Here is a 54,245-nt window from a genome sequence, read left to right on the forward strand (position 1 = left end):
CATCCGGTGTGAGGTTGCAGCGGAGGTTAACGGCGAATTCCGGCCGCGCCTAACGAGGTGGCTCCCTGCTTCGGGCCCCTGGATGGCAGTCGTTTGGCGCGGCCGGAATCCCGGTCTACTGTCTCGCCGTGCCACCGGGAAGGAGCGCTGCTCCACCCCCGTTGAGCTGTGCTTATCCGTGCTGTCTCGTCCAATCGGGCGGTGTCGGGGGCATGTTGCCCATCTGCCCTTGAACGCCGTGAGGAGGCCACTGTGCACTGCCTGAGATTACGAGCGCGGCTGGCTGCCGCGCGTGACCTGAAACCGGCGTCTCGGAGCTACCAACTCCTCTGACCTGGGCCCGCCGAGAGGCGGATGCACATCGGCGCGGTGCCGACGGCTTTGCACGAGAAGTCGGCACCGCGTCTCCTTCGATCACCGAGGAGCCGCTGCGGTGCAGCATGCCCTGACACACCCGTGCCCCGACCCACCTCCCTCGACCGGTCCGCACCGCCGCCGCGCTGAACGGGGGTGGCCGTGAAGAAGACGACGGGAGCCCTCGTCGGTCTGTGCGCCACCGGACCGCTCCTGCTGGCACTGCCGATTCTTGGCATCGGGGCCGGGACGGCCTCGGCTTCGTGCTCGACCGACGGTGCACAGGGTGTGGACGCCTCCGCCGTCGCCAAGCAGGTGAAGGCCATCCTGGACGGCGGCGACAGGGGCTCGGTCTCCGTGCCGGGTCTGGACGCGCCTGCCGACCAAGTGCCCAACGCCAAGACGATCCAGGCCACGGGCGTTGCGATGAACATCCCCGCCCGAGGGCAGGTCGTCGCCTTGGCGACCGCGCTGCAGGAGAGCGGCCTGCGGAACCTGACCTACGGCGACCGCGATTCGCTGGGTCTCTTCCAGCAGCGGCCGTCGATGGGCTGGGGTACGGCTAGCCAGATCCTTGACCCGGTGCACGCCTCGACGAAGTTCTACGAGGGGCTCAAGAAGGTCTCCGGCTGGCAGTCCCTCTCTGTCACCCAGGCCGCGCAGGCGGTACAGAAGTCGGGCTTCCCGGAGGCGTACGCCAAATGGGAGCCGCTGGCCACCGCCCTGCAGAAGGCCATCGAGCCCCTGCTGCAGAAGGCCGGCGGCGCATCGCCGAGCCCGTCGCCGTCCGGCTCTGCCGACACCGGGAGCCCCTCTCCCGATTCCGCGGGGGGTTGTTCGGCGGACGGCGACGGGACGGACTTCGGCACCATCCCGGCGGGCGCCCAGCCGGACGAGTACAAGATTCCCGCCTCCGCGCCGCCGAAGGTACAGGCGGCGATCCGGTGGGCGCTCGGCCAGCTCGGCACCCCGTATCAGTGGGGCGGCACGTGCACCGACTCCCGCGGCAAGAACCCGATGGGCCGCTGCGACTGCTCCTCCCTGATGCAGGGCGCGTACAAGGCCGCCGGGGTCACCCTGACGCGGACCACGTACACGCAGGTCAAGGGCGGCAAGGCCGTCTCGGTCGATGCCCTCAAGCCGGGCGACCTCCTCTTCACCGAGGGGACGGCCGCCGTACCGGAACACGTCGGGATGGCGATCGGGCAGGGCCTGATCGTCCACGCCCCGCACACCGGTGACGTCGTACGGATCGCCACCGTCGCGTCCTGGAAATCGCGGATTCTCGCGGCCCGCCGAGTCGTCTGACCGGCGCTCCTCCCCCTCCTCACCTCCCCTCGCACCGCTGGTTCGCCCCTCCGGGCTTTGGCGTGCGCTCATTCGAACTGGAGTTCCCGTGTATCTCGCTGAACAGGTCATACAGCTCGCCTACGACCCCGGAATCAAGCCCAACGAGGGCGGGCTTCCGGGCCTCAACGTCCTCAAGCAGGTGATGGGCTCGATCAACTTGTTCGGGCTCATCGCCGTGGTCGGAGCCCTCGCCGTCAGTGCGGGCGTGTGGGCCTGGGGTCACCACTCCGGTGGTCACCAGGCCGAGGCGAACGGGAAGAAGGGCGTGCTGGTCAGCGCGGGCGCGGCCCTTCTTCTCGGTGCGGCCAACGGTGTAGTGGCGTTCTTCTCGACGCTGGGGACGCAGGTCCACTGATGGCTCAGCACTCCGCCCACCCCGGCGGCGCATCTCGCGTGCGCCGCCGGGCGCTGCTCGGCACTGCCGTCCTGGCGGTGCTCGTCGCCCTCGCCGGCCTGGCCGCCTACCTCACCCGCGAGGGCCGAAGCCCCTCCGATACCGCTTCTCCACCGCCGAGTTCGCCCACGGCGTCCTCGTCGCCCGCGACACCGTCCGGGCCGCACACCCGGCCCCGCGCTCTGCCCGTTCCGCCGAAGACCCACGACCCGATCACGTACGGGAAGGCCGCCGCCGCAGCGCTGTGGTCGTACGACACCCGCGCGTACTCGCAGCCCGAGCTGCGCAAGGCGCTGCGCGGCTGGCTGACCACGGAGTCGAAGTACGCCGATCCGGCCTCCGTCGATCAGGAGGTCCCCTCGGCCGTGCTGTGGAAGGAGATGGCGGCCAACAAGCAGGTCGCCACCGCCAAGATCAACGAGGGGCACTTCCCGCATGCCTTTACCCAGGCTCTCCAGGACGACCCCGGGGCGATCACGCAGGCGTACGTCTACGCCGTCACGGTCTCCGGCAAGCAGTCGATTCGCTGGAAGGGCTCGGCCGCCGGCGGTGCGGAGAGCCGGTCCACCACCCTCGCGGTCCAGTGCCGGCCCAACCACCCCTGCGCCTTGGTCGGCGTCATGCCGTCCGTCGCGCCCTGACCCTCGCCCCAGAACGGAGGTACGACCCATGGGAGTCTGCGACTTCCCGCTGATGGACAAGGTGTGCGGCGCTGTCGACTTCGCCACCAACCCCGCCGGCACCGTCACCGACGGTCTCGGCGCGTGGATCGCGAAGTCGGCGGGCGAGCTGGCGTCCAGCGCGGCCGACCTGGCCGCCAAGGCCGTCAACAAGACGACGGCCATCGACCTCAACGCCGGTTGGTTCCGCGACAACTACGAGCTGCTGCTGCCCATCGGCCTCGCCCTGACCGTCGGCATCTTCTGCATCCAGCTCATGACCGCGGCCTGGCGCCGAGACGAACGTGCCCTCGCCAAGGCGGCGTTCGGCACCATGACCGGAGTCCTGTTCAGCTTCTCCGCCATCGCCTTCACGACCGTCGCCATCACCGTGGTGGACGCGCTGTCCGACGGCCTCTTCAAAGCCGCCAACACCTCGATCGACGACGCGATCCGTCGTGTGATCAAGGTTGATCAGATGGGGGCCATGTACGGCCTCGGCTGGGGTGTGCCCGCGCTGGTGGCCTTCGGGTGCGCGATCGGTGCCTTCCTCTACTGGGGCGTGATGGTGGCCCGCAAGGTCGGCGTCCTGATCATGGTCGCGCTCGCGGTATTCGCGGGGGCCGGCGGCGGCTGGGAAGTCGCCAAACGGTGGCGGCGCGGCTGGATCGAGGCCACCGGCACCCTGATCGTCTCCAAGCTGTTGATGACCGTGGTCTTCCTGATCGGCGTCTCCGCCATGGGCAAGACCGACGCCAGCGACGGAATGGCGGCCCTGTCCGACGCGATGGCCGGCATCGTCGTGATGGTCCTGGTGTTGCTCTGCCCCTACGCGACGTACAAGTTCGTCCACTGGGCCAGCGACGGCGGCGGCCACGACGACATGCACCGCACCGGTGTCGCCGGCATGGCGGTCGCCGCAGGAGCCGCGAAGACCGCAGGCAGCCTCGCACTGCGGGCCGGTACCGGCGCCCCCGCTCCGCAGGGTCCGAACCAGGTCCCCGGCGCGGGCACCGATGGCGTCGCCTCCGGCATCAACCCCTCCGGCGGCAACCTCAGCAAGGAGGGCATCGACGCCGGGCCGCCCAAGCAGCAGACCCGCTTCCGGTACGGCGAAGACCCGAACGCGAGCGGCGACAAGGGCCGGGCTCTGATCCAGCGCCCCGGGATCCCGCCGCTGATCACACGTCCTGGCGAGGACGAACCGGAAGGTTCCGAATCGACCGCCCAAGGCGTTGCGGGCGGCTCCGGTCACCTCACAGGCGCATCGGCTCCGGGCGGCGACATGACCTCCATGCCGCCAGCCGACCCCGGGCCTTCGGCCTCGGGCTCTCCGGCGTCCGCGTCCGGACGGTCGGCCACCGGCTCCGCGACGCCGACGAACTGGGTGTATCCCACCCAGCCGCCGTCGGGTTCCTGACCCACATCCCCGGGGGCGGGCCGCACTCCACGGCCCGCCCCCGCCCCCCACCAGCAGGAAGGTTTCGCCATGACGTCCAGAAGAGCGCCGCGCGCCCCGTCCTCCGCCCGCTCCCACCGTCTGGAACCACCATGTCCGGCAAGCACCAGTCCTCCACGCCCACCGTAAAGTTCCCGCACCGCAGCAGGCGCGGCGTCCTGCTCGGCCTGTCCGTCCCGCAGTTGGCCGTCGCCGGGCTCACCGGCCTTCTCCTTCTCGCCGTGATCCTCGCCCGCGGTGTGGTCGGCGCCCTCCAGCTCATCCCGCTGTGGGCCGTGATCACCCTGCTCGTCTTCGTCCGCCACCGAGGCCGTGCTCTGGCGGACTGGGCCCCGATCGTCGTCCGGTACGCGCTGCGCCGGATGCGAGGCCAGCTCGTCTGGCTCACCCGGCCCTCCCGCCGGCCGACCCGCGAGGGACTGCTCCACCTTCCCGGCACCGCTGCCAGCCTGCGCGTGACCACCGCTCCCGACGGCAAGTACGGCGCCGTCCACAACCCGCACACCGGGACGCTGACCGCGGTGGTCAAGGTCTCCTCCCGCGCCTACGCCCTGCTCGACCCCGGCACCCAGCAGGCCAACGTCGGCGGCTGGGGACGCGCGCTGGCAGCTCTCGCCCGTACCGGGCAGATCGCCCGCATCCAGGTGATCGAGCGCACCATCCCCGACTCCGGCGACGCGCTGCGCCGCTACTGGGAAGAGCACGGCCGCCCCGACACCCCGATGGCCGGCGCGATCTATAACGAGCTGATCCAGAGCGCCGGTCCCGCAGCCGCCCCGCACGAGGCGTACGTCGCGGTGTCCCTGGACACCAAGGCGGCCCGTCGGCTGATCAACCAGGCTGGCGGCGGTCTCACCGGTGCCTTCAGCGTCCTCGCCCAGCGCACCTCCACGTTCGACCAGGCGGCGCGGACCGCCGGTCTCACCCCGACGGGCTGGCTCACCGCCCGCGAGATCGCCGCCGTGGTGCGCACTTCCTATGACCCGAAGGCGCTGGCGACACTCGACCGCTGGTCCACGGCCGGTCGCCCCGAGGCCGAGCCCGCCGCCGCCGGACCCGTCGTGGTCGTCGAGAAGGCGGATCACATCGCCACCGACTCCGCCGTGCACGCCACCTACTGGGTGGAGAACTGGCCGCGCACCGAGACCAGCGCCGGCTTCCTGCACCAGCTCCTGTTCACCGGCGGGGTGCGGCGCACGCTGTCGCTCTCCTACGAGCCGAAGAACCTCGACGCCGCCCTGCGCGACGTGCAGCGCAAGAAGTCCAGCGTGATCGCCGACGCCGCCGAACGGGCCCGGCGCGGCCAGGTCGACTCCGAGGCGGACTCGATCGAGTACCAGGACATCAAGTCCCGCGAACGCCAGCTCATCGCCGGGCACGCCGACGTCGCCCTGACCGGTCTGCTGACCGTCTCGGCCGACACCGAGGACGAGCTGCGCACCGCCTGCGCCGTCGTGGAGACCGCCGCTGTCGGCGCCCAGCTCGATCTGAGGCCGCTGACCTGGCAGCAGGCCGAGGCGTTCACCGCCGCCGCCCTGCCGCTCGCGCTCGCTGCCTGACCCTTCCCTTCGAAAGAGCACCCTCATGTACCGCACCGCCAGCCCGACCGCGCAGGACTTCGTGCCCTTCGCCACCGCCGCGCTCGACTTCCACCGGGCGCTCAACATCCCGGGCGGCCCGCTGGTCACCACCCGGGCCGAGCTGGACGCCCTGCACGCCCACCTCGTTTCGCTGTACGGGCTGCTCGACGCCCACACCGGTCGCACCGGGCAGCTCGTCGCGGTCGAGGGCGACCAGCTCCGTACCGCCCGCACCCGCATCTGGCAGGCCGCCGAGCACCTCCACGCCGCCTACCACGCGGCGCCCCGGCCGGACTCCGGCGAGATCCCCACACCAGAGGCGTGCCAGGCCGGCCTTCCGGAGGGAGCACCGGAACTGACCATCTGCCAGCGCCACCAGCGCACCGCTCATCTCGTCCGGCGGCGCACCACCCCGGCCGACCTGCACGCACCGTTCACCGGCCTCGTCCGCCGCTGACCCACCCCTCATCTGGAGAAACGCTCATGCCCCGTACCCGCGCCAGCGCCTCCCCCCTGTTCGTGCCCCGTAAGACGACACGCGCCGAACAGCGAGCCGCCCGAGCCGGTTTCACCGAAGCCCGCCGCCAGGCACGCCTCGCCGGAAACCCGCCCAAGCACCGCGCCGAGCAGACCCTCGACCCGGATCTGCGGCCCACCTACCCGCCCGCCGGTCGCCCCGGTCCGGCCTCCGCCCGCGGCGGCAAGCTCGCCCTGCCCGCCCACCGGATGACCACCGCCACAGCCAGCGGCGCGTACCCGTTCGTGGCCGAGGGTGGCCTGGGCGCCGAAGGGGTGTTCATCGGCCGCGATGTGCACGCGGAGGCGGCCTTCTGCTTCGACCCGTTCTCGCTCTACAACAGCGGCAGGGTGGAGGGCTTCACCAACCCCAACGCGGTCCTGGCCGGGATCATCGGCATGGGCAAGTCGGCGCTGGCGAAATCGATCGCCACCCGGTCGATCGCCCACGGCTACCGGATCTACATCCCCTGCGATCCCAAGGGGGAGTGGACCGGCGTCTCGCAGGCCCTCGGCGGATACAGCATCGCCCTGGGCCCGGGGCTCCCCGGCCGGTTGAACCCGCTGGACGCCCCGGCCCGCCCCGCCTCCGTGAGCGAGGAGGACTGGTTCACGGAGGTTCGCAAGCGCCGTCTGCTGCTGCTGGCCAGCCTCGCCCGCACCGTGCTGAAGCGCGACCTGCTGCCGATGGAGCACACCGCCCTCGACCTGGCCCTGGATCTGGTCGTCGCCGACGCCGCCGCCCGGGGCACGGTGCCGCTGCTCGGCGAGATCGCGCACGTACTCGGCTCCCCCGAACGCCTCGACCACGCCCTCGGCCACCAGGCGGGGCACCTAGGTTCAGCCGCCCAGGACCTCGCCCACGCCCTGCGACGGCTCGTGCACGGCGACTTGAGCGGCATGTTCGACGCACCGAGCACCGTGTCGTTCGACCCGACCACACCGATGCTGTCCATCGACCTCTCCCGTCTCGGCGGCTCCGGTGACGACACGGCACTGGTGCTCGCGATGACGTGCGCGAGCGCGTGGATGGAGTCAGCCCTCAGTGATCCCGATGGCGGTCGACGCTGGGTGATCTACGACGAGGCGTGGCGACTGATGCGGCACGTCGGGCTGCTGGAGCGGATGCAGAGCCAGTGGAAGCTCTCCCGAGGGCTGGGCATCGCGAACCTCATGGTGATCCACCGGCTCAGCGACTTGCTCTCGGCGGGCGACGCCGGTTCACGCGGCCGAGTCCTGGCCGAGGGGCTCCTCGCGGACTGCAGCACGCGCATCATGTACCGCCAGGAGCCCGACCAGCTCGCCGCCGCTGCATCTCTGCTCGGCCTGACCGGCGTCGAGACCCAGGCGGTGTCCGCCCTGACCAAGGGCCGGGGCCTGTGGAAGGTCGCCGGCCGCTCGTTCATCACCCAGCACATCCTCCACCCGGCCGAGCGGGAGCTGTTCGACACAGACGCCCGCATGGCCGCCAAGGTCCGTGAGTTCACGAATACTGACGTCATAATCCCCCTGAACCCAAGGGTGATGGGCCGATGACGCACCTTACCCAAGGGTCGGTTCGACTGGGCCAAGGCGCAATACGCGAACCGTGCTCCCCTCGGCGGAACATCTCATTCGGCCGACGCCGGCCCTTCGTCGAGAACAGCTTCATCGGCGAGCCGAATAATCCGCTCCTGTTCCGCCCTCTCGTCGGTGGCGTCATAGTGCCGCACTTGCTTCCACCAGCGGTCGTGATTGAACCCCTCGCAGTGGTTGAACGGGTGCGCGGTGCTGCGCAACCGCTGCCACTCACGCACAATCGCGGCCCGCTGCCACGAATCGGGCTGTTCCAGCCGAAGGAGAGCATGCAGGAACCCGGCCGAGTCACTGATGAGGATGAGCAAGGACTGCATCGCGAAGGAGGTCTCGCCAGTTTCACCCACCACCTCGTATACCCGCCCCAGGTGTGTGTTCAGGAACATCTCCAAGGCGGTCACGTCTTCGCGCGTGAGGTCGGCGGCGTAGGCAAGGGTGCTCTCGGATTCAGGGCTTGTCACGCGGGTGGATCCTCCTGCTGGGGTCAGGGCAACTCGGACGGTTACCGCCGACCCAAGATTTCAGGGATTCTCTTCGGGAGCCACCGGGTTGTCGTGGTGGCCGCGGACCAGGTCGGGATGCCCAAGCGTGTTGGCATAGCGGACCGCTGCGGTGATCGAGAGTCCGAACAGGTCACAGATGCGTCGAACGTCCCCGCCGGTCGCGTGGATCTCTTGAAGGATGCGGTCCTCACGCAGAGCCTGCGGTTTCAGCTGGGCCGCGATCCAGGGGAAGTTTCGGCTGACGGGCGTGATCCGTGGTGCTGTCTTCCGGTTGACGAAGAGGTGCGGGTTGACGGTCACGGGCCAAGTCGTCGAGCGGTGGTCGAGGTAGGCGGACAGGCGGGCCAGTACCGGGCCGGCCAGCGGGATTGTTCGGTTCTGCAGAGTGAGGCGTGCGTCCCGGATGTCGGTCAGCTGCATCGCTGCCAGCTGCGGGCTGGTCACCGCGTGGAAGGCAACGAGCGCGACGGCCAGGGCCACGGCAGGGTCGGGCGAGTTGAGTGCCCGGCGGATGGCATCGCTGTCCAGCGGGAGGGGGACCGTGGCGTTGACGGGCGTGATGGGGAGCCCACGCGTCGGGTCAATAAAGATCATCTTGCGGGCCTTGAGGACCTTGAACAGCGAGCGGAAGCCTTGCTCGGCGAAGTTGCGCTGCGCCCCTCTGGTCGGGAGAGCGGCGACGAAGTCCTTGCGGCTGACCTCCGCCAGGGACTGGCGCCCCGTTTCCGCCCACGTTCGCAGGATCGGGCTCATGCCGAGAATGTGCAGGTGGGCGGTCTGAGGGTGCCGGGCCCGCCTGCGCGGCGCTTGCCGACTGCCTTCGATCATGACGTCGAGCCACGTCTGGAGCTGGGTCACCATCGTCTGCGGCAGGTCGGCGGTGTGCTTGGCGAAGTAGTGCCGTACGGCCAGCGTACGGTCGTCGATGAGCAGGTCGGCCGCGGCCAGGATCTCCAGGGTCGACAGCGCAGTGCCTCCAATCCGTGGCAGTTCGAGGACGTCACTGGCGTGGATCTTCGCTCCCGGAGTGTCCTGAAGGGCGTGCAGGAGTTTCAGGGAGCGTTTGACCTCGTTGGTGAGCTTCTTGCTCCAGCCGTGTCGAGCGGCGTGTTCGCGAAGGACGGAGTCGCAGAAGGCCAGCATTTCGGTGTCGGGGACAGCAATGCGGCGCTTCAGGGCTCCCTGGTTCGGTGGCATGCGAAACAGCAGCAGCTGCCTCCACTTCACTGGAGTGAACTCAGCTACTTCGAGACGGTGTTGAGGTGGCTTGACGGCTGCCGGTTCACCAAGCGAGTGGTGTCGCTTGCCACGCGGCACGTAGGTGTGGTGCAGGTTGGCCAGGTAGAGCTGTTGGCCGTTGCGGCTTACCGCTGCGAGGTCGACCGCCCGGCCGGGTTCCTTCACGCGGCGTCCTTCCACGCTGCAAAGGCGGCACATTCCGGCGTCGCCGATCGTCGTGTGGAAGCCGCACACCATGCATTCGGCCGTCGGATAGTGGGTTGCCCACCAGCGACAGCTCCAGCAGTACCAGCTGTGGGCACGGTGGACGCCCCAGGCCAGGCAGCTGCGGCACGCCCCGGGATGCATCGGGGCGCCGGGGTGGCAGGAGTCGCACTGGCCCTGGCTGAAGTACCGGTCACGGGACCCGCAGCTTCGGCACGTAGGTGGCGCGACCGGGCCTCCGGGAAGGCACTCGTAACAGAAGTCCATCCGCGGCTTGGTCCACGCAACGCGGTGGACCTGGCAGATCGCGCACTTCGAGGGCGGCGGGGTGCTCACAGTGGCGGTTCCGATCGGGGACGTCCGAACCGTGGCGTGACCACCACGGAGGTGTCCGATGTGGCGGACGCTGCCTGCTGCTGCTCAGGACGGCGTGCAGCGACCTTGTCGGGCTCTCTGATCAGCAGAGCTGTGGGGTCGCAGTCGAGAACCGAGCAGATCACGTCCAGGTCATCGAGGCGGATCGTGGTAGGAGTGCCTGTCCACAGCGACGACATCTTCCCCGCGCTGATCTCCAGCCCAGCCGCCGCGAGTTGGCGGCGCATGTCCGTGGACTTCCAGATGCCGTGCTCGGCTGCCTTCATCCGCAGATTCCAGCGCACGAGATCACACCTCCATTCCGAAGCGAGCTTCGAGCCGCTGGTTGGCCTGGGTCCACGCCCGTTCGATGTGCTCGCTGCGCACGTGGATGTAGCGGGTCGTGGTGGACAGCCATTCGTGCCCGAGCAATTCCTGAAGCGCCTTGAGGTCCATCCCGTCGCCGTACAGAGAGGAGGCGCAGTAGTGCCGAAGAACGTGGGGAGTCAGCTGGCCGGCCCATGCAGGCAGCCACAGCTTCGTCTGGGCCTTCAGGGCCTGACGCAGGGCATCGTCGCCGACCCGTGCACACCGGTTAAGCAACTCGTCGTGGCGCTCGCTGGGCAGCATCGGCGCGTCCGCGTTCGACCAGTCAGCTCCGAACTGGTGGCGGACTTCGGCCAGCCACCAGTCGATCAGCTGGTCCGCGCCGTTGATGGCGGGAACCAGCCGGGGCTTGGGACCGCGGCCTCTGCTGCCCTTGCCGAACCGGACATGCAGCTTCCCAAATTCTCCGAGATCGGGGCGCCAGTCTCGGATGTCGAGCATGACCGTCTCGTTGATCCGCAGGCCCAGGCGTCGCCAGAGCGAGGCGGCAAAGTAGTTCCGCGCCGCAGGAAGGTACTTACGCGCCTCGGGAATGCTCGCGCGCCACTGGCGGAAGAGCACATCGACCTCGGTGTCGGACGGAGGAATGCGCAGCTCCCCCGCCGCCTGGCCCGGAGGCCGGTTGTACTCGTCGACCGGTTGCTCGACGACGTATCCCGTCAGCGCATGGATGTCGCCCTGGTAGCGGCTGATCACGAAGTCGAAGAACTGCGCCACCGTGCCGGCCTTGCCAGCACGCGTGTTGGCGGTGTTGCCCAGCCGCCGGAGTTCCGCAAGGAACCGATCCGCGTCGTCGCAGGTAGCCGTCCACAACGGGCCCGACAGGGTTCGTGCGAAGTCGATCACCACCGTCCGGCTACTCCCGATGTAGCCATCGGTCAGGCCGGCGGACGCCATCGCCAACGCGTACTGGTCGACGATCTCCTGCTCGAAGACCTCGACCTCCTCGGCCGTGCGCAGGGCTCGGGCCGAGGCCAGGTTACGGACGACAGCAAGGGTCATCGGCTGCTCGGTTCACAGAACTGGCGCATGCGTCAGAGATACAGCCGAGGCTTCAGGAATCTCGACGGAATGACGGATTCTTCATCCCGTCGAGTGAACCCCCGCCGACCTGCACCTGCAGGTCACAACAACGTGCCCGTAGAAATCGAACCCGCGGGAGTAGAGACATAGCCCAACGACCAGCACAGCAACGGGAATCGATCATGTCTTCTTCTTCCACTGCTTCCTCCGGCGACAACCAGCCGTCGCAGGCCACCGACCCTTTGGCGTGGCAACGGCACCTCCCGGCACTGGCCACGGCCGCCGCCGGGATCAACGAGGCGTGCGACGCCTGGGACGCGGTTTCGGACTCCCTCTGCGACGCGGACGGCTGGCCGCTGGACGACAAGGTCTACGGGGACGGGAAGGTCAAGCGGGACGCCGAAGCGTGGAAGCACGCCGAAGTGTTCCTCGACCACGGACCCGAGGTGCTGGCCGGGGTCCGCGCCGCCGCCGACGGCCCCGACTACGTCGAGGGGCCGATCAGTGACGACCTCCGTCGGATACGCGGGATCGACACCATCCTGTTCCGGGCAGAGGAACTGCGGCACGAATGGGACGGCGTCATGGCGCTAATGGACGGTTCGCAGCCGAGCGTGCTCCACCTCTACAAGGAGCGTGCCGAGGAGCACCGCAACACCGAAGGCTGGCACTACTCACACGAACTGGGTTCCAAGGGACCAGCGTTGGTGCGCGTCGGCGAATACCTCGCTCACCGAGCGGACACCGAACGGCCGGCGCAGACCGAGCGGGCTCGCGCCGCCCTGACCCGCTCGACGCGCAACGCCCCTGCCGTATCACCTGCTTCGCCCCAGCTCCCGCCGGCATCGCATCCGCCGGCTCCCGGTCGCTCGCGGTGATCCCTAGCACGCAGTCGCGGCAGCGCCAAACTGCCCGATCACCGGATCCTCATGGACCACCGCACTTCTTCAAGCTCCACGCCCCGTCGGCTCCCGCCGTGCGGCGGGATGTTCGCATCGGAGAACTCCATGCACCTCGAAACCTCGCCCCCGACCCCCGTGTCCGATCCGCGTCGCCTTCAGGCTGCCCTCTGTTCCGCGCTGGGGCAGCGCGGCCTGGAGGGCACCGTCGAGTACGGCCTCAGCGACTACATCGTCCACGCCGAGCATCCCGACGGCAGTTCGCTGATCATCTCGCCGCCGCAGGAGCCACCCTCCGAGCATCCCGAGTCCCCGGAAAGCTGGATGGTCACCCGCCACCGGTCCGCCGAGCCCGCCGTCTACGAGGTGATCTACGACTCCGAGCCGGACGGTCCGCATGCGCGCCACGGCGGCAGCGTGCCGGACCTCCTCTCCGCTGTCGACGCCCGCCTGGACCACCTTGGCGTGCCAACACGCCAGGAGCAGGAACGTTCCGGCAAGGCGCGCGCCGCCACCGTGCTCCCGCCCGGCTCCGCTCCATCCCGGGCGAGTGTCGCTCTCGCCTCCTCGCCGTCGGTCGGCCAGCGCGTGCTCCCGACCGGTCCGCCGCCGGAGTCCTCCACGCGGACCGCGCCGCCGTCGGCCAGTTCCTCATCTGCTCCCCGGCTCTGACCGACCGCGTTCCAGGAGTCCTCCGTGCACCGCACCCTCAGAACTGATCCGCCCGTCGCCCGCACCTGCAACCGCACCCGCCTCGGATGGATCTGCCATGCCCAGCCACTACGACGTGCTGCCCGACCTGGCCTTCGGCCACCACCCCGTCCACGGCATCGTCGCCGCGAACCCGAAGAACCTCGCGGCCAGCACCTGGATGCTCAAGGGATTCGACTTCCATCCCGTCCCCGACCAGCCGACGTTGTACGCGCTAGCCGACCAAAACCGTGACGGACACGGCCGTACAAGCCAGGCCATCGAGCTGCTGCGCAAGGCCGGCTACCAGGTCGATGTGGACGTCGCACTTGACCCTGCACCGGCGCCCGACACGGCACGGGTACGCGACCGCGGTCCGCTCGGTGAACCAGACGTCGCCTTCGCCGATCACCCACAGCTCGGCATCGTCGCAGCCCTCGACGGCCGTGTCTCCGGCCTCAGCGGGCTGGCGCTGGTGGACGACGGCTGGCGGCACAACTCGAGCCTGGACATCTACACGCTCCCCGCGACCACCGATCGCGTCGAGGCGCTGGGGAAAGTCGCCGACGCCACGGTGGCCCTGCACCGTTCAGGGCTCCAGGTCGCAGTGCAGCCCCGCCTCGCTCAAGAGGTGACGGCTCGGCCCCGCCCTGCTGCCACGCCGACCGCCGGCCGCGAGCGCGGCCGTGGTCCCGCCCGCGCGTCTCCATTGAGCGCCGCCGCGCCCGCCGCCAGCCCGGCCCGTGCCGGTATCCCGGGCAGGGCGCCGGTCCCCGCCGCCGCCGTCACCACACCGGCGGTCCGGCCGGTTGACCCCCGCGTCGCGTACTCCCGCGACCGCTGATCCAACTCCTCAAGGAGGCCCTTCCATGGCCGTTGTTGGTAACCCTGGCTATCAGAAGTCGTGGAATGGCTGGGGTGGTGGCCCGTCGTTCCTGGGCCACCACCGGTGGGAGCGGTCAGCGGCAGCTGCACCCCGTGGCGCAGCCGCATGCGTCGCCAGCGGACGCGGCGGGTTCGTGGCCGGTGTTGGGAGCGCAGCAGCCCTTGCCTTGCCAGGCATCGCGGCCTTCCTTGACGGCGAGGGCGGCGATGACGAGGGCGGCGATCGGGTCGGCCCAGGACCAGCCGAGCAGCAGGTTGGCCAGGAGGCCGACGAGGAGTACGGCCGAGAGGTAGGTGCAGAGCAGGGTCTGCTTGGAGTCGGCGACCGCCGAGGCGGAGCCGAGTTCCCGGCCGGTCCTGCGCTGGGCGGCCGACAGGAACGGCATGATCGCCAGCGAGATGGCGGCGAGCACGATGCCGGGGAGCGAGTGGTCGGCTTCGCCGGTGCCGGTCAACGCGCGTACGGAGCCGAGGGAGACGTAGAGCGCCAGGGCGAAGAAGGAGACGGCGATGATCCGCAGGGTGCGCTTCTCGCGGGCTTCGCGAGTGGTGTGGTCACGTGCGGAGAACTGCCAGGCGACCGCCGCGGCGGACGAAACCTCGATGACGGAGTCGAGGCCGAAGCCGATCAGCGCGGTGGAGGAAGCGATGGTCCCCGCGGTGATGGCAACGATCGCCTCGATGACGTTGTAGGCGATCGTCGCGGTGACCAGCAGGCGTATCCGGCGGGTGAGCAGGTCGCGGCGGGCGGGGCTGGGGCCGAGGGATATCACGGTCATTCAGCAGCAGCCCTTCTCGTCGGCATCGGCGCAGGTGCGGTCGGCTTCGACCGCAACCACGGCGGCACGGAGGTCGTCGAGTGCGTGGCCGAGACGTTCATCGGCGAGTTCGTAGCGAGTGCGGCGGCCATGGGGGACGGTGACGACCAGGCCGCAGTCGCGCAGGCAGGCCAGGTGGTTCGACAGCCGGGTGCGGGAGATGCCGAGGCTGTCGGCGAGGTCGGCCGGGTAGGCCGGGGCCTGGCGCAGGGCGAGCAAGATGCGGCAGCGGATGGGGTCGGCGAGGGCGCGACCGAACCGCGCCAGCACGTCGATGTCAGCGGCGAGTGTCAGCACCCTCCGACAATACAGAAATTCCTGAATTCAGGAAACCGTGGACCATTGATCGCTGCCGGAAAGCCCGGCCAGCATGAGCTGTGGCATGCCGAGTCAGCGGCGGCTGACTTCTGTGGCGTAGTCGGCGCCGAAGCCCTGGCCGTTCTACCCGCCACGTCAGACGACTGATCGCCTACACCACCACAAGGGACATGACCCCGTGCGGCCTCTACCAGCGATTCTCGGCCGCACCAAACCCAGGATTTGCTGGACGCTCTGCCCACTGGCCCACCTCCAACGGGTCCTTCGCTCCCTCTGCCCCGGAGACTTCCGTGCCTGCCTCGATCACCATCACGTCCGAGTACAGCGGCAGCGTCGTTGCCAAGGGCACTACCGATGACCTCGCCGCGCAGCTCCTCCGTCACGCCGGTTTCAAGCAGATCGACGACTGGCACGGCCGACGCCATCGCCTGCCCACCACCACTCCGCTCGCCGACCAGGTCGGCATCGCCAGCCATGCGGCCGAGATGCTTCGAGCCGCTCGCTATGACGTCACCCTTCCGTCGTCTCTCGACACGGCCCGGATAAGCCCTCCGGTGCATGCGCTGGGGCCCTACGCCGCCGGAGCCGAACTCCTCAGCATCACGGACCAGATCCGTGCGGCCGAAGACGGAGCCAGCCTTCAACGGGCAGTCGACCACCTCCTTCACCCCGAGCACGGTGCGCTGGAGCGTGTCCGGGAGGCGCTGGAAGCAGCGGGAGAACAGGTCAACGACCTGGACGACGACGCGTATGCGCTCGCCGACCGGTTCGGCTTCGCCTCGGAGTTCGTCAGCTCGGCCCAGTCCGAACTCGTCGACTTCGAGGCCGAGCTACGCCGCGTCGGCGCTGCTTCGACGAGCTACTCCCCAGCACGGACCGTCCGTGATCACCGTGGTGCCGCTCTCGCCACTTCTCCTGCGGCGAACCAGGCCAAGGTCTCCTCGGCGTCCAGTTCCCCGTCGGCGCCTCGCTCTGGTGCCGAGGCTGCTCCGGTGCCGTCCGCTGCCCAGAACGTCGATGCAGCCCGGCAGCGGGCGGCCCGCGCCTCGTCGCCGCGCGCCGGAACATCGCCGTCGACCGGCAGTCCGCCGGCCACCGCAGCACCTCCGCCCGCGCCTCGTTCTGCCGGCCGACCCCGCTGAAACGTTCCGCCTCAGACGTCCAGGAGTACCCCCATGATTTGCACGAGAGCCGAGCGCGCCCCGCCCCTGCCCGCTCGCACACCCAAGGAACCGCCGTGTCTTCCCCGCGCACCAGCGCGCCCTCGACCACCACCGGGTCGGACGCGCTCCTCTACCTCCTGTTCGGCATCCTCGGCGCCGCCATGGCCTTCGGCTCCCTGGCCTGGCTGACCGGAAATCTCACCAACACCTTGGTCGGGAGCGGGACATGGGCCCCCTTCCGCATAGCGGATGCGCTGCTGCACCCGGAGGTGCTGTGGCCGGCCCTGAGCACCAGCATGCTGATGGTCGGCGCCCGCGTCGTCCCCGCCCTGTTCACCGTTGCCCTGGTCGTCACCGCTGCCGTGCTGTGGATGCGGTGGCGTGCCGGGTCCAAGTCCGGCCTCGCCCGGAAGGCGGACCTGGCGCCGCTGCTGGACAAGGAGATCGTCGCCAAGGCGAAGAGCCTGCGCCCGAGCCTGGGCGGCCGGGAGAGTAAAAGAGGTCCTGCCCGCTGACCGCGGCATCCTGCTCGGCACCCTCGATCTCGGCCGTGCGGAGGTCCGCGCGTCCTGGGAGGACGTGATCGTCGCGATCATGGCCCCGCGTTCCGGCAAGACGTCCGGGCTGGCGATCCCTGCGATCCTCTCGGCACCGGGCCCGGTCCTGCTCACCAGTAACAAAGCCGCGAACGACGCCTTCACCACCACGGTGGACGCCCGCGCCGAGGTCGGCACGATCTGGACCCTCGATCCGCAGCAGATCGCCCACCACCCGCGCGAGATGTGGTGGGACATCCTCGCTGACGCCCGCGATCTCGCCGGGGCCAAGAGGTTGGCGGGGCACTTCGTGACCGCGAGCGTGGACGAGTCCAGCGGCTCCGACTTCTGGTCCACCGCCGCGAGCAACACCCTGGGTGCCCTCTTTCTCGCCGCCGCATCCCACCGGCGGCCGATCACCGACGTCCTGGCCTGGCTCGCGATGCCGGCCGACCGCACCCCGGTGGACCTGCTCACCGACGCCGGCCACCATGCGGTCGCCGCCCAGCTCCAGGGCACCGTCTCCGGCGCGACCGAAACACGCGACGGCATCTATGAGACCGCGAGGCAGTACGCGAGCTGCCTGCTCGACCCGGACGTCGCCGCCTGGGTCACCCCCAACGACGACCTTCCCGAGTTCCAGCCGTTCGCCTTCGCCACGTCCCGCGACACCTTGTACCTGCTGAGCAAGGACGGCGGCGGCAGCGCGTCCGCGATCATCGCGGCAGCGGCCGACGCCGTGATGCGCGCGGCCGTGATCGTCGCCGAGCGCTCCGGCGGGCGACTCGACCCGCCCGCCCTGTGCGTCCTCGACGAGGCAGCGAACGTCTGCCGCATCTCGGACCTCCCAGATCTCTACAGCCACCTGGGCAGCCGAGGCGTCATCCCGATGACGATCCTGCAGTCCTACCGTCAGGGCCAGCGGTGCTGGGGCGAGGCCGGTATGGACGCCCTGTACTCCGCCGCCACCATCAAGATCATCGGATCTGGCATCGACGACGCGGACTTCGCCGACCGGCTCAGCCGTCAGGTCGGCGACCATGACGTCCAGACCACCTCGGTGTCGACCAGCGAGGGCGGCAAGTCCACGTCGGTGAGCATGCGCACGGAACGGATCCTTCCGCCGGACGCCATCCGCGCCCTCCCCAAGGGCAAGGTTCTGCTGCTGGCCACCGGCATCCGGGTCGCCATGCTCAACCTCAAGCCCTGGTACAAGGAGCCCTCCGCCAAGGTGGTCGGCCCGGCTTCCGCTCGCGCCACGAAGGCCATCACCGAGCGTGCCCTCGCGAAGAGCATCGGCCAGGACGATCTTGGACTGTCGGCATGAGCGCGCCCACACCACAGCAGGGGCGGTTGGCCCACGCTCCGGTCGTCCTGCGCGGTGGCCGGTGGTGGCTCGACGGCGGGGCCGGCTCGGTTCCCGCCTCCGATCCCGCCTTCACCGCCGTCCTGGACGACTTCGCGCTGTCGATGGCCGCCGCCGACCAGGCAGTCGCCAACCTCCTCATCCGGCAGGACAAGGCGCCCTGCGTTGATCCCGGAGGCCGGCGGTGAACCCGCTGATGAGTGCCGAGCAGGCGGTCCTCGGTGCCGCACTCCTCGACCCCGAGCAGCTCACGCACCTGGAGTGGCTCGCTGCGGACCACTTCTATCGGCCCGTCCACCAGGCGCTGTTCGACGCCCTCCGCAAGCTGCGCAACGACGGGCATCCCGCGCTCTCGGCCGCTGGTCCGTTGCCGCTGTCGTGGGTGACCGACGCGGTCGAGGAGGCCGGACAGCACGTGCGCGGGCTGACCGCGGCGTACGCCCACACCCTGATCCAGGCATGTCCCCGAACCGAGCACGCCCCGGTGTACGGACGCATGGTGCTGGAGGGGGCGATTCACCGCACCGTCGCCCAGCACGCGATCCGTCTCCACCAGGCGGCTCGGGCCGACGCCGTCCAGGGCGAGGTCGAGGGAGCCTTGCGCACGGCGGACGTTCTGACCGGCGTACTCACCGACCTTGCACGACGCTGGGGAACCGACCCTCGACCGGTCCCACCCACCGCTGGGCCCTCTGCCGCCACAGACATCCCGCCTCCGGCGCAGAGCGGCCAGGTCGCCGAGGACGAGCGGTTCCTCCTGGCCGTCCTCGCCGAACAGCCCGGGGCCATGGGCGAGGTGGTGGCCTGGCTGCGGCCGGGAGACTTCGCCGACCCTACCCACGGGCAGCTCTACCGGTGCCTGGGCGCGCTGCACCACCGAGGCGAACCCATCGACCGGATCACCCTGCTCTGGGAGGCCCAGCGACGCGGTCTGCTGGCCGACGGCACTGTGTCGAGCGAGCAGCTGACCGCCGTCTGCGAAGGCATGGTCCCCGGCAGCGCTGACTGGTACGGACAGCGGGTGATGCGCTCCTCCGTCACCCGCACCGCCGCCGCCTCCGCGCGAGCCATCCGGACCCTGGCCCAGGACGAGGTCCTGGGGCCCGGCCGGCTGATCAACCACGCCCTGCACGAACTCGGTCCGCTCGACGAGGTACGTGCCCGCTGGGCCACCGCGAACAGCAGTCCGGCTCCGAAGACCACGGCATCCGCTCCGTCAGCGGCCGAGCCGCCGCCCGACCGAGTGAAAGCCGCCCGCGCCCGCAGCACACCCCGCCCAGGCGCGTCACCCCCAGCCCCGGCCAGCCGTCTCCCCACGCTGTCAGCAGCCCGACCACCCTCGCGCGGCCACCCTTGAGACCCCCTCCCCACCAGCCTCTTCTGCCCCTGGAACTCGCCTTGATCTACCCCATCTCCGCAGCCGCGCCGGACCTACGCATCACGGCCCCGAGCCTCGCCACCCCGTTGATCGGGTCTCTCTGCTCGGGGTACGGCGGCCTCGACCTGGGCGTGCAGTCCGCGCTCGGCGGCACGCTCGCCTGGCACGCCGAGGTAGACCCGAACGCCTCACGCATCCTGGCCCGCCACTGGCCCGGCGTCCCGAACCTGGGCGATATCACCGCCGTCGACTGGCGCACCGTCCCCCGGGTGTGCGTCCTGACGGCCGGCTTCCCCTGTCAAAGACGTCTCGGTCGCCGGCCGCCGGGCCGGACTCAACGCCCAGACCCGCTCCGGGCTCTGGCTGCACGTCGCCCGTGCGGTCGCAGCCCTCCGACCCTGCCTGGTTGTGATCGAGAATGTGCGCGGCCTCCTCACCTCCCCCGCCGGTTCCCCTGGCGACGTGGAACCCTGCCCGTGGTGTCTGGGAGACACCGCAGGTCAGCCTGCTCTGCGGGCACTCGGTGCCGTACTCGGATCCCTGGCCGACCTCGGGTACGACGCGAAGTGGCTCGTGCTTCGCGCCTCCGACGTCGGGGCCCCGCACCGCCGCGAGCGGACCTTCCTCGCCGCATGGCCCGCCGGGCACCCTGCTGAAGACGCCGACCAGCAACATCGGCAAGAACGGCGGCAGCCAGCATCCATCGAAGAGGAAGAGCGGGGGCCACGGTCCGAACCTGGCCGACGAGGTCGAGTGGCTGCTGCTGCCGACCACGAAGGCGTCGGACGGAATCAAGGGCTCACCGAACCAGCGGCACGGCAATGGCGACATGACCCTGCCCAGCGCGGCTGCGTCGTTGTTGCCGACGCCGAGGGCCAGCGACACGGGCACCCCGGGCCGCCGCCCCGGGAAGGGATGGCGGCCTCCCTTGTCGGCGGTGGTCCTGCCCCTCTGGACGCAGGAGAAGCCGGAGGCGGAGGCGCGGACCGGCGATGGGGAGCGTACGGATCCGCCATCACCCGATGGGAGAGCCTCACCCGCCCGGCCCCGGCTCCCACGGACGCGGCCGGTCGGCTCCGCGCGGACTTCGTGGAGTGGATGCAGGGCCTTGACGCCGGCTGGGTCACCGCGACTCCGGGGCTCGGCCGTCCAGCGCAACTCACCGCGCTCGGCAACGGTGTCGTCCCACAACAGGCTTCGCACGCCTTGCAGTTGCTGGCGCCACCCTTCCCCCGCTGTCCCCGCTGCGCCGACCGATAGCGCTCCACTACCGCGATTTTCCGGCCGCACCAAAACGCTGATTCTCCGGATCCTCTCGGGCATGTCGCCGTCTCACAGATGGAGCACACCCTCATGGCCGACACCAGCCCGACCTCCCCCGGCCCCGAGCCGTACCGCGTCCCCGACGCAGACCTCGACGACCTCGCCAGCACCCTCGCCAAGACCATGGCCGAGGTCAGGCAGCACGGCATCATCCTCGACCGCCTCGGCTCCGAGCCCGACCCCGGCGCCATCCAGCCGCCGGACGGCGCTCCGGAAGCCGAGGCGGCTGACGGGAAGAAGCCCGACGGCCCCGCCTCGGTGTTCATCCTCGCCCTGGGCGGCAAGGAGTATGCCGTCGAACTCGCTGCTCTCAGCGACTGGGTGAACTACCTCTTCCTGCCGGTGTACGGCCGGGAGATCAGCACGAGCCGTCCCTGGTGCGCGCACTGGCACGAACACCCCGAGGCCGTCGCCCGGCTCCACGCACTCTGGCTCGCCTGGCAGCAGTTCACCGACACGGAGGCCGGCCTGTCCGGCCCCTCGACCTGGCACCGCGACCACCTGGACCAGACCCTGGCGCACCTGCGTGCGCCCGACGGTCCGTTCGCGGCCTGCACGACCAGCGCAACTCGCCCCAATCACCGGGTGCTGGCCACCCCGGCGCCCGAGCAGGCGGGGGTGGCGGCGTGAACGACCTTCTCGACTTCGGCCTCGACGATCTCTCGCCGGTCAACGACGACTCCGAGGAAGCGATGGAGGCTCTCTGGGCTGGCGACCTGACGGTGCTGTCCCAGCACCACACCACGCCCAACGGTTCGCACAGCTTCGTCCTCGCCCACGACCGATCGGTCACCTGGGGGATACCCGGCGAGCCACAGCTCGTTGCGATCGCGGTCGCTCGGGATCTGCGGCAGTCCACGTTCACGTTCGAGACGAGTCACCACGCCACGGCGTCCTTCGCGCAGAACTGGCTGGCAGAACGTGGCTGCCCGCTCGAACGGATCGCACTGCACGGTGGCGACTACATCGAGCCCGCCGACGACCTCACCCTCCAGGTGGAACAGCAGATCCAGAAGTCGGGCAGCCGCTACGAGGTCCTCGACACCTACACCTCTGACGACAACCCCAGCGAGGCGTGGACACTCGTCAACGACTCCCAGGCCACCCAGGCACCGGTTCGCCTCTTCTACGAGGAGTGGAACCACGGTGCCGGCACGTACACGATGCGCGAAGGGGCCTTCCCCGACGTCGGCGTCGCCCAGACCTGGCTGGACGAGCGCAGTGAACCGCTGCCCGAGCCTCCGGAGTACAGCGACCACAACGGTGCTGTCGTCCGGGCTCGCATCGCTCGCATCGCCCTTTCCCGGTCCGCCGGAACCTCTCCGACGCCGCAGACCGGGCTCGACGCGCCCCGCGCGTCAGCGGCGGTACCGGTCCAGCGCGCGGTCCAGGGGAGGCCGCTGTGAGCCGCGCCCGCTTCGCCTTCGCCGCGCACCCTGACGCCATCGCCGACCTGCGGGAACTCCCCTCTGAGATGCGCGATTTGGCCTTGCTGGAGCTGCAGAACCTGGTCCACGGAAGCGACGACTGCTTGCCGTTGAAGGGCCGTCTCGCCGGCTTCCACAAGGTGTACGTCGACCCGGCGGTCTCTTACCGGCTGGTCATCCAGTTCCGCCAAGCGCCACCGACCTCGACCCACAAGCGCGAGATCTACCTCGTGGCGGCTGGCAGCCGGAAGGACTACGCGGTCTACCGCGCGGCCCACCTGCGGACCGAGCCTCAGCAAGGGCTCGGCCCGGACTCCGCCACGGAGGCCCGCGTGCAGGCCGCCCGGTCTCGCTCGACGCTCACCACCGAACGGCCGGCAACGGGCCGCGCGGCTGCCCCGTCACCAGCGCCACCCTCGGCCACTGCTTCTCGAAAGGTCGCCCAGCGATGACCAACGACCGTACTGCGCTGACCCGTTCAGAGCTGGCGGATCTCCTCACCGAGGCCGCTCAGAACGTCGGCGGCATCCCTGCCGCCGAGTACCCGACGGCCGCCGCCCGCTCCTACCTGCATCCCGTCTTGGGTCCGCTGGCCGCTGGGCCCCGCGTGATCACCGAGCTGAACGACCGGTTCGAGGGCTTCGTGGCCACCGAGCCACTCCCTGCTGGTTCGGCGGGCCTGTTCGCCCTGGCCTCCTACGCCTCCGCGCTGGGGTGGCTCACCGAGTCGTTCGCCGAGCTGACCTCCTCGGTCGACGAGATCTGCACCCGCGTGGGCATCCCCGCGGAGCCCTGCGCAACGATCGGCGCCCCGACCGGCCGAACCGATCAGGACGACGAGTTCGACTTCGCCTTCAGCGCAGTTGAGTTGGAGGCGGTTCGCAACGCAGCCGAGGCCGCCGGTCTCGCGCCGGATGACTACGTCGAGGTTCTCTCCCAGTCGCTGCTCGCCGCCGCCCGGATCACCGACGCCTGCATGGAGATCTCCAGCGGCCTGCTCGATGACGCCGATCTGCTCCGCGAAGCGAGCGACCGCCCCCGGCTCGGTGACGATCCCGGGAGCCTGCCCGCTCTGGTCCGCTCCCTGCTCGCCCGGATGGAGGCGACGGTGTGAACCCGTACGACGCAGACACACACCCTGGCCCCTATCTCGTCGTCGAAGTGCTCGGTGTCGGGGACGTCAGCGTGCCCGCCCTCGCACATGGTCCGGAGGAGCCGCTGCACCAGGCCGCTACACGCGTCATCGAAGCCGCAGCGGCGCTGGACGAGCGACACGAGAGCGTACTCAACGCGGTCCAGCGCGCTCAGCGGCTGCTCGAAGGCACTGGTCGGGGTGAAGTCGGCCGAGCCCAGGTCTCGTACGCGCTGCTGCACACAGCTCTCCCGGACCTCGGAGACGGCCTGGCCCAGCAGGACCGGGCATACAGCCAGCTCGTCGAGTCCCTGTCCGCCTACCGCCGGCTTCTTTCCTCGCCCGAGCCTGCTCAACACGCGAGCAACAAGAGCCACGGGCAGGGCCAGAAGACGAGGCCTCACCGGGACGACGACTGGGCCGTCGCCGGGGAGCGCGGGCTGGTCGCCCTCGAAGCGGTTGCGGCCGGAGGTGTTCGCTTTCGCCACAACGCGATGGGCGAGGACCCGTACATCTCGCGGGAGAAGGCCCAGTGGCAGGACCCGGCGGTCTTCCCGCAGACCGTGCAGCGGCTGGTCGCCGACGGGCTACTGCATCAGGACATCACCGAGAACGTGTACCGGCCCGGCCAGCTCCTCTCGCTCACTGCGCAGGGGGAAGCCGCCCTGCGTGATGGTCGCGCGACGACCTCCCGTGTGTCCGCCGCCCTCGGCCGCACCACCACGCGGACCACGTCAGGCGCGCTCTCCGCCCCGGCCGCCGTGCCCGTCGCAAGGACCTCCCTCGCGACCCCCCGCTCACGCTGACCTCATCCCGATAAGGACCCCACCATGGCTACCCCCGGCCTGCCTCCCACCTTCTCCATCGCTTCCATCGACGCCCAGCGCGTCGAGGAGGCTCTCGCCCGGATCGGGCCCAAATGGACCACCTGGACCGCGATGACCCTGGCCCAGGTGAAGGGCCCCGTGCGCGTTCGCGACGTTGCTGCGCAGCTCCCCTTCGTCAGTGAGCAGTTCGTCGGCAAACGGCTGGCCACGATGCACGCTGACGGACTGGTGATCCGCGATGATGACCGGCGGGGTGCGCCGTACCGGCTCAGCGCGCTCGGCACGTCTCTGGCCCCCGTCCTCCGCACGGTCTCGGACTGGTCCCGCACCCACCTGACACAAGAACCGATAGCCGAAGCCGAGCGTGTCGAAGACGCGCTGCGCCGCCTGCATCTTCGGCACTCAACTGCCGTTATTCAGGCCCTCGATTCGGCTGACGGCCAGATGCGGTTCGTCATCGGAAAGTGTTGACCTGAGCGCATCTCGAAAATTGCCAGGTCAGATACCCCTGCTTCGGTCGCTGTGCGACGTGCGGACGCCCAGAGCGTCACGGCAACCAATCCGTCCGTCCTCTTCAGGTGGAGAGCTGGCCTGCCCAGCGCGCGCGTACGAGCCCGCTCCCGCTGGGTCCGCACGCTGCGGGCCCTCATGACCCTCACCGCTTCTTCCGCCGCCTGGTTTTGTAACCGGCGCGGTGGATCTGCCGCCGCACATGGCCGAGCCCGCCGTACCGCAGGCCTGCTACTTGTCGTCGAGGTCCGCGGCGCGGCGTGCGCCTCGTCCGGCACCGGGCCGAGGAGCCGGCGGTCCCTCCACACTTGCGTCAACACAGCTCCCGGCTCCGGCACGCCATTCCTCTTCGAGGATGCTGAACACCAGGCTGTCCCGCCAGCCGTCCCGGATCCACGCCGTGTGCCGATGGTGCCCCTCGTACGTCATGCCGAGCTTCTCCAGAACGCGGGAAGATCCCCGATTGCGGGGGTCGCACGTGGCGTGGATCCGGTGGAGTCCCCACCGGTCGAAGCCCAGCGAGATCAGCGAGCGCCCGATCTCTGTGCCGATGCCCTGCCCCCACACCCTCGGATGCACGACGTAGGAGACCTCACCCTGGCGCTGCGTGTGACTGCGGACGTGCAGCACGCCCATACCGACAACGGCGTTCCCGAGGCGCGCCACGTGGGCCAGTCTCCGCAGCGGTTCGTGTGTCCAGGCTTCGGCCGCCGCCCTCACGAAATCGCGGGTCTGCTCCTCGGTGTTCGGCCCCCAGGGCTGGAACCGGCAGGCGTCGGGCCGGCCGGCCCACGAGTGGACCGCCTGCCAGTCGGTGAACACGATCCTGTGCAGAGTCACCGGTACTCGGCTCATGGGCTGATCGTCTCAGCGGGAGCCGCGCTGGTGGTCGGTTTCACGGGCATCCGCTCATCGCAGGACGTCCCCGGTGGTCAGGAAGCTCGCCAGTTCACCGCGTGTCGGGAGCAGTTCGCAGTCACCGGGGACGGACACGGCGTAGGCGCCCACGGCGCAGGCTGTCCGGAGCCGTTGGACTGGGCCGGCTCCGCTCAGGCGTTCTGCCAGGTATCCGGCGACGAAGGCGTCGCCGGCCCCGACGGTGTCGACGACGGGAACGGACAGCGCCGGTTCCTCGTGGATCGCGCCGTCGATGTGGGCCGTGCAGCCCCTGGCGCCGGTCTTCACGACCACCTCCCGCGGCCCGGACGCCGCCAGGTCCACGGCCAGACGCTCCGGAACCTCCGTCTTGGAATCGAGCACGAGTTGGGCTTCCTCGAGCCCGGCGAAGACGATGTCCGCCTGCGCGACGAGCCGTCGCAGCTCGCGTCCGGCGGTGTCCGGGTCCCAGAGCTTGCTGCGGTGGTTCACGTCGATGCTGACGAGTACGCCGTTCGCTTTCGCCACGGCGACCGCGTCCCGGGCGGCCTGGCGGGCGGAGGCGCTGAGGGCGGGGGTGATGCCGGTGAGATGCAGGATCGCGGCCCGCCGGACCGCGTCGACGGGGATGTCGCGGGAGGTGAGGCGGGAGCCGGCCGATCCGGCCCGGTGGTAGTCGACATGGACAACGGTGGCGGCACGGTGGTGGCGGACCATGAGGCCCGTGAAGGAGTCGTCCCGGAGCGCCATGGTGTGAATGCCTTCCGCCCTCAGGCGGCGTCCGACGAGATCTCCGGCCGCGTCGCGCCCCACCCGGCCGATCCAGGTGACCGGGGCCCCGAGGCGCGCGGCGCCGATGGCCACGTTGCTCTCGGCACCGCCGATACCGAAGGTGACATCGCGTGCGTATTCCAGGGTGCCGATCGTGGTCGCGGTGATCAGGCCCATCGTCTCGCCGAAGGTGAGCAGACCGCCGTCGGTTCGCGGTGCGGGCGTGGCTGGGGAGCCTGTCACCGGGCGGCCCTGCCTTCCCGGACGGCCGCGAGGGCCTGACGGCAGCGGCCAGCGAGGCGGTCGTCGACGCCCTCCGTCGCCGCCGTCCCGATCAGCGGCGTGCCCAGGCCCACGGCGGCGACCCCGGCCGCGATCCATGCCGGGATGTCGGCCAGGGAGATACCCCCGGTGGGGATGAGGGGGATGCCGGGAAGCGGGCCGAGCAGGTCCGAGACGTACCGGGGCGAGACCGCCGAGGCGGGAAAGAGTTTCACGGCGGGTGCGCCGGTACGAGCGGCGGCATGGATCTCGGTGGGGGTGAGCGCGCCGGGGTAGGCGGCCACGCCTGCGGCGCGGGCCGTTCGGACGACGTCGGGCGCCGCGACGGGCGAGACGAGGAAGCGGGCACCGGCATCGACGCAGGTCTGCGCCTGGCCGGCGGTCAGGACCGTGCCCGCTCCGATGACCGCCTCCCGGCCGTAGGCGGCCGTGAGTTGACGGATGCACCGCAGGGCTCCGTGAGTGGTGAGGGTGATCTCGATCGCGTGGACCCCTGCGTTGAACAGCGTGTCGGCGATCGCGGGGAAGTGCTCGGCGGTGGGGGCGCGCAGAATCGCGATCAGACCTCGGGAGGTGATCTCCGTGGTGATCGGGCATTCCGGCTGCGCGGGCGCCGGGGCGTCGGCACTGGTCATTCCGCTTGATGTCCTGTTCTGGGGTGGATGCCTGGTTTCCGGGACCGGCCCGTGTGCGGGCGATCGCGGGCTGTGTGCACCGGGAGAGGTGCGAATCGGCAGGGGGCCGCGCTCCGCCGGCGACGGGAGCGCGCGCCCGGAAGCACCTGCTCCTCGGAGGGCGGTCGGCGGCCGACGGGCGGAGCAGGATGCGGGTTCCGCTCGTTGTACTGTGCCGGGAGGTGCCGGGCCTCCTAGTCCGAGGCCCGGCACCGTCTCGCCGCTCAGGCGTGGGTGACCTGGAGCTTGTAGATGGTCACCTGACCGTAGTTGGAGCTGCTGCACGGGGAGGAGTTGCCGCAGTTGGCCTGGGTGTAGCCGCCGGCCTTGAAGTAGTTCCCGGACGCGGTGTGCGCGATGGTCGTCTGGAGGACGCCGTTGTAGTACACCTTGATCTGGCCACCGCTGACGACGAACTTGCCCTCGAAGACCGTGTTCAGCTGGTAGTTGCTGGTCACCAGCTTGTGGTGGGTGTTGTCGCCCTTGGTGATGTAGAGGCTGGTGCCTTCCAGACGGAAGACGGTGACGTCGTCGTCGCCGTCGTGGATCTGCGCGCCGACGACGTGCGGCTTGTCGTTGGGCAGCTTGTTGAACGCCTCCCGGAAGGTCATGGTGTGGGTGCCGGACGTCGCCGACCACGAGGCGTTCTTGGTTCCGTTGTCGGTCATCTCGCGCAGCTCGGCGCGTCCGTAGCTGGAGTTGGGTGTCGTGACGGCGTTGACCGCCGACCGAAACTGGACGCCGGTGCACTTGGAGTTCACCGTGAACCAGGGGCTGGACGAGAAGGTCGCGAGAGCGGGCTGCTTGACCTCGGTGGGCGAGCCGCTGGAGCCGGTCGGCAGGGTGACCTTCCAGTTGGTCAGGTTGAGCTGCTGGGCGGGGTAGTCGCACGGGGCGGCCGCGGTGGCGGTGCCCCCCGTGACGAGCGGGAGGGTCAGGGCGGCCAGGGCGGAGAGTGCGGCCACTCCGGTGGTGGCGAGAGTGCGCTTGCGGGTGCGGCTCATGTCTGTTGCTTCCTCACTGTCGTTGTGACTCTCGGTTGTATCGGTGCCTTCTTCTGCGGTCAGCAGGGACGCGACGGCTCGTACTCGTTCCCGTACGTGCCCGTCGCGTCGCCGCCGGTGTTGCCGGCCAGGGTGTTACCGCACACCCGGCCCTGCGGGGTGGCCTCGAACTTGATGCCCCCCGCAGCGTTGGAGAGGAGGACGTTGCCCTCGATGGTGTTGCCGGTGCCGTCGCTGGGGGTGTCGCCGCCGACCCGGACCCCGGCACCGACGTTGCCGTACGAGCGGTTGGCCCGGAATGTGTTGCCGCTGCCGCGCGCGTCCAGGCCTGCGGAGTTGGGGTCGAGCTGGCCCGTACAGTCGTTGTGCTCGACGAGGTTCGCGGTGGAGTTCTCCTTGATGTCCACGCACTCGTTGCCCTGGGTGTCGATCCTGTTGTGGTGGATCCAGTTGTCCCGGCTGACGTCAGGCCGGTCGTCCGGGGCGCCGTTGAGCCCCTGCTGCTCGGGGGCCGTGCCCAGGTAGACGCCCTCACCGACCTTGCCGCCGTCGGCGAATCGGAAGTCCCACACCCCGCATCCGGTGATCCGGTTGTGGGCGACCTCGGCGCCGGTGATGAGGTAGCGCAGCCGTACGCACTCCTCACCGGCGTTGCGGAAGGTCATCCGGGAGATACGCAGCCCGTCGACACCGTCTCCCGGTGTCAGGCTCATGACATACAGGAGCTTCTTGCGGTAGCCGGACTTCTCGTCGGCGTCACCGACCAGGCCGTCGATGGTGAACCCCGTCAGCCGGACGCGGTCGTGCTGGATCTCCCCGATGGCACGGCCCTGACCGGATCCCTGGACCACGGCGGACGGGGGCCCGGTGAGGGTGACCCCGGGGCTCCGGCTGACGAAGTTCTGCAGGTAGCGTCCCGGTGCCAGGTGCACGGTCGATCCGGGTCCGGCCACGTCCAGGGCCCGCTGGATGCCGGCGAAGGGAGCCCGGCGGGTGCCGAGGTTGGTGTCGCTGCCGCCCGGTGACACGTAGATGTCGTGTCCGCCCCGGGGTGCGGCGGCGGACGCCGCGGGCACGGAAGTTCCGGTCACCGCTAACAGGGCGGCCGCAGAAGCGAAGTACCGGATGAGTCTCATGCTGGTTTCCTCGGGTTCAGAGGTGCGTACAGGGACAGAGCCAGAAGAAGGGGAACGGTGGGCCCGAGCAGCAGGGGGCCGAGAGGAACGGGCAGCATCGCCGGCGGCACAAGCAGCAGGGCGAGCAGCAGAACCAGGCCGCGTCGCGGCGAGGCGAAGGCGAGGACGGCCGCGCGGCGGTGGAGCCCGTCCTCAGTACCGACCGCGAGCGAAGCGGCGAGTGAGAGCGTGTAGACCGCCAGGGCGGCCATCAGGGCGAACTGGACGGGAAGCAGGACCCATGCCGTCGCACTTGCGCGGCCCAGCAGGAAGAGGCAGTTCATCGCGAGGACGGCGATCAGGGCGCTGGCTGCGAGGGCGTCCTTCCACAGGGCGCGCCAGCAGCGCGGGAAGGCACGCAGGGTCCCGGTGAACGGCCTGCCACCGCCGTCCTTGCGCCAGTCCTGCAACGCGACGGCCGCGGCGGCCAGGGCCGGAAGCCAGGTGACGACGCCGAGTGCCAGCAGGCAGAACGCCGCTCCCGCGAGTGCCGGCTGTGCGACGAACTCCATGGCGCGCAGTGCACCTCGCTCCCAGCCCTTCATGGTCTGCTCCCTACGCGCCGGTGGTCTCGGTGGGCAGTACGCCGGTGAACGGCTGGTCGGACCGGAGCCCCACGGCGCCGTCGATGTCGACGCGGCTCGCCCGTACGGCGGCGACCCGCGTGCCGGAGAGGATGACCGCGGCAGCGTCGGCGCTGACGCGTTCCGTCTCAATGACCCCCGCCCGGGGAGCGAGGAGGACCAGTTCCGTCTCGCCCCCCTGGCCGACGGACACCGCGTGCCCCTGGTCCGAGGCCAGGAGCACGGCCGGGTCCGGCCGCGGGCCCAGCGAACCCGTGCTGTCGAGGACGGTCAGGAAGGTGGCCGTGCGGGTCCTGGGTGTGGTGAGGCGCAGGGTGTGCATGGTCTTGCTGACCTTGAGGCTGGGGGTGCTGGAGGTCGGGTTCGCCTCCACCTCGGTGCGGTCACGCATGGCCGTCGCGTCCGTGGGCAGCAGCCGGGTGAGCCGTGCGCTCGCCGGCCCGGACTCCAGTCGCCAGCCGTCGGGGTCCAGTTGTGTCGTGGGCCAGTCGGAGTGCAGCAGATACGTCCACTCGCGCGGCCCCTCGGCCTCGAGCTCGTCGAGGACGACCACGCGCCCCAGAGGCGTCACCACCAGCGTGCGGTCGACGCGCCGTACGCCGAGCCCTTCGGGGAACATCGCCGCGGACTCCGCCGTGGCGTGGGCGAATCCGTCCTGGGCGAGCACGTCGCGTACCCGCGCCCGGCGCTCCTCGGGTATCCCCTCGTACACGTGGTAGCGGCCCTCGTCCGCCCAGCCCTGTCCGTCGACCAGGACCAGGTTGTGGTGGGCGGCGCGCTTGTGGTTGCTGTAGCCCTCGTCCACGGCGAGGAAGGCTCCGTGTGAGTGGAGGACGAAGGCGCCGGCGTCGGGGTGGTGGTGGCCCGCGCTCATGGCGTCCCAGTCGCCGACGGCCTTCAGCCGGTGCCCCTCGTCCCAGGCACGGTGGCCGCCGCCGGGCGCGGCTTTGAAGCTGACGCAGGTGGCGGCGCTGTCCCAGCCGGTGCGTGCGGTGATCTGCCCCAGGTCCGGGAAGTACGCCGTGCCTGGCTCATGGTCCGGTGCCACGGGTGTCACCCGCGGGTCGTACCAGAGCAGTTCGAGGAAGGCTTCGGGCATGACACCGGGACGTACACCCGACTCGTACGCCTCGCGCCAGAAGTGGCGCTCCGCGACGAGGTTCCCCAGCCACTGCGCCGTGCCGTCCTGGTAGGCGGAGGCCAGACGGTAGTAGAGGGCGACGCTGTGGCCGCTGCGCCGGTCGTGGCAGTCGCCGTGGTCGATGTTCTCCTCGAAACCCGGCGCGCTCTGGTGCAGGCGCCAGCGCGTGGTGTTGCGCAGGAACCCGCCGATCGACCACAGATCGGCCCGCTCCTGGCGCTGGATGAGGTCGGTGTGGATGGCGAGCCACGGCACTCCGTACCGCCAGTAGACAACGCCCTCCGCGTCCGAACCGTCCTCGGGAAGCATCCTGAGGACGGTCTCCAGGTTGGCCCGGGCGGCCTTGCTCCACTCGGAGCGGCCCAGGGCGTAGCCCGCGGTGGCGATGCCGGTCCAGCAGATCCAGTTGTGGTTCTGCCAGTACGCGCTCGACCACCAGCGGCCGGAGGTCTCCTCCGCGAAGGAGTGCAGCCGCTCGCCCTGAAGTTCCAGCTTGGCGCGCAGGATCTCACGCCGCTCCGGCTCCAGGTCCTCTCCCAGCCAGGAGTACGCGAGGGAGAGGCCGTGCAGCAGCCAGCCCGCGTCCAGGTCGTGGTCGGGCATGTGGGCGCGCCCCCAGTGGGGGAAGGCCACGCAGGTGGAGATCCAGCGCCACGCCTCTTCCAGGTACCCGCGCTGGCCCGTGAGCCGGTAGGCGAGCGCCAGGTTCGCGGCGGCGGGGCCGAAGTAGGTGATGCTCGCCTCGGGGTGCTCCGTGGGCGGGTTCTGGCGGCGGTACCAGTCGCACTGCTCGTGCAGCCTTCGCCACTGCGCGGCGTGCGTGCCGTTCAGCTCGCCGCGCAGTGAGTCGAGTCGTCCCTCGAGAAGCAGCATGCGTTCTCACGCTCCGATGGGATGGGTGGCGACGGTTCCGTCGGCCAGATCGATGTGGACGGTCTGTTCGGACAGGCTCACCCGGCGGACGGGTGGCGCCGTCTCGGCGGACTGGTAGACGGACACGAACACGGCGCGTCGGCCAGTGAGGGACCAGTCGACGCCCTGCCTGGTCCGCGCCGGATCGTCGGCGGGCCCGGGGTGGGCGACGACGGTGAACTCCGCCTGTGGACGCGAGGCGTGGCAGCCCGTCAGGACGGCGGACTCGCCGTCGCCCCAGACCGTGCGTGCCCGGTCGGGGCCCTGGGCCACGACGTCGAGATCGGTGCCCGGACGCAGCTGGGCGGTGAGCCGGCGCTCGGTGGCGGCCTCGAGGACGAGGATGTCGAGCAGGTAGCGCCGGTCGGTGACGACGCGCCGTGTCGCCGTGACCCCGTCGTACGCCTGCTCGCACCGTCCGGTGTCGCCGTCGAGGACGGCGTCGCAGGGGCGCTGTTCCGTCTCGTCGACCCGGAAGGTGGGGTGGGCCGCCGTGCTCGCGTAGTACGCGCGCAGGTTCCGGTGGGCATACGGGACCTGTCCGGGGTCCGGTTGCCAGGCGGTGCCGTCGTCCCCGTACAGATAGAGCGCCAGCTTGTCCTGGTGCCCGTGTCCGCCGCCGTGCGGTCCGGCGTCCAGCAGGGCGTGGACGCCCGCGGAGCGGAAGACCGCGAACCCGGCGTCGGGGAAGGTGTGCCGCGGCGGCGGCGCGGGGAGCGGGACGCCGGTGAACCACCCGTCGAGGTCCGCGGGGAGTGCAGCGGTCGAGTCGCGTTCGGCTGCCTGGGCGACGGCCTTCAGCGGGGCGTCCGCGAACAGTTGGGCGGCGAGCGCCGCCACCTCCCTGATCTCGGCCGCCTGTGCCTCGCGCCGGTAGGGGCCGTCGTGCAGGGCCGGCAGGGTGCCGTCCGGAGCGGCGATGCCGCCGAGCGCCGAGACCATCGCGCCCAGTACGTTCGCGATGTCGGCGGGCAGCTGCTCCGGGCGGGCGCCACGCAGCGCGAGCAGATAGGCGTGCAGGACGAACAGGTGGTAGTAGGTGCTTGCCTCCCACTCCCAGCCGTCCCGGTGGACCGCTGTCCGCATGTGGGCGGCGAGACCGTACTCCTGGGCGAGACCGATCGCGTCGGGCTCCGCCCCGGTGATCAGATCGGCCGCGCAGCGGCAGGTGATCTCCGCGGCTGCCAGCCAGGCGGTGTAGTTCGAACGGGCCTCTCCCTTCCGCAGGAGCTCGGCCCGCGCTGCTCCCGCCGCTTCCCGGAGCGATTCGAGGAAGGGGACGAATTCGTCCAGTCCGGGGCCGTCGGGGTCCTCCGCCAGCGTGCGTACCGCGTGGGCGATGTTGACGGCCCAGATGGCCTCGGTCAGCGCCTGGTGGAAGAGGCGTCCGCGCAGCATCCAGTCGTCGCCGCCCGTGTGCGTGCCGGGCAGACCGGCGTAGAGCTCCGCGTACTCGCACAGCACCGCCACGGCCTCTCGACGTTCGTCGGGCGGGCCGGATGCCAAGTGCCGCAGGCACCGGGCGGCCTCCTGATGCGCCAGTACGGTCCACGCACCCCGTATGGCGTCCGTACCCAGACGGCAGCCGTACCGGCAGGCGGCCCCGCCGCCGGGGAAGGCACCACCGAGCAGGTCGCCGTGGTCGAGCTCCACGCCGTGGGCCGGGCAGACGTAGGCGTGCCACCACCCACCGGGCTCCGACGGGACAGTCAGCGCGGCCATGCGCCGCCGCCGATGTCGAAGGTGGCGCCGGTCACATATCCGGCCTCGTCCGAGGCCAGGTAGACGGCCGTGCCCGCGACGTCCTCCACGGTGCCCGCCCGGCCGATGGGCAGCTTCTCCACAATGCCGCGGCGGGCCTCGGGCGCGGTGAACGTGCCGTGGAAGGCGGTGTCGCCGATGTAGCCGGGAGCTAGGCAGTTGACCGTCACCCCGGAGCCGCCTACCTCCTTGGCCAGCCCCTTGGCGAAGCCGACCACTCCGGCCTTGGCCGCCGCGTAGGCGGTCGCGCCGGGACCGCCGCCGTCGTGGGCCGCCTGCGAGGCCATCAGGATGATCCGTCCCGCGCGCCCGGCATCCCGCACGTGCGGCAGCGCGGCCCGGCAGGTACGGAACGCGGAGACGAGATTGACGTCGATCACGCTGCGGAAGTGTTCCTCGGTCATGTCGGAGACGGGGACCCGTCCGACGAGATGCCCGGCGTTGGCGACGACGATGTCGAGGCCGCCGAGGAAGGCGACGCTCTCGTCGACCAGGCGTTCGACAGCCGTCGCGTCCGTGACGTCCGCGGCGACGGCGGTGGACTTCCGTCCGAGCGCGCTGATGTCGGCCACGACGCGCTGGGCGGCATCGGCTGAGTGACCGTGGTGAACGATCACGTCGGCGCCCGCCCGGGCCAGGCCGAGCGCGACGGCCGCGCCGATGCCGTGCCCGGCGCCGGTGACGAGCGCACGGCGCCCCGTGAGGTCAAAAGGCATGAGGAGTTCTCCGGTTGGTCTGTCGGATCTGATGTGTCGCGTTGAGCAAGGGGCCTATTTGATGCCGGAGTTGGCGAAGCCCTGTACGAAGTACCGCTGGGCGAGCAGGAACAGCGCCACCATCGGGACCGTGGCGAGCGTCGTGCCGGCCATCATGTAGGCCCAGGCGTTCTGGTCGGCCTGCTGGAAGGCGGAGAGTCCCACCTGGATGACGCGCAGGTCGGTGTCGGTCGTGATGATCAGGGGCCACAGGAAGTTGTTCCAGCTGCTCTCGAAGGTGAGCAGGCCGACGGTGGCGATGGCCGGCTTGACCAGGGGTGTCATCACCCGGGCGTAGATGCCGAACTCCCCCATGCCGTCGATGCGGGCGGCCTCCTCCAGTTCGCGTGGCAGCGAGAGGTAGAACTGCCGGAAGAGGAAGATGGCGAAAGGAGTGAGTGCGCCGGGAACGATGAGACCCCACCACGAGTCGAGCCAGCCGTGGCCGCCCCTGCCCAGATAGTCGTTGCCGCCGAAGAACGGGATGCCCTTGGCGATCAGGTACTGGGGCACGATCTTGGTGTAGGTCGGAATCATCATGGTGGCCAGGACGCCCATGAAGACCACGGTGCTGCCCCGGAACGGGATGCGGGCCAGGGCGTATCCGGCCATGGACGCCAGAGCCAGATTGAGCGCGGTGTGCCCGAGCGAGATGAACAGGCTGTTGCGGAAGTAGGTACCGAAGGGGGCGTACTCCAGGGCCTCCGGGTAGTTGTCCCAGTCCCAGATCCGGGGCAGCAGCCCAGGGGGGTAGGAGGCCAGGTCGGGATCGGTCTTGAGCGATGTGATGATCATCCACAGAAAGGGGATGGCCATCGCCAACGACACCGTGCCGAGCACCAGGTGCAGCGCCACGCGTCGCAGTCGCCGGGCGAGCAGGGGTCTGCTCGTACGCGGCGGCACCGCGGTTGCGGCGCCGGCGGAGAGCTTCTCAGCGGACATCGTCTTCCTTCCCGGTGAGACGTCGGCTGATCAGCATGAGCACCAGCAGGAAGGCGAACAGCACCACGCTCTGAGCGCAGGCCGCACCCATGTTGAACTCCTTGAACGCCGTGCGGTAGATCTCGTACGTCATGACCGTGGTCGAGTTGCCGGGCCCTCCGTCGGGCGTCAGCACGTACAGCTGGTCGAACGCCTGGAAGGAGTCGATGATCGACACCACCAGGACGAAGAACGTCGCCGGTTTCAGCAGCGGCAGGGTGATGGAGAAGAACTGCCGCACCTGTGAGGCGCCGTCGATCCTCGCCGCCTCGTACACGTCGTCCGGCATGGCCTGCAGGGCGGCCAGGTAGATGAGCATCTTGATGCCGATGCCCTTCCAGATGCTCACCACGATCACGGCGGTCAGCGCCCAGTCCGGGTCGGCCAGCCACACCGGCCCGTCGATGCCGACCCAGCCGAGCATCGTGTTCACGACACCGAGCCGGGGTTCGAACATCCACATCCACACCAGGGCGATCGCCACGGTCGCGGTGACGTGCGGCATGAAGACCGCCGTCCGGTACCAGGCCGACCCTCGCATCTTCACGTTGAGCAGGAGCGCCAGGACGACCGCGATCGCCATGGCCACCGGCACGGTGAAGAAGGTGAAGACGACGGTGTGCCAGATGGACGAGTTCCAGGTCGGGTCGCTGAAGATCTCCTGGAAGTTGTCCAGACCGTTGAAGGTGACCGTGCCCGCGAGGATGTCGTAGTCGGTGAACGCCAGCGCGAAGGTGGCCACGACCGGGATGCCGATCCACCACACGAGATGGATGACCGAGGGCGCCAGCAGGAGGAGGGCCACCCGGCGTCGTTCGTGCCCGAACTTCTTTACGCGCCGGGGCCGGTCGCCGCGCCGCGGCGATCCCGACGATCCGGTGTATCGATGCACTTCGGGGCGTCGAGTTGCCGTCTCCACGGCCGGATGGCTGGGCACCAGGGTCACGCCCCCTTGGCGATGATGGCCTCGGCCTTCTCGGCCAGTCCCCGCAGGGCGTCGGCCGGGCTGGACTTGCCGAGCAGGGCGCTCTCCAGAGCCGGCTTGAACTCCTCACGGATCTCCAGCCAGGTCGGCACCCCGCCCTCGGAGAAGGCGTGGTCCAGGTTGTCCACCGCGAACGAGACGAGCTTGTTGCTCCGCACGTAGTCGGAGTCCGCCGCACTGAGGACCGCGGGGATGTTGCCGCGCTGCTCGGCCGCCTGCGGCGACACCTTCTCCCCCGACAGGAACTCCACCAGGGCCTTGGCCTGCTCGGGATACCGCGTCTTCGCCGACAGAGTGGCCAGCGTGCCACCCTGGAACAGCGCCGGACGCTGCTGCTTCAGCATGAACCCGGCGATCTTGTCCTCGGCGATCAGCTCCGGCGCACTCTCGGAGACCTGCCGCCACATGTCGTTGTGGCCGACCATCATGGCCGCCCGGCCCTGGACGAGGGGCGCGACGACCGCTCCCTTCTGGGTGAAGCCGTAGTCCTCGATCTTCTCCGTGCGGATGATGTCGACCATCCACTGGAGGGCGTCCACGGCCTCGTCCGAGTCGAAGACGGGCTTGCCATCGGCGAACAGGTCGGCGCCGTGCGCCCACATGACGGGAAGGTAGGTCTGGCGCAGGTCGTTGCTGAGGATGTCCACGCCGGCCCGTGTCAGCTTGCCGCCCTTACGGACGGTCAGCTCCTTGCCCATCTCCTTCAGCTCGGTCAGATCTTTCGGCGGCGCGTCGATCCCCGCCTCGGCCAGGATGTCCTTGCGGTAGATGCCCATCCGGGTGTCGAGCAGGATGGGGCGGGCGTACGTCTTGCCCTCGTAGATCCCGGGCTGCACCACACGCGGGTTGTACAGGCGGTCCAGCTCGGACTGACGCGCCCCGAGATCGGCGAGCACACCCTTCTCGACGAAGGGCGGGATCCAGCCGACACCCATCAGCATGACGTCGTAGGGCTGTCCCCCCACGATCGACGTGGCGAGCTTCTCGTTGAGCTTTCCGTACTCCGTGTAGTCCACCTGGACCCTGACACCCGGGTGGTCCTTCTTGAAGTCCGCGAGCAGCGAGGTGAGCAACTTCTGCCCGTCCGCCCGGTCGAAGATCGGGGTGAGCAGCCGCAGAGAGGCGTCACCGCCTCCCTTCTCCTGAGGTGCGGGACCGCCGCACGCGGACAGCGCGGCGCCTGCCGCGGCCGCGGCACCCAGTCCGAGGAGTCTTCTTCTGGAGAGGGGCGACGTACGTGGGCGCATAGGAGACTCCCGGCTGAAAGGTACGTACTGAGCGGGTGACGAACTTGCGTTTTGAGTAGTGCATCGATTTACTGGTGTTTCGATGCACGAGACTAGGAACGGCAGTACGGGCTGTCAACACAGCGGAAACATTTGGTTTCCGATTCATAGGGAGTGGGGTCAGTGGCCGGGGTAACGATCTACCAGGTGGCACAGGAAGCGGGGGTCTCCCCGAGCACGGTCTCCAACCTGCTCAACGGCCGGAAGGGCAAGATGCTGCCCGAGACACGGTCCCGGGTGGAGTCGGCGATCCGCCGCCTCGGCTACCGCCCCAACCGCGCCGCCCAGCAGCTGCGCACCGGACGGATCCAGATGCTCGGCCTCATCGTGCCGTCGGTGGCCAATCCCTTCTGGGGCACATTCGCCCGGCATCTCGAAGCAGCAGCGCTGGCAGAGGGTTTCTACATGCTCCTGTGCAACAGCGAGCGAGACCCGGAGCGGGAGCGTCGCTACGTGGAGGAGCTCTGGGGCGACGGCATCGGCGGGGTCGTCCTGTGCTCGTCCCTGCCCTCGCTCGACCACGTGAAGCCCACCGTGGAGGCCGGACTGGGACTCGTGGCCTTCGACCGCACCGCGCAGCCCGGTGATCCGCACCGCACGGTGAACATCGGGACCGACAACGTTCTCGGCATGCGCCTGGCGACGGAGCACCTGCTGGCCCTGGGCCACACGCGCCTGGCCTTCGTGTCGGGTTCGATCGGAAGCGTCAACCGGGCCGAGCGCTACAACGGTTTCCGGCAGGCCCTCGACGCCGCCGGTCTCCCCCGGTCGGCCGGCCTCGTGTGGTCGGGAGCCGACACGGTCGACTTCGACGACCGGGACGCCGCCGAACTCGGACGTGTCGCCGCGCTTGAGATCCTCTCTGTGCCCCGGCCGCCGACCGCGATCGTCGCCATCAACGACATGTGCGCGCTCGGCGTCATCGCGGGCGCCAGGGAGGCGGGCCTGGCGGTCGGCCGCGACGTCTCCGTGACCGGTTACGACGACATCATGCTCGCGGGCATGGCCATGCCCGCGCTCACGACGGTGCGGCAGCCGGTGGAGGAGATGGCGGCCACCGCGTTCGCCAGGTTGCGCCAGGTCATGGATGGTGACGGGGAGACCGGTCAGTCGATCCTGCACCGGCCGACCCTGGTGGTCCGCGACTCGACCTCGGCGCCCGCGATGTTCCCGGTCGCGTAGCCGTACCGCTTCTTCTCGCCACGACCCGGACCTGGGCTCTTCATCACCGCACCCGCTCAAGCAACAGGCCCGCCCCTCGCGTCGAGGTGCCGACAGACTGACGCGCTGACGGTCGACGGGCGGTCACGGCCGCCCCGGCGCTTGTCGAGGGCAAACCGCCGGCGCCCCCGGTGGCGCCGGGAGCCGTGCCCTGAAGCCCCGCCCGGCGCCCATCGGACGACGACCAGGAGGCGAACCCGATTGACTACGGAACCCGGAACCGGTTCCGCCCCCACACCCGACCCACGTCCTCCGTCCCGCCCCCTCTCCGCCAAGGCCCCTATGCTGTCCTCACTGAAGGTGAGGAACTACCGGCTGTTCTTCCTCGGCCAGGTCGTCTCCAACAACGGCACCTGGATGCAGCGCATCGCCCAGGACTGGCTAGTCCTCAGTCTCACCGGCTCATCGACCGCCGTCGGCATCACCACCGCCCTGCAGTTCCTGCCCCTGCTGCTCTGCGGCCTGTACGGCGGCGTTCTCGTCGACCGCCTGCCCAAACGCCCCATACTCGTCGCCACCCAGGTGGCCATGGCCCTCACCGCGCTCGCGCTCGCCGTCCTCACCCTGACCGACCGGGTCCACGTCTGGCACGTGTACGCCGCCGCCTTCGCCGTGGGCCTCGCGACCGTGCTCGACAACCCCGCGCGCCAGTCCTTCCTCTCCGAGCTGGTCGGCCCGGAACTGCTGCGGAACGCGGTCGGCCTCAACTCCGCGAACTTCCAGTCCGCCCGACTGATCGGTCCGGCCGTCGCAGGCCTGCTGATCACGGGCATCGGCACGGGCTGGGCGTTCCTCCTCAACGGCGTCTCCTTCGCCGCGCCGCTGGCCTGCATGACGCTGATGCGGCGCCGCGAACTGCACGCGGTCGAGCGCGCCCCGCACGGAAAGGGGCAGCTCCGGGAGGGCCTGCGGTACGTCGCCGGTCGCCCCGACCTGGTCTGGCCCATCGTTCTCGTCGGCTTCTTCGGGACCTTCGCCCTCAACTTCCCCGTCCACCTCTCCGCCTTCGCCGACGACGTGTTCCACGCCGGGGCGGGCGCATTCAGCCTCTTCAACACCCTGGTCGCGGCGGGCTCCCTGGCAGGCGCGCTGCTCGCCGCCCGACACGAGAGAGCGCGGCGGCGGCTGCCCTTCCTCGCCGCACTGGCCTTCGGCGCGCTGCAGACCGTGGCCGCCGTGGCACCGACCTTGTGGAGCTTCGCGCTGCTCATGATCCCCATGGGCCTGTTCGCCATGGTCGTCAACGTCACCACCAACGCCACCATGCAGACCTCGACCGCCCCGACCTTCCGCGGGCGGGTCACCGCGCTGTACATGATGGTCCTCCTCGGCGGCGCGCCTCTCGGCGCTCCGGTCGTCGGCCTGATCACCGACACATACGGCGCCCGGTCCGGCCTCGCGGCGGCGGGCACGGTGGCGGCTGTCACCGCGACGGCGACCGGCCTCCTCCTGGTCAGAGCCGGCGGCCATCGGCTCGCGGTCGGCTGGAGCCGCCACGTCCCACGGATACGAGTCGTGCCCCGAGAGGCGGACGGGAGAGCGGACACGCGTCCGTGACCGGCATCCGCCCCGGCGGGGCGGATGCCGGTCGGATCGCCTTCGGTCACGCCCCAGGCGTCGCCGTCGCGCCGCACGGCGTCCCACGTGGGCGCCATGCTGGACCGTCAGGCCGTAGCGCATTTCGTACCCGCACGGGCACGGGAACTGAACTGCTCGTCGTCGGTCGAGGTCGCTGACTGCGCGCGTTGGGATGCGGGCCCTCGGCAAGGACGTACTCCAGCCCGCGCCCACCGTACGGAACCTTCTCGATGCGGCGTCTTTTCGGCTGCATGCTGTACTGCTTCGCGTAGTCGACGACGCGCCGCCACTCCGCGACCGCGTCGTCGCTCGAGTCCGCGAACCGAACTCGCCCTCCGGCCGAGAGCCGCTTGACCAACTCCCGTGCCTTCGCTCTCCGTGCTTGAGCGACGGCACGCACCACTCAGCAGCCGACCTCCGGGTGATGGCGGCGCAGAGCCGCTCCACGGGGCGGCGCAGAAACGGACGGGACACCCCGCGCCCGCGACCTCTGCCCGGCTGCCGGCCAGCTCGCCGACGCCCCGGCGCGGACGCTGACTCCCACCCAAGGCCGCACTCCACTCGCGACCGTCCCCGCCCAACAGGAGTTCCACCATGCCCACCACCACCATGCTCGACCAGGCCACGGCCATGATCGAGAACGCCTGGGGCCAGCCCATCGAAGCTCTTGAGGTCCTGGGGGTCCGCCGCCCCAGCGAGGACCCGCTCCTGCACTGCGCCATGCACACCCGCGCAGCCCTGGCCATCACGGACAGCGCGGTTACCGTTCACCAGGACCGTCTTCACGCCCTGTCCCGGCATGGGTACGTGCCTGACCCCTACGAACTCGACCGGATCACCGAAACGGCGGTCAAGCTCCGCGTCGCCCACGCGGAGAGCCGTGCGTATCTCCAGGCGACCCGGCGCGTGGTGGAGGCCCGGGGGGCCACCGCACCCGAGGTTGAGGCACCGGCGGTTCGGCTGGCTCAGGCCACTGTCGCCCGCTCCGGGAAGACGCGGCACGCCCCGGGGGCCGCGCCCGAACCGTCCTCTCCGGCGGCGGTCGTAGGGCCGTCAGCGCCCACAACGGGGCCCCGACGTTGAAGGCTTAGCTCCGATTCTCGTCGCGGTGGCCCTCTTCGGCCCGGGGGCCCACCGCGCGGGCCAGCTCCTCCACCGTCAGCTCCACGCGCCGGCCTTCGGCGACCCGGTGCTCCACCGTCTCCTCGTCCGGCCACCGGTCGGGCTGTGCGCCGACTCCCCACTGGCCATCGGCGACCATCGCGATGTCGCCCACGGTCCAGGGCCGTCCTGCGGCGCGGATCTTGCGTTCCAGTCCGGCGCCGTCCCAGTGTCTGCTCGCCTCGGCCATCCCCTGCTCCCCTTCACCGACCTGCGGTCCCTCACCGCAACCCAGGTACGACAACCGCGGTCGCAGATCCATTCCCGGCCAGTCGACCGCTCCGCTGTGGTCTCCAGTTCGCCCACGGCAGACGGCATCCCCGGGAAACGACTACGCACTTCGGCATGCCGCATGCCAACGTACGGGTGTTGGGAAAAACCCGCAGGTCAATGAAGGGATCGTCCAACCGTGAACGCCTCTGCCACCCTCCTGCCCGCCGTCGTCCGCCCCGCCGTGGAAGACCGCCAATGGCTCTCCTCAGACCACTGCGCCGCTCCGGTGCTCGACCTCTTGGACGGTCTCGGCTGGACGATCGCCGAGACCCCGGAGGCCAACATTCACATGACCAGCCCGGAAGGCGGCGTCTACGTCGGCTGGCTTCCCGAAGACCCCTCCGCCTGGGCGCGCGAGATCGTCTGGCGCGTCCAGGTGTTGCCCGCCGACGGCGAGGTATGGGTCCAGGAGTTCGGCGTCCACACCCCTTCCGAGGCTGTCGCCGGATTTCTCGCCGCCCTCGTCACCCACTCCTCGCGCTGACCGCCGGACCACGAGGCGGGCCGACGACGGCCCGCCCCGTACACCGCGCTGGTTCCGGCCCCGTCCCCCACTGCTCTCGGAGTTTCCCTTGCCTCAGTATCTGACCGTCGGCCATTTGGTCCGTCAGCTCCAGGAACTCGACCCCCACCTGCCTGTCCGTCTCGCCGTCAACCCGGACTTCCCCTTCGCCCACTTCGTGGGGGCCGAGGTCGTCGTCCGCGACGGCAAGGCGTACATCGCCGATGACGGTCAGGAGGACTACCTCCCGGTAGGGGCGCGCGACGCCCTCACCTGGGCTTGATCGCTTCCCTACCACCACGGAGGCTTCCATCTCGTCGCTCTCGCGCCCCGCACCTCGTCTCGCGCTGCACGATGTCGCCGTGCGCCGCATGCCGTTCGGCGTGCACAGCGCGCTTCTCCAGCGCATCTCCACCCGCCCCGACGGCCCCCTCGACGTCACCTGGCTCGCCGCCAAGTCCCCCCAACTTCCCCTCGGGCGCATCCGGCTGCGCTGGGAGCCCGCCTCGCGCAGCGGCTGGGACGTCACGGCGTACCTGGGGCTGACCACGGCCGAGGTACTCCTCGGTTCCTGGCCCGCCGCCCCGGACGACTGGCCGCGCCTGATCCGTCCGACCCTGTACGAGGTGACCGGCCTGTGCGCCGCCCTCTCATGCGCGACCGACGCCCTCGAACTCTCCAACCGGCTCTCCGGAGTCTGACCGAGGACCGCCGAAGGCCGCCCCACGCCGCTCAGGCTGGGGCGGCCTCGTCGTGCGTCCACCCGTTCGTTCCGTACGCTCGACCCGACGAAGGAGGACACCATGGCCGACGACCAGAGGCTCTGGGAATACCCAGAGGTCGCCGCCCACCTGGGTATCAGCGTCGGCGCGACCCGCAGCCGCAAGAGCCGGGGCAGCCTGCCCTCGCCCGACGACGACAGCGTTCCGGACCGTCCCCGCTGGAAGCCGTCCACGTTCCAGAACTGGAGGCCGGTCGGCCGGGGATTTCGCAGCGACCTGCACAGCTCCCCCCGACAGGCGACCACGTCGACCGACTGACCGAGCGGGTGCTCGCCCGTAGGCTGCGGGCATGACGCCCGACTCGCAGATGCCCTCGCCCCCGTTCCCCTCGACCAACAACGCCGTACTCGGGTTGATCGTCGGCGGAGCCATCGAGTCAGTCCGTAGCGGCGAGGCCACCGTGGAGGAGGCCATCCTGCGTGCGGCGGTCCACGGCTGGTACGAGGGACACGTCCAGGGTGAAGACGAATGCCCGGGGTGCGACTTCCGGGGTGTGCTGGCGAAGGACAGCGCACGCGGCTGAACCTCACCTGCACGCCGAAGGGCGCCACCGACATGCCGGTGGCGCCCTTCGGCGTTCCGTCTGGTGCTCGCCTACTCCAGGTAGATGCCGGCAAATACGCCGTCGAACCCGAGCGCGGTCAAGCCCGCCTCGACACTCGGGTAGGTCGTCCCGTGCGGGCCGCCGACCAGGGCATCGAAGTCGGCGCGGCCGATCTCGGGCTCGAGCCACTGGTTGCCGCACCGGCAGCGGACCCAGACGTTGCGCCCGTGGTTGATGAGCAGCCAGTCGCGTCGGGCACGGCAGGCGGAGCACATCACGGGCATGCCGCCGAGAGCGAGTTCGCGTGAGTGGCCGACGCAGCGGATTGCCCCGGGGCCGTCGGCCGACCGCGTCTCGGCCTGGAGCTGCAGCAGGGGGTCGGTACCAGTGGGGACGACGGGCAGGACGGGTGCCGGCTCCGTGGTGCGGGTGGTGGTTCTGAGCACGAACATCATCTCCCGGTTGTCGGTCCTGTCTTCATCCGTAACAGCCGGTGGAACCGGCTGTCCATACATTTCGCGGCGTCCGCTCGGCCGGTGGTCTCCGTCCGGTTCGACGTGGTCAGCGACGTGGCAAGCGGCGGTTGGGGTCTTGAGCAGTTCCGAGCGGTACGGCTGCCGTCGCGTTTCGTTCACTGGTGCGGCTGCTCGGCGTAGTGGCCTGGCGGGTGGCGGCCTGCGGACGACGGGCACTGTCACCCGGGTGTGCCGGGAGCTGGGCGATGCGCCGCAGACGCCAGACCAGGACGTCGTTCACGTCGTCGGCGCTGTCGAGTTCGCGCATGTCGATGGCCTGGCGCAGGAGGGCTTCGGAGTCATGGCCTGCCCGCTCGGCCTGGGCGAGGGTGACGACCAAGGCGTCGGTCCTCGCTTGCGTGCCTCCTGCCCGTACGACCTTCTCGGGCAGGACGGCGCAAAGGGTGGCCTCGTGCATGAGGCGCTGGGCGTCAGGAAGGGCGCGGCCTTGGTCATGCAGCATGCGCATCGGGGTGGCGGCGGCCTGCCGGTAGGCGGTGCGTAGGTGCGCGGCGGCTTGTCGGGAGGCGTGGGCCTGCTGGGCGTGTCCGCGGGCGGAGTGCCAACGGGCGGCGGCGAGGGTGACGAGGACGAGGGTGGAGAGGAGCATGGCGGTGGTTCCGCCGTCCTCGCCTCGGCCGAGCGCCCCGCCGGCCTGGACGATGCCTCGGGCGGCTGAGCGGAGGGCTCGGGTGTCGGCGCGTTCGGCGCGGACATGACTGCGGGTTGCCCGTTCGAAGGCGCGAGCTGCGGCGGCCAGCTCGGTGCGGGTGGTGGCCGGTGAGGTCTGGGCCACTGCGTCGAGGAGTTCTCCAACGCCGACGAGTTGGGGGGCGGCCTCGCCGTCCTCGTCGCGTTCCAGGAGCGTGGCCGAGCGCTCTGCGATGAGGGCGGCGTTGCGTCGTTGACGGGCGGGCGGTGACCAGTTCGTCCGGTCAGCGCCGACCGCGGGCGCGCTCGGCTCGGCGGCCCCGTCGGTGAGGCGTAGTCGGATCTTCGGAAGGGAGAGGTCGGGGGCCAGTTTGGAGCCGGGGTACCAGACCGGGTCTCCGTCGCGGTTGCGGTCGCCGGGCAGGGCCACGTTGTAGCCGAGCGCGTCACCGGACGGTGCGTGCCGCAGCTTCACCCGAACCCCCGCTTCGCGGAGCCGCGTGAAGAACTCCTCTTCCGAATCCGCTCCCGCCACGGCTCGACGAGCGGCCTCGCGGAGCGTCTCGCGCGAGGTCTCCGGGCGGCCGGTGCGCTCAGCCTTGAACTTCTCGGCGCTGCTGGGATTCTTCGCTGCGGTTCCGTCGCCCGCGTTCAGGCGCCGCAGGCCCATCTCCTTCTCGATGCGGCGGCATGCGGCCTGGGCCTTGTTGAAGTCGTAGTTCAGGCGCGGGTTGCACAGGTCGCCGCGTACGAGGGTGGCGACGATGTGGATGTGGTCTTCCGCGTGGCGGACGGCGATCCACCGGCAGCCGTCGGGGTCTCCATCCGGTGCGATGCCGGTGGCGTGGACGATGCGCTGGGCGACGGCGTTCCACTCCTCGTCGTCCAGCCGCCGGTCCCCGGGGGCGGTGCGGACCGAGCAGTGCCAGACGTGCTTGGCGGGCGCACGGTCGCCGGCCTGCTTGACCCGCAGGTCCAGGGCGGCGGTGAGCCGGGCGAGGGTGGCCTTCGGGTCGGGGTCGAGGCCGGTGTCGCGGCCGGGGTCGGGGGCAAAGCCGTCCCAGGAGCCGACGAGGTGGGCGTCGGTGTGCTCCTCTCGCCGCCCGGGGCCGTACAGGTAGACGAGCAGGCCGTGGGTCCGGGAGCCGCGTCCGATGTCGGGAACCATCACAGCCGCCGGGTCACCAGGTCGTTCGCCGCGTCATCAACGCGGGCGAGAAGTCCGGTCAGCGCGCCCAGCGCGTGTTCGAGTTCACCGGCGCGCGGCTGGCCACCACTGTTGAGGACGAAGGCGATCTGGTTGATGTTGTTGCCGATGCGGGCCAGCGCGGTGCGCAGAGCGGCGAGTTCGTCGATGGCGGTGTCGAGCTGGTCGTTGCTGTGCACGGCGGCGCATCCGCGGGCGGCGCTCAGGCCGGAGACGGCGAGGAAGCGAGCGACGGTGACGCCGCGCTTGGTGGCGGCCTCGGCGATCTCGGTCTTCTCGGTGTCGGAGAGGCGGGTGGTCGTCTTGCGGGTGCGCTCGCTGGGGTTGCGGGTGCGGCGGCGCGGTTTGCGGTCGGGGTAGGCGGGCGTGCTCGGGCTCGGCTGCTCGCGGTGATCGTCGCGATCGGCTTCTCCCCCGGTGACCGGCGCCCCCTGGTGCCGGTTGCCCGGCTGGTCCCCGTGCGCCCTCGCTCGGGGACCAGCCGGGCTTCCCCCGCCCTCCTGGGCGGGGGCAAGTGCGTACGTCGGGCCGTAGGACCGTCGTACGCGATAGCTTGCTCCGCCAGGAGCTGTGGTGGGGTCACGCTGCTGTCCAGCGGAGGTGGCCACCGGGTCGTTGGTGTTCACCGGCTCGTCTCCGGGTCCTGCTGCTGGATTTCGCGGACGAGTTCCTCGATCCAGTCCATGGCCAGGACGGGGTGGTGCAGGGTCCAGGGCCGGTCGTGCTGCTCGCGTTGCACGATCCAGGTGGTGTCGGGGCCGGATTGGGCGCGGTGGAGGTGTCCGTGCTGGTGCAGGACGGTCAGCCAGGAGTCGACTTCGGCGGGCGTGGCCGGGTGAGTGCGCATCGGGTACTCTCCGCTTCTGCTGTGGCGGGGTGTGTCGGTGACATGCGGAGTGGGTGACCGGCCGGGGTGACCGGTTCGGTCACCCACTCCGTGGAGGTTCGGTCAGGGCCGGGAGGAAGTGACCAGCTGGCGGTGCTGCTCGCGCAGCTGGGCCATCAGCGCGGTCAGGGTGTCGCTGGACAGCGGGATCTGCTGACCTCGGATCGCCTGGGCGACCACCTTGCGGGTCAGTTTGTCCTCGGCCCTGACCGCCGACCGGGCGATCGCCAGCAGCTCCTCGGTGTCCGGGTCAGGACGCCGGTCACCAGTCGACCGAGCGGCCCGGTCAGTGACCGGCGGCGAGGTGACCGGCGGGGCACTGACCGCCGCCGGGCTGTCCTGGCCATCACCGACCGGGGCCGCACTGCTGGGGCGGTCAGTGACCGTCCGGCCCTTGTCCGCCTGTCCCGGCAGGTCAGGGGCACCGTGGCTGCGGTTGTGGTGGTCGGTGACCGACTGGCCGCTGGTCGCCGGGGTCGAGTCTCCGGTCACTGACCGGGCGGCGGTGTCCTCGTCGGTCGGGGACAGCGGCAGCCGGTCGGTCAGAGCGGTGACCGACTGACCGGACTTGACCTGACCGGCCGCTGACCGCTGCTGACCGGCTCGGTCGGTCCGGGTGACCTCGATAGCGTCGCTCCGGTCGGTCTCACCGAGGTTCTGCCGGCCAGAGTCCTCGACCGGGCCCCGGGCAATGAGGATGTAGAGGTGGACCGCTCCGGCCAGTGCGAGCGGGGCGATGGTGGAGAGCACCGCGACCACCGCGTCACCGAGTTGGAGGCCGGTGCCGGCGACCGTGTCCTGGTTGATGCGCACCGCGTGGAGTGCGTTGGCCCAGATGCTGGCGGCGGTGGCCGTGCCGAAGAGCGTCCAGACGTAGAGCCGGGCGCGCAGTGGTGCGTTGCGCAGGACCAGGAGGGCTCGGATGCCGTAGGCGATGAACCCGTCGATCACCAGGGGGAACAGGTAGGTAAGGAAGCCTCGGATGTGGATGGCCACGGCCATCTGCTGCAGGGCGTCGTACGACAGCGCGCACCCCGCGCCCCCGAGCGCCACGACAGCCGCGCGGTCCCACCCGGATATGTGCGCCGTCTTCGACGCGCTTGCGATGTTCATGCCGCCGTCCCGAAGTCGTCGCGGATCAGGCGCTCGCCGCTGGTCTCGGGGGGTGTGGTGTTCATGGTGGGCTGGTTCAGGGTTCGGTTGCGCTCGGCCCGGCGGATCTCGCGGTACCGCTTCTTGGCGTGCTCCTCGGTGACCTTCAGAAGCCAGGCCAGGCGCTGCTCGCTCACCCCGTGGCGGTAGGCCGCGTACTCGACCGCGCGGCGCTCCGTATGGGTGAGGTGCACGTCGCGTCCGGCGATGGTGGCATTGACGCGGCTGTAGTCGAGGCGGCTGGCGAGCTTGTCGTGCAGCGGCCCGCGCTCCTCTTCCGTCAGGCCGCCACGGATCCCGTCGGTGTCACCCCCTTCGAGAGCGGCGTCCAGGCAGGTGCGCCGGACCGGGCACTGGCCGCACAGGGCCTTGGCCGTGGCGATCTTGGCGGTCTCGTCGGGTTCGGGGAAGAAGACTTCGGGGTCCACCGGGTTGTACTCGGTGCTCTGGCAGACGGCGTCGGCCTGCCAGGTCTGGTCGCCGAGCTGACGGTGCTGGGCGGGGCCGTTCATCGTGCTGGTCATGCGGGGTGCTCCGATCGCTCTCCGCGCGCAGGGGCGTCGGCGGAGAGGTGCGCTGGCGGTAGGTGCCCGGGAGGGACGGCGGTGCGAGGGCGCAGTCCGGCGGGGTGGCCTGTGGAGGGTCAGGCGGCGGCGCTGTGGCGTCTGCGGTCGACGGCCTCGAACTCGACTCGGGTGGTCATCTGCGCGAGCCTGCTGGCGACTCGGTCCCCGAGGTAGGAACGCAGGTCCTTGATCGCCAGGTTGGTCGTGATCAGCGTGGGGAGTTCGTAGTTGTACCGCCGGTTGATCAGCCGGTACGTGATCTCCTCGACCCACTCGCTCGCCTTGGCCGCGCCGAGGTCGTCGATGATCAGCAGCGGGCACCGGTTGACGGCCGCCAGCTCCCGCTCACTGTCCACCCCGGGCCGGGGGCGGAGATCGGCGTAGAGGTCGGCGGCGGTGGTCGCCCGCCAGCGCGCGCCGACCCCGCTCTGCACCAGCGCTCGGACCGCGCCGTACGCCTGGTGCGTCTTGCCCGCGCCGACGACCCCGGCCATCAGCAAGCTAGGGCCGGTGGTGACCTGTCGTCGGGCTCCTCGGCTGGGGGCGACGGCCGCGTCGGTGACCTTCCGGACCCACTCCAGGACCGTGGGGTGGTCGGCGACGGCCGCTTGATAGCGCGGGGGCATCCCGGCGAGCAGAGCGTCCAGCGGTGAGAAGGGCTCGGCGTCGTCCGGCAGCGCGGCGTCCGCCGGGTCGATGTTGCGGGCGGCCAGGATCCGGGCCATGCGCTCCAGCGTGGCTTCGTTGCCGAGGAGCTGGGGTTCGCGGTGACGGGTGTGCATCACAGCTCCTCGGCGTAGGCGGCAGAAGCGTTGGCCGGGTTGGTCCACGCCTGGTGGGCGGGCACGTTAGGCCGCATTCCCGGCCGCGCCAAACCGCCGGGGCGAGCGTTCATCGCCTCGTTGACCATGCTGGTCAGCACGCTCGGGTGCTTGGGGTTGGCCGTGAAGTTCGCCAGCCCGGCTCGGATGTGCGCCGGTGCGATGCCCTCGTCCAGGAGCTTCTTGATGATCCGGCCGAGGTGCCCGATCACGTCGCTCGGGGGACGCTGGTCGCACCCGGCGACGTACTCCCCGACGAGGTCCTTGGCGGAGATGCCGGCTGGGGGCGCTGTGCGCCCCGTAGGGACAAGAGATCCAGGATCCAAGATCCTAGATCCAGGCGCCGAGCCTTCGGGGAGGCTTCGGGGAAGGTTCGGGGAGCCGCCGGAGACAACCCTCTGACCTGCACTTTTAACTCCGGTCCGCCCGGGTGCGCTGTTGGCTCCATCGGCGGCGTCCTGCCGGTCGGCGCTTGGCCCGTCTGCCTGTTCCGACACCGTCGAGGAGGGTGCGGCGGGCAGATCGAGGGCTCGGGGTGCCCTCGCCGAGGTCTCAGCGAGTCCTCGGGAAGTGGTGGGCGAGCCCTTCCCCCTCCGGGAGCAGGAGCCCTTGCAGGGGGCTCACCGGTCGGCAGCCTGGTGCTGCGGGCACGAGGGCAGGCGCGACTGGCTCGGCTTGTCGATCTTCTGGTGCTCGGACCAGGTCACGATGTGGAGGTAGAGGCGGCCGTCGCATCCGGTGTATCGGCAGATCAGTCCGGCGTTCGCGAGCTGGTGGAGGTCGTCTTCGACGTGGACCGAGGTGTGCTCGGCGCGCAGGGGCCAGAGGAGCCCCGCGATGATCGCGGCGTTGTCCCGGTGGCGACCATGGTCGTCGGCCTGGGTGAGCAGGCCGAAGAAGGTCCGCTCGGCCGCCACGGTCACTTCGGCGAGCGACTCGGACGTGAACGCCTCCGGCTTGACGGTTCGGATCCGGGCCATCTCAGCGGCCCCGCTCAGCGGCGACCAGGTCGCTGCGGGTCAGGGTGGCGTCGGTAAGGCAGAAGGTGTGGGGGCGCATCCAGTCCACCTCCGGCCAGACCCGCAGGATCCAGCGTGCCGCAACCCTGGCGGTCGGGCGGCCCAGATCCAGGGTCCTTCCGGCCTCGTCCTTGACGACGGCGTGCGAGCTGCTTGGCGGGGAGGAGGCTCAGCAGTTCCCTGGGGGACGAGACCGTCTCCGGGGCGGGAGCCGTCGGCTGCCCGTAGCCCCACCCAGCGTGCACATAAGGGACGCCGGCGCGTGCGGCCGACTCCTGGTCGACCGCCATGTCACCCACGTAGACGGCGGAGGCGGGGTCGACTCCCAGGTCGACCAGTGCCAGGAGGAGCGGGTCCGGGGCCGGCTTCGTTCGGCCCGCGCCGGCGGGCGTGCGGATGGTCGCGAAGGGACACCCGAGGCGCGCGAGGAGCGGGGCCGCCCGGTCGACGTGCTTGGACGTCACGACGCCCAGCCGCCAGTCGGCGGCCACGAAGGCGTGGAGCGTCTCGACGATGCCGGCGAACTCCTCCGCGAGGTGCGCGGTGGCCACGGACTCCGCCTCGTACGTCCTACGGACCGCCTCGGCATCGGTCACGCCCAGGCGCTCCATGATGTCCCCGAACTCGCGACCCAGGTGGCGCTCGTAGTCACGGAACGGGAGCGCGACGCCATGGACCTCCTGGACCCTCTGCCACGCCCTCCGCATCACGGGACGCGTGTCGAGGAGGACCCCGTCGAGGTCGAGGAGAAGAGCGCGCGACCCGTGGTCGCTCGGCGCGGCCGGGGCGGGTGGCGATCCGCAAGCGGGAACGGTCATGATCATCCTCTCGTCAGGGTGTCGTCGTGCCTCAGAGGGCCGAAGCCGGGGCAAGTTCCAACTCGGGGTACTGGGACGGACCGCCGGCCTCCTCGAACGCCGCGTCGAGCAGCGCCACGTGCAAGCGGTCCCATCGCCCTCGGGACTGCAGAGCACGCCCGTGGCGGGTCAAGGCCCACGCCTTGAGGGCCGTCGGGTCCTGCATGAAGTTCCGCGCGTTCTGCCGCAGGATGGCGGGGGTGAACACCCTGAGATTGAGGCCGGTGCGCCAGAACTCAAGCCACCACTGGCACATCAGGAGCGGACCCGATTCGTCGTCCTTGACGTGGTCGGGGTGGTTGCGCACCCAGATCGGGTCCAAGTCCGGGTGTGTGGTGGCGACTTCGAGCATGCGGCCGTGGGCCTGGTGCACTGCCAACTCCAGGGACTGGCGGTGCTGCTGGCGACGCTGGGCGATGTGCACCGCGGACGCGAGGGCGATGGTGGTGGCCAGAGCGAGAACGGGACGGTTCATCTGCGACCTTTACTCGGGGATGGATGGGGCGGTGCGGCAACCGGCGGCGGCATCCGGGGCAGTGGTGGTCGCCGTCGTGCTCGCTTGAGGAGAGTCAGGCCGCGTCCGGCGGGCCCTCAGCCGACGGCGAGGTCAATCCGTCCGGCACGGCCGGCAGGCGCGCGAGCCGGTGAAAGCGCGAGAGGTCGAAGCCACGCCCCTGAACCTCACCAGCGGGCACGGCGAAGAGGTCGATCCCCTCTTCGCTGGGTGCCGAAGGGGCGGCCTCCCTGATGGCGAGGAGCGCTTCGCCCTGCTCGCGGTGCGGCAGGAGGCGCGGCGCACGATCGATGTGTCCCTCGAAAGTCATGGTCAGCCCTCGGTCAGGTGTATTTGAAGGTGAAGACGAGCACGACGCTCACGGTGACGATCAGGGCGATCTGGGCGCTGATCTGCCGCCAGCCCCAGCCCTTCCTGTCCATCCAGCGCAGCGGACGCCTTCAAGTCGGCGCGACGGGCTCCTCGGAGATCACGAGGTGGAGAAACGCCCGGCAGTGCTCGCCCAGGTGTTTGATCACGGCGTGGTACTCGTCGTCATCGGAGCTGATGTTGTGCCGGTCGAGGACGAGCACGCCGTCGGCCAAGCCCTCTCGGAGCTGTCGCTCGGCTTCCCGCCAACCAGGTCGATCCCAAGGCGGCGTGTAGACGCCCTGGCTCGCACTGGATGCCGGGAGGTACGTCGTGGTCACCGGGACCGCCACATCGTGGAGCCGGGCGGTGATCGCGTAACCGAGCTGGTCGGCCTCAACCTGTAGCGTCCCCCAGTCCTCGTCAGGTCGGGCCCTCGGACTCGGTACCAGGCTGTACGCCAGCACGCGCAGCGGCTGATCGGCCTGCGCGCCGACGGTCTGACGGTAGAAGTGCTGGCGCAAGCCTCGGAGTTGGCCAGCTCGGGACCGGCGCTTCACCTGGGCAGAGGTGCGAGGCCAGCTCGGGTAGTCACGGCCAGCGGTCGGCGCCCCACCGCCCGTGTGCTTCTCTCGCCCCCGATCAAAGGCGACGAGGCTCAACACGTCGGCTCCGTGCTTGACTGTGTTGTGCGGCGACATGGGGGTGCCTCCGTGAGAGTGGGGATGACCGCGTACGTCGTCCGGCCGCCGTCCGCGACGCCCCACCGAAGCGACAAGCAGGCGACGAGGTGCAGCCCTCGACCGCCGAGGCCGGCGGCACTCGCACGTCGCCGCCTCGCCGGTGCCGTGCTGTCGTCGGTGACTCGGATTCGAAGCTCGTGCTCGTCGTGTCGCAGTCGCAGTCGGACGTCCCCGGAACCGTGAATGATCGCGTTGGACACCAACTCCGAGACGACGAGCCGGGCGTCCTCTGCCGGCGTCTCCGGCAACGACCAGTGCTTCAACACGGTGGCCGTCGTTCGTCGCGCTTGAGCGACGTGCACATCTACCGGCTCCATGGCCATCTCGAAGACGTGAGAGGCCAGCGGACACCGAGCGGTCGAGGCGCCGACGGCGTGGGGGCCACCGTCGTCGCCCCGAGGTCGGGGCGGCGTTGCTGTCCGGTGCGTGGTCATGAGCACATCGCACCGTGGCTGCGCGATCCGGGACAGGGGAAACCGGAGGGGGGAAATCTTTGTCAAGGGGGGAAAACCAGGGGGGAGTTGAGGGGAGTATTGGCTTTCTCCCACGGATAGGGGTCAGACTCATGGCGGTGGATCCATTTGCCGAGTTGCTCCGTCACCTGCGGCGTAACGCGAATCGGACGCAGGACGAGCAGGCCGGTGCGATCAACGCCGCCTCCGGCCGGGCAACGGTGACCCGCCGGGAGGTGAACCGGTACGAGAACGGTGCGAACGTTCCGACGGACCACACCCTGGGGAACATCGCTTTGGCCTGTGGCGTCCCGCTGGAGCCGCTACTGCGCGAGGCGAAAGCCGCCCGCGCCAGGCGGCGAGAGAAGAACAAGGCCGAGGCGGAGGACCTGGACGA

The 54,245-nt window shown here is 70.2% G+C and carries 61 protein-coding genes and 3 pseudogenes (1 of these 64 only partly in view); 32 read left to right on the forward strand and 32 right to left on the reverse strand.

The features are described 5' to 3' along the window. The first annotated feature begins 516 nt into the window (after nucleotides 1-516). From ACFYNS_RS07760 to ACFYNS_RS07790, 7 genes are all read left to right on the forward strand, one after another. The gene (locus ACFYNS_RS07760; protein WP_358721308.1) at nucleotides 517-1,662 is read left to right on the forward strand and encodes a C40 family peptidase; all 1,146 of its coding nucleotides are present in this window, start codon (nucleotides 517-519) and stop codon (nucleotides 1,660-1,662) included. An 88-nt stretch (nucleotides 1,663-1,750) separates the two neighbouring features. Then, nucleotides 1,751-2,059, forward strand: coding sequence for a DUF6112 family protein (locus tag ACFYNS_RS07765; RefSeq protein ID WP_011029048.1), 309 nt, complete (start codon nucleotides 1,751-1,753; stop codon nucleotides 2,057-2,059). After that, nucleotides 2,059-2,739: a hypothetical protein gene (locus ACFYNS_RS07770; RefSeq protein ID WP_388601509.1), complete on the forward strand. Its 681-nt coding sequence runs from the start codon at nucleotides 2,059-2,061 to the stop codon at nucleotides 2,737-2,739. Before ACFYNS_RS07765 ends, ACFYNS_RS07770 begins: the two co-directional genes overlap by 1 nt. 28 nt (nucleotides 2,740-2,767) lie before the next feature. Then, nucleotides 2,768-4,177, forward strand: a complete 1,410-nt coding sequence (locus ACFYNS_RS07775; RefSeq protein WP_388601512.1) for an ATP-binding protein — start codon at nucleotides 2,768-2,770, stop codon at nucleotides 4,175-4,177. 131 nt (nucleotides 4,178-4,308) lie between these two features. Further along, entirely contained in the window at nucleotides 4,309-5,775 is a 1,467-nt protein-coding gene (locus ACFYNS_RS07780) for an SCO6880 family protein (protein ID WP_388601514.1), read from the forward strand. 25 nt (nucleotides 5,776-5,800) lie between these two features. Further along, nucleotides 5,801-6,253: a DUF6238 family protein gene (locus ACFYNS_RS07785; protein ID WP_096624770.1), complete on the forward strand. Its 453-nt coding sequence runs from the start codon at nucleotides 5,801-5,803 to the stop codon at nucleotides 6,251-6,253. A gap of 26 nt (nucleotides 6,254-6,279) precedes the next feature. Then, nucleotides 6,280-7,848, forward strand: coding sequence for an ATP-binding protein (locus ACFYNS_RS07790; protein ID WP_388601517.1), 1,569 nt, complete (start codon nucleotides 6,280-6,282; stop codon nucleotides 7,846-7,848). Between the two features lie 74 nt (nucleotides 7,849-7,922). Here ACFYNS_RS07790 and ACFYNS_RS07795 read toward each other — a convergent pair whose 3' ends face one another. The 4 genes from ACFYNS_RS07795 to ACFYNS_RS07810 all read right to left on the reverse strand — a co-directional run bounded on the left by ACFYNS_RS07795 (nucleotide 7,923) and on the right by ACFYNS_RS07810 (nucleotide 11,576). Continuing rightward, nucleotides 7,923-8,348, reverse strand: a complete 426-nt coding sequence (locus ACFYNS_RS07795; RefSeq protein WP_388601519.1) for a hypothetical protein — start codon at nucleotides 8,346-8,348, stop codon at nucleotides 7,923-7,925. 60 nt (nucleotides 8,349-8,408) lie between these two features. Continuing rightward, complete coding sequence (locus ACFYNS_RS07800) at nucleotides 8,409-9,794, reverse strand: hypothetical protein (protein WP_388601521.1); 1,386 nt, start codon at nucleotides 9,792-9,794, stop codon at nucleotides 8,409-8,411. A 371-nt stretch (nucleotides 9,795-10,165) separates the two neighbouring features. Next, nucleotides 10,166-10,492, reverse strand: a complete 327-nt coding sequence (locus ACFYNS_RS07805; RefSeq protein ID WP_388601524.1) for a helix-turn-helix domain-containing protein — start codon at nucleotides 10,490-10,492, stop codon at nucleotides 10,166-10,168. A gap of 4 nt (nucleotides 10,493-10,496) precedes the next feature. After that, a complete protein-coding gene (locus tag ACFYNS_RS07810) occupies nucleotides 10,497-11,576 on the reverse strand; it encodes a tyrosine-type recombinase/integrase (protein WP_388601526.1) in 1,080 nt (359 codons plus the stop codon). A 203-nt stretch (nucleotides 11,577-11,779) separates the two neighbouring features. Here ACFYNS_RS07810 and ACFYNS_RS07815 point away from each other — a divergent pair, with 203 nt between their 5' ends. The 3 genes from ACFYNS_RS07815 to ACFYNS_RS07825 all read left to right on the forward strand — a co-directional run bounded on the left by ACFYNS_RS07815 (nucleotide 11,780) and on the right by ACFYNS_RS07825 (nucleotide 14,030). Then, nucleotides 11,780-12,475: a hypothetical protein gene (locus tag ACFYNS_RS07815; protein WP_239105453.1), complete on the forward strand. Its 696-nt coding sequence runs from the start codon at nucleotides 11,780-11,782 to the stop codon at nucleotides 12,473-12,475. A gap of 129 nt (nucleotides 12,476-12,604) precedes the next feature. Further along, nucleotides 12,605-13,168, forward strand: coding sequence for a hypothetical protein (locus tag ACFYNS_RS07820; RefSeq protein WP_164181863.1), 564 nt, complete (start codon nucleotides 12,605-12,607; stop codon nucleotides 13,166-13,168). 97 nt (nucleotides 13,169-13,265) lie between these two features. After that, nucleotides 13,266-14,030 carry a hypothetical protein gene (locus ACFYNS_RS07825; protein ID WP_164181861.1) on the forward strand — a complete coding sequence of 255 codons (765 nt, stop codon included), beginning with the start codon at nucleotides 13,266-13,268 and terminating at the stop codon, nucleotides 14,028-14,030. A gap of 115 nt (nucleotides 14,031-14,145) precedes the next feature. Here the strand turns inward: ACFYNS_RS07825 and ACFYNS_RS07830 are convergent, their stop codons facing one another. Both ACFYNS_RS07830 and ACFYNS_RS07835 read right to left on the reverse strand, forming a co-directional pair. Continuing rightward, nucleotides 14,146-14,850 (reverse strand): cation transporter, encoded by a 705-nt coding sequence (locus tag ACFYNS_RS07830; protein WP_164181859.1) that lies wholly within the window; start codon nucleotides 14,848-14,850, stop codon nucleotides 14,146-14,148. Further along, on the reverse strand, nucleotides 14,851-15,186 hold the full coding sequence (locus ACFYNS_RS07835) for a helix-turn-helix transcriptional regulator (RefSeq protein WP_056704932.1): 336 nt from the start codon (nucleotides 15,184-15,186) through the stop codon (nucleotides 14,851-14,853). A 311-nt stretch (nucleotides 15,187-15,497) separates the two neighbouring features. Between ACFYNS_RS07835 and ACFYNS_RS07840 the strand changes: the two genes are divergently transcribed. The 13 genes and pseudogenes from ACFYNS_RS07840 (at nucleotide 15,498) to ACFYNS_RS07900 (ending at nucleotide 24,830) form a co-directional block, all read left to right on the forward strand. Beyond that, nucleotides 15,498-16,349, forward strand: coding sequence for a hypothetical protein (locus ACFYNS_RS07840; protein WP_164181850.1), 852 nt, complete (start codon nucleotides 15,498-15,500; stop codon nucleotides 16,347-16,349). A gap of 95 nt (nucleotides 16,350-16,444) precedes the next feature. Further along, nucleotides 16,445-16,885, forward strand: a complete 441-nt coding sequence (locus ACFYNS_RS07845) for a hypothetical protein (RefSeq protein ID WP_164181848.1) — start codon at nucleotides 16,445-16,447, stop codon at nucleotides 16,883-16,885. A 79-nt stretch (nucleotides 16,886-16,964) separates the two neighbouring features. Next, nucleotides 16,965-18,233: a type IV secretory system conjugative DNA transfer family protein gene (locus tag ACFYNS_RS07850; RefSeq protein WP_202432747.1), complete on the forward strand. Its 1,269-nt coding sequence runs from the start codon at nucleotides 16,965-16,967 to the stop codon at nucleotides 18,231-18,233. After that, nucleotides 18,230-18,460: a hypothetical protein gene (locus tag ACFYNS_RS07855; protein WP_164181846.1), complete on the forward strand. Its 231-nt coding sequence runs from the start codon at nucleotides 18,230-18,232 to the stop codon at nucleotides 18,458-18,460. Before ACFYNS_RS07850 ends, ACFYNS_RS07855 begins: the two co-directional genes overlap by 4 nt. Then, a complete protein-coding gene (locus ACFYNS_RS07860; protein WP_164181844.1) occupies nucleotides 18,457-19,629 on the forward strand; it encodes a DnaB-like helicase N-terminal domain-containing protein in 1,173 nt (390 codons plus the stop codon). The genes ACFYNS_RS07855 and ACFYNS_RS07860 overlap by 4 nt, the downstream gene beginning before the upstream one ends. Nucleotides 19,630-19,781: 152 nt before the next feature. Further along, a pseudogene (locus ACFYNS_RS07865) lies at nucleotides 19,782-19,883 on the forward strand (DNA methyltransferase); the annotation flags it as partial. 121 nt (nucleotides 19,884-20,004) lie between these two features. Continuing rightward, nucleotides 20,005-20,910, forward strand: a pseudogene (locus tag ACFYNS_RS07870) (DNA cytosine methyltransferase); the annotation flags it as partial. Nucleotides 20,911-21,003: 93 nt separating this feature from the next. Further along, entirely contained in the window at nucleotides 21,004-21,603 is a 600-nt protein-coding gene (locus ACFYNS_RS07875; RefSeq protein WP_164181842.1) for a DUF4913 domain-containing protein, read from the forward strand. Then, on the forward strand, nucleotides 21,600-22,379 hold the full coding sequence (locus ACFYNS_RS07880; protein ID WP_164181840.1) for a glycosyl hydrolase: 780 nt from the start codon (nucleotides 21,600-21,602) through the stop codon (nucleotides 22,377-22,379). The genes ACFYNS_RS07875 and ACFYNS_RS07880 overlap by 4 nt, the downstream gene beginning before the upstream one ends. Beyond that, nucleotides 22,376-22,852: a hypothetical protein gene (locus ACFYNS_RS07885; RefSeq protein ID WP_164181837.1), complete on the forward strand. Its 477-nt coding sequence runs from the start codon at nucleotides 22,376-22,378 to the stop codon at nucleotides 22,850-22,852. The genes ACFYNS_RS07880 and ACFYNS_RS07885 overlap by 4 nt, the downstream gene beginning before the upstream one ends. Continuing rightward, nucleotides 22,849-23,514, forward strand: a complete 666-nt coding sequence (locus ACFYNS_RS07890) for a hypothetical protein (RefSeq protein WP_164181835.1) — start codon at nucleotides 22,849-22,851, stop codon at nucleotides 23,512-23,514. Before ACFYNS_RS07885 ends, ACFYNS_RS07890 begins: the two co-directional genes overlap by 4 nt. Then, complete coding sequence (locus ACFYNS_RS07895; RefSeq protein ID WP_358721296.1) at nucleotides 23,511-24,338, forward strand: large ATP-binding protein; 828 nt, start codon at nucleotides 23,511-23,513, stop codon at nucleotides 24,336-24,338. The genes ACFYNS_RS07890 and ACFYNS_RS07895 overlap by 4 nt, the downstream gene beginning before the upstream one ends. A gap of 24 nt (nucleotides 24,339-24,362) precedes the next feature. Next, the gene (locus tag ACFYNS_RS07900) at nucleotides 24,363-24,830 is read left to right on the forward strand and encodes a helix-turn-helix domain-containing protein (RefSeq protein WP_239105452.1); all 468 of its coding nucleotides are present in this window, start codon (nucleotides 24,363-24,365) and stop codon (nucleotides 24,828-24,830) included. A 270-nt stretch (nucleotides 24,831-25,100) separates the two neighbouring features. On the opposite strand, the gene ACFYNS_RS07905 is transcribed toward ACFYNS_RS07900, so the two are convergent. From ACFYNS_RS07905 to ACFYNS_RS07960, 12 genes are all read right to left on the reverse strand, one after another. Further along, entirely contained in the window at nucleotides 25,101-25,724 is a 624-nt protein-coding gene (locus tag ACFYNS_RS07905) for a GNAT family N-acetyltransferase (RefSeq protein WP_164181831.1), read from the reverse strand. Between the two features lie 54 nt (nucleotides 25,725-25,778). Then, nucleotides 25,779-26,759 (reverse strand): sugar kinase, encoded by a 981-nt coding sequence (locus tag ACFYNS_RS07910; RefSeq protein WP_164181829.1) that lies wholly within the window; start codon nucleotides 26,757-26,759, stop codon nucleotides 25,779-25,781. After that, the gene (locus ACFYNS_RS07915) at nucleotides 26,756-27,433 is read right to left on the reverse strand and encodes a bifunctional 4-hydroxy-2-oxoglutarate aldolase/2-dehydro-3-deoxy-phosphogluconate aldolase (RefSeq protein WP_164181827.1); all 678 of its coding nucleotides are present in this window, start codon (nucleotides 27,431-27,433) and stop codon (nucleotides 26,756-26,758) included. Before ACFYNS_RS07915 ends, ACFYNS_RS07910 begins: the two co-directional genes overlap by 4 nt. A 263-nt stretch (nucleotides 27,434-27,696) precedes the next feature. Continuing rightward, a complete protein-coding gene (locus tag ACFYNS_RS07920) occupies nucleotides 27,697-28,476 on the reverse strand; it encodes a polysaccharide lyase family 7 protein (RefSeq protein ID WP_164181826.1) in 780 nt (259 codons plus the stop codon). 59 nt (nucleotides 28,477-28,535) lie between these two features. Next, nucleotides 28,536-29,567, reverse strand: a complete 1,032-nt coding sequence (locus ACFYNS_RS07925; protein ID WP_239105451.1) for a DUF1565 domain-containing protein — start codon at nucleotides 29,565-29,567, stop codon at nucleotides 28,536-28,538. A 41-nt stretch (nucleotides 29,568-29,608) separates the two neighbouring features. Further along, nucleotides 29,609-30,196 (reverse strand): hypothetical protein, encoded by a 588-nt coding sequence (locus tag ACFYNS_RS07930; RefSeq protein ID WP_164181822.1) that lies wholly within the window; start codon nucleotides 30,194-30,196, stop codon nucleotides 29,609-29,611. 10 nt (nucleotides 30,197-30,206) lie between these two features. After that, entirely contained in the window at nucleotides 30,207-32,249 is a 2,043-nt protein-coding gene (locus ACFYNS_RS07935; protein WP_388601528.1) for a heparinase II/III family protein, read from the reverse strand. Between the two features lie 6 nt (nucleotides 32,250-32,255). Then, nucleotides 32,256-34,010, reverse strand: a complete 1,755-nt coding sequence (locus ACFYNS_RS07940; RefSeq protein WP_388601530.1) for a heparinase II/III family protein — start codon at nucleotides 34,008-34,010, stop codon at nucleotides 32,256-32,258. Next, nucleotides 33,998-34,765, reverse strand: a complete 768-nt coding sequence (locus ACFYNS_RS07945) for an SDR family NAD(P)-dependent oxidoreductase (protein ID WP_388601531.1) — start codon at nucleotides 34,763-34,765, stop codon at nucleotides 33,998-34,000. The genes ACFYNS_RS07940 and ACFYNS_RS07945 overlap by 13 nt, the downstream gene beginning before the upstream one ends. A gap of 54 nt (nucleotides 34,766-34,819) precedes the next feature. Continuing rightward, on the reverse strand, nucleotides 34,820-35,746 hold the full coding sequence (locus ACFYNS_RS07950; RefSeq protein WP_234353213.1) for a carbohydrate ABC transporter permease: 927 nt from the start codon (nucleotides 35,744-35,746) through the stop codon (nucleotides 34,820-34,822). Further along, nucleotides 35,736-36,731, reverse strand: coding sequence for a carbohydrate ABC transporter permease (locus ACFYNS_RS07955; RefSeq protein WP_388601533.1), 996 nt, complete (start codon nucleotides 36,729-36,731; stop codon nucleotides 35,736-35,738). The genes ACFYNS_RS07950 and ACFYNS_RS07955 overlap by 11 nt, the downstream gene beginning before the upstream one ends. Next, complete coding sequence (locus tag ACFYNS_RS07960; RefSeq protein WP_164181813.1) at nucleotides 36,728-38,017, reverse strand: ABC transporter substrate-binding protein; 1,290 nt, start codon at nucleotides 38,015-38,017, stop codon at nucleotides 36,728-36,730. Before ACFYNS_RS07960 ends, ACFYNS_RS07955 begins: the two co-directional genes overlap by 4 nt. Before the next feature lie 162 nt (nucleotides 38,018-38,179). Here ACFYNS_RS07960 and ACFYNS_RS07965 point away from each other — a divergent pair, with 162 nt between their 5' ends. From ACFYNS_RS07965 to ACFYNS_RS07975, 3 genes are all read left to right on the forward strand, one after another. Beyond that, entirely contained in the window at nucleotides 38,180-39,238 is a 1,059-nt protein-coding gene (locus ACFYNS_RS07965) for a LacI family DNA-binding transcriptional regulator (RefSeq protein WP_388601535.1), read from the forward strand. A gap of 240 nt (nucleotides 39,239-39,478) precedes the next feature. Beyond that, nucleotides 39,479-40,834 carry an MFS transporter gene (locus ACFYNS_RS07970; RefSeq protein WP_164181810.1) on the forward strand — a complete coding sequence of 452 codons (1,356 nt, stop codon included), beginning with the start codon at nucleotides 39,479-39,481 and terminating at the stop codon, nucleotides 40,832-40,834. A 615-nt stretch (nucleotides 40,835-41,449) separates the two neighbouring features. Further along, nucleotides 41,450-41,938: a hypothetical protein gene (locus ACFYNS_RS07975; RefSeq protein WP_164181808.1), complete on the forward strand. Its 489-nt coding sequence runs from the start codon at nucleotides 41,450-41,452 to the stop codon at nucleotides 41,936-41,938. A 4-nt stretch (nucleotides 41,939-41,942) separates the two neighbouring features. On the opposite strand, the gene ACFYNS_RS07980 is transcribed toward ACFYNS_RS07975, so the two are convergent. Next, the gene (locus ACFYNS_RS07980; protein ID WP_164181806.1) at nucleotides 41,943-42,206 is read right to left on the reverse strand and encodes a hypothetical protein; all 264 of its coding nucleotides are present in this window, start codon (nucleotides 42,204-42,206) and stop codon (nucleotides 41,943-41,945) included. A gap of 219 nt (nucleotides 42,207-42,425) precedes the next feature. On the opposite strand from ACFYNS_RS07980, the gene ACFYNS_RS07985 reads away from it, so the two are divergent. The 5 genes from ACFYNS_RS07985 to ACFYNS_RS08005 all read left to right on the forward strand — a co-directional run bounded on the left by ACFYNS_RS07985 (nucleotide 42,426) and on the right by ACFYNS_RS08005 (nucleotide 44,096). Then, a complete protein-coding gene (locus tag ACFYNS_RS07985; RefSeq protein WP_164181804.1) occupies nucleotides 42,426-42,773 on the forward strand; it encodes a DUF317 domain-containing protein in 348 nt (115 codons plus the stop codon). An 88-nt stretch (nucleotides 42,774-42,861) separates the two neighbouring features. Further along, a complete protein-coding gene (locus ACFYNS_RS07990) occupies nucleotides 42,862-43,074 on the forward strand; it encodes a hypothetical protein (RefSeq protein ID WP_164181802.1) in 213 nt (70 codons plus the stop codon). A gap of 88 nt (nucleotides 43,075-43,162) precedes the next feature. Continuing rightward, on the forward strand, nucleotides 43,163-43,492 hold the full coding sequence (locus ACFYNS_RS07995) for an esterase (protein WP_358721316.1): 330 nt from the start codon (nucleotides 43,163-43,165) through the stop codon (nucleotides 43,490-43,492). Nucleotides 43,493-43,594: 102 nt separating this feature from the next. Then, a complete protein-coding gene (locus ACFYNS_RS08000) occupies nucleotides 43,595-43,831 on the forward strand; it encodes a MarR family transcriptional regulator (protein WP_164181800.1) in 237 nt (78 codons plus the stop codon). 31 nt (nucleotides 43,832-43,862) lie between these two features. Beyond that, entirely contained in the window at nucleotides 43,863-44,096 is a 234-nt protein-coding gene (locus ACFYNS_RS08005) for a hypothetical protein (protein WP_164181798.1), read from the forward strand. Between the two features lie 71 nt (nucleotides 44,097-44,167). Here the strand turns inward: ACFYNS_RS08005 and ACFYNS_RS08010 are convergent, their stop codons facing one another. The 13 genes and pseudogenes from ACFYNS_RS08010 to ACFYNS_RS08070 form a co-directional block, all read right to left on the reverse strand. Further along, nucleotides 44,168-44,572, reverse strand: a complete 405-nt coding sequence (locus ACFYNS_RS08010; protein WP_164181797.1) for a hypothetical protein — start codon at nucleotides 44,570-44,572, stop codon at nucleotides 44,168-44,170. Nucleotides 44,573-44,678: 106 nt separating this feature from the next. Beyond that, nucleotides 44,679-46,451, reverse strand: coding sequence for a relaxase/mobilization nuclease domain-containing protein (locus tag ACFYNS_RS08015; protein ID WP_388601840.1), 1,773 nt, complete (start codon nucleotides 46,449-46,451; stop codon nucleotides 44,679-44,681). After that, the gene (locus ACFYNS_RS08020) at nucleotides 46,451-47,116 is read right to left on the reverse strand and encodes a MobC family plasmid mobilization relaxosome protein (RefSeq protein WP_164181793.1); all 666 of its coding nucleotides are present in this window, start codon (nucleotides 47,114-47,116) and stop codon (nucleotides 46,451-46,453) included. Before ACFYNS_RS08020 ends, ACFYNS_RS08015 begins: the two co-directional genes overlap by 1 nt. Then, nucleotides 47,113-47,337 (reverse strand): hypothetical protein, encoded by a 225-nt coding sequence (locus ACFYNS_RS08025; RefSeq protein ID WP_003972986.1) that lies wholly within the window; start codon nucleotides 47,335-47,337, stop codon nucleotides 47,113-47,115. The genes ACFYNS_RS08020 and ACFYNS_RS08025 overlap by 4 nt, the downstream gene beginning before the upstream one ends. Before the next feature lie 102 nt (nucleotides 47,338-47,439). Next, nucleotides 47,440-48,489, reverse strand: coding sequence for a DUF2637 domain-containing protein (locus ACFYNS_RS08030; RefSeq protein WP_388601538.1), 1,050 nt, complete (start codon nucleotides 48,487-48,489; stop codon nucleotides 47,440-47,442). Next, entirely contained in the window at nucleotides 48,486-49,052 is a 567-nt protein-coding gene (locus tag ACFYNS_RS08035; protein ID WP_388601539.1) for a WhiB family transcriptional regulator, read from the reverse strand. Before ACFYNS_RS08035 ends, ACFYNS_RS08030 begins: the two co-directional genes overlap by 4 nt. Nucleotides 49,053-49,171: 119 nt before the next feature. Beyond that, a complete protein-coding gene (locus ACFYNS_RS08040; RefSeq protein WP_388601542.1) occupies nucleotides 49,172-49,876 on the reverse strand; it encodes an ATP-binding protein in 705 nt (234 codons plus the stop codon). Then, nucleotides 49,876-50,895 (reverse strand): annotated as a pseudogene (locus ACFYNS_RS08045) (hypothetical protein). The gene ACFYNS_RS08040 and the pseudogene ACFYNS_RS08045 overlap by 1 nt, the downstream one beginning before the upstream one ends. 14 nt (nucleotides 50,896-50,909) lie before the next feature. After that, nucleotides 50,910-51,752 (reverse strand): HAD family hydrolase, encoded by an 843-nt coding sequence (locus ACFYNS_RS08050; RefSeq protein WP_388601544.1) that lies wholly within the window; start codon nucleotides 51,750-51,752, stop codon nucleotides 50,910-50,912. Nucleotides 51,753-51,783: 31 nt separating this feature from the next. Further along, a complete protein-coding gene (locus tag ACFYNS_RS08055; protein ID WP_033949326.1) occupies nucleotides 51,784-52,266 on the reverse strand; it encodes a DUF6082 family protein in 483 nt (160 codons plus the stop codon). Nucleotides 52,267-52,360: 94 nt separating this feature from the next. Further along, nucleotides 52,361-52,615 (reverse strand): hypothetical protein, encoded by a 255-nt coding sequence (locus ACFYNS_RS08060; protein WP_033949325.1) that lies wholly within the window; start codon nucleotides 52,613-52,615, stop codon nucleotides 52,361-52,363. 130 nt (nucleotides 52,616-52,745) lie between these two features. After that, nucleotides 52,746-53,177: a hypothetical protein gene (locus ACFYNS_RS08065; protein ID WP_388601546.1), complete on the reverse strand. Its 432-nt coding sequence runs from the start codon at nucleotides 53,175-53,177 to the stop codon at nucleotides 52,746-52,748. 134 nt (nucleotides 53,178-53,311) lie between these two features. Further along, entirely contained in the window at nucleotides 53,312-53,830 is a 519-nt protein-coding gene (locus tag ACFYNS_RS08070; RefSeq protein WP_388601548.1) for an ATP-binding protein, read from the reverse strand. 131 nt (nucleotides 53,831-53,961) lie between these two features. Here ACFYNS_RS08070 and ACFYNS_RS08075 point away from each other — a divergent pair, with 131 nt between their 5' ends. After that, on the forward strand, nucleotides 53,962-54,245 hold the beginning of the coding sequence (locus ACFYNS_RS08075; protein WP_224317165.1) for a helix-turn-helix domain-containing protein. The gene runs 964 nt beyond the window's last position; 284 of the gene's 1,248 nt are visible here — the first part of the coding sequence; it begins with the start codon at nucleotides 53,962-53,964; the stop codon falls past the right edge of the window.

Origin of the sequence: Streptomyces sp. NPDC006925 (assembly GCF_042869575.1) — a bacterium.
Classification (GTDB): Bacteria; Actinomycetota; Actinomycetes; order Streptomycetales; family Streptomycetaceae; genus Streptomyces.

Bases quoted from the DNA above. Each gene is read 5' to 3' on its own strand.
- ACFYNS_RS07770 (WP_388601509.1), top strand. From the start codon at position 2,059: ATGGCTCAGCACTCCGCCCACCCCGGCGGCGCATCTCGCGTGCGCCGC.
- ACFYNS_RS07775 (WP_388601512.1), top strand. From the start codon at position 2,768: ATGGGAGTCTGCGACTTCCCGCTGATGGACAAGGTGTGCGGCGCTGTC.
- ACFYNS_RS07780 (WP_388601514.1), top strand. From the start codon at position 4,309: ATGTCCGGCAAGCACCAGTCCTCCACGCCCACCGTAAAGTTCCCGCAC.
- ACFYNS_RS07785 (WP_096624770.1), top strand. From the start codon at position 5,801: ATGTACCGCACCGCCAGCCCGACCGCGCAGGACTTCGTGCCCTTCGCC.
- ACFYNS_RS07790 (WP_388601517.1), top strand. From the start codon at position 6,280: ATGCCCCGTACCCGCGCCAGCGCCTCCCCCCTGTTCGTGCCCCGTAAG.
- ACFYNS_RS07810 (WP_388601526.1), bottom strand. From the start codon at position 11,576: ATGACCCTTGCTGTCGTCCGTAACCTGGCCTCGGCCCGAGCCCTGCGC.
- ACFYNS_RS07815 (WP_239105453.1), top strand. From the start codon at position 11,780: ATGTCTTCTTCTTCCACTGCTTCCTCCGGCGACAACCAGCCGTCGCAG.
- ACFYNS_RS07820 (WP_164181863.1), top strand. From the start codon at position 12,605: ATGCACCTCGAAACCTCGCCCCCGACCCCCGTGTCCGATCCGCGTCGC.
- ACFYNS_RS07825 (WP_164181861.1), top strand. From the start codon at position 13,266: ATGCCCAGCCACTACGACGTGCTGCCCGACCTGGCCTTCGGCCACCAC.
- ACFYNS_RS07830 (WP_164181859.1), bottom strand. From the start codon at position 14,850: ATGACCGTGATATCCCTCGGCCCCAGCCCCGCCCGCCGCGACCTGCTC.
- ACFYNS_RS07850 (WP_202432747.1), top strand. From the start codon at position 16,965: ATGGCCCCGCGTTCCGGCAAGACGTCCGGGCTGGCGATCCCTGCGATC.
- ACFYNS_RS07855 (WP_164181846.1), top strand. From the start codon at position 18,230: ATGAGCGCGCCCACACCACAGCAGGGGCGGTTGGCCCACGCTCCGGTC.
- ACFYNS_RS07875 (WP_164181842.1), top strand. From the start codon at position 21,004: ATGGCCGACACCAGCCCGACCTCCCCCGGCCCCGAGCCGTACCGCGTC.
- ACFYNS_RS07890 (WP_164181835.1), top strand. From the start codon at position 22,849: ATGACCAACGACCGTACTGCGCTGACCCGTTCAGAGCTGGCGGATCTC.
- ACFYNS_RS07900 (WP_239105452.1), top strand. From the start codon at position 24,363: ATGGCTACCCCCGGCCTGCCTCCCACCTTCTCCATCGCTTCCATCGAC.
- ACFYNS_RS07905 (WP_164181831.1), bottom strand. From the start codon at position 25,724: ATGAGCCGAGTACCGGTGACTCTGCACAGGATCGTGTTCACCGACTGG.
- ACFYNS_RS07915 (WP_164181827.1), bottom strand. From the start codon at position 27,433: ATGACCAGTGCCGACGCCCCGGCGCCCGCGCAGCCGGAATGCCCGATC.
- ACFYNS_RS07920 (WP_164181826.1), bottom strand. From the start codon at position 28,476: ATGAGCCGCACCCGCAAGCGCACTCTCGCCACCACCGGAGTGGCCGCA.
- ACFYNS_RS07930 (WP_164181822.1), bottom strand. From the start codon at position 30,196: ATGAAGGGCTGGGAGCGAGGTGCACTGCGCGCCATGGAGTTCGTCGCA.
- ACFYNS_RS07935 (WP_388601528.1), bottom strand. From the start codon at position 32,249: ATGCTGCTTCTCGAGGGACGACTCGACTCACTGCGCGGCGAGCTGAAC.
- ACFYNS_RS07940 (WP_388601530.1), bottom strand. From the start codon at position 34,010: ATGGCCGCGCTGACTGTCCCGTCGGAGCCCGGTGGGTGGTGGCACGCC.
- ACFYNS_RS07945 (WP_388601531.1), bottom strand. From the start codon at position 34,765: ATGCCTTTTGACCTCACGGGGCGCCGTGCGCTCGTCACCGGCGCCGGG.
- ACFYNS_RS07950 (WP_234353213.1), bottom strand. From the start codon at position 35,746: ATGTCCGCTGAGAAGCTCTCCGCCGGCGCCGCAACCGCGGTGCCGCCG.
- ACFYNS_RS07960 (WP_164181813.1), bottom strand. From the start codon at position 38,017: ATGCGCCCACGTACGTCGCCCCTCTCCAGAAGAAGACTCCTCGGACTG.
- ACFYNS_RS07975 (WP_164181808.1), top strand. From the start codon at position 41,450: ATGCCCACCACCACCATGCTCGACCAGGCCACGGCCATGATCGAGAAC.
- ACFYNS_RS07980 (WP_164181806.1), bottom strand. From the start codon at position 42,206: ATGGCCGAGGCGAGCAGACACTGGGACGGCGCCGGACTGGAACGCAAG.
- ACFYNS_RS07995 (WP_358721316.1), top strand. From the start codon at position 43,163: ATGCCGTTCGGCGTGCACAGCGCGCTTCTCCAGCGCATCTCCACCCGC.
- ACFYNS_RS08000 (WP_164181800.1), top strand. From the start codon at position 43,595: ATGGCCGACGACCAGAGGCTCTGGGAATACCCAGAGGTCGCCGCCCAC.
- ACFYNS_RS08005 (WP_164181798.1), top strand. From the start codon at position 43,863: ATGACGCCCGACTCGCAGATGCCCTCGCCCCCGTTCCCCTCGACCAAC.
- ACFYNS_RS08010 (WP_164181797.1), bottom strand. From the start codon at position 44,572: ATGATGTTCGTGCTCAGAACCACCACCCGCACCACGGAGCCGGCACCC.
- ACFYNS_RS08015 (WP_388601840.1), bottom strand. From the start codon at position 46,451: ATGGTTCCCGACATCGGACGCGGCTCCCGGACCCACGGCCTGCTCGTC.
- ACFYNS_RS08025 (WP_003972986.1), bottom strand. From the start codon at position 47,337: ATGCGCACTCACCCGGCCACGCCCGCCGAAGTCGACTCCTGGCTGACC.
- ACFYNS_RS08030 (WP_388601538.1), bottom strand. From the start codon at position 48,489: ATGAACATCGCAAGCGCGTCGAAGACGGCGCACATATCCGGGTGGGAC.
- ACFYNS_RS08035 (WP_388601539.1), bottom strand. From the start codon at position 49,052: ATGACCAGCACGATGAACGGCCCCGCCCAGCACCGTCAGCTCGGCGAC.
- ACFYNS_RS08040 (WP_388601542.1), bottom strand. From the start codon at position 49,876: ATGCACACCCGTCACCGCGAACCCCAGCTCCTCGGCAACGAAGCCACG.
- ACFYNS_RS08050 (WP_388601544.1), bottom strand. From the start codon at position 51,752: ATGACCGTTCCCGCTTGCGGATCGCCACCCGCCCCGGCCGCGCCGAGC.
- ACFYNS_RS08055 (WP_033949326.1), bottom strand. From the start codon at position 52,266: ATGAACCGTCCCGTTCTCGCTCTGGCCACCACCATCGCCCTCGCGTCC.
- ACFYNS_RS08060 (WP_033949325.1), bottom strand. From the start codon at position 52,615: ATGACTTTCGAGGGACACATCGATCGTGCGCCGCGCCTCCTGCCGCAC.
- ACFYNS_RS08070 (WP_388601548.1), bottom strand. From the start codon at position 53,830: ATGACCACGCACCGGACAGCAACGCCGCCCCGACCTCGGGGCGACGAC.